This window comes from Mycobacterium bourgelatii (assembly GCF_010723575.1).
Lineage (GTDB): Bacteria > Actinomycetota > Actinomycetes > Mycobacteriales > Mycobacteriaceae > Mycobacterium > Mycobacterium bourgelatii.
Genome location: NZ_BLKZ01000001.1, coordinates 862,396 through 920,066, shown reverse-complemented (window position 1 = coordinate 920,066; position 57,671 = coordinate 862,396). Strand labels below are relative to the sequence as shown.

Annotated in this window: 35 protein-coding genes and 1 pseudogene (2 of these 36 only partly in view); 16 read left to right on the top strand and 20 right to left on the bottom strand. The window is 67.5% G+C overall.

All coding sequences use genetic code 11. The features are described from left to right. Together G6N68_RS04210 and G6N68_RS30510 are read left to right on the top strand one after the other, a co-directional pair. Window positions 1–1,498, top strand: partial view of an FHA domain-containing protein gene (locus G6N68_RS04210; protein WP_163708263.1) — the 3' portion only. The gene continues 1,139 nt to the left of window position 1, outside the view; the window shows 1,498 of its 2,637 coding nt (coding positions 1,140–2,637); its start codon lies off the left edge, out of view; the stop codon is at window positions 1,496–1,498. Window positions 1,499–1,571: 73 nt separating this feature from the next. Continuing rightward, a pseudogene (locus G6N68_RS30510) lies at window positions 1,572–1,826 on the top strand (FHA domain-containing protein); the annotation flags it as partial. A 235-nt stretch (window positions 1,827–2,061) separates the two neighbouring features. On the opposite strand, the gene G6N68_RS04200 reads toward G6N68_RS30510, so the two are convergent. From G6N68_RS04200 to G6N68_RS04165, 8 genes are all read right to left on the bottom strand, one after another. Then, window positions 2,062–2,619, bottom strand: coding sequence for a pentapeptide repeat-containing protein (locus tag G6N68_RS04200; RefSeq protein WP_163708261.1), 558 nt, complete (start codon window positions 2,617–2,619; stop codon window positions 2,062–2,064). Between the two features lie 59 nt (window positions 2,620–2,678). Continuing rightward, the gene (locus tag G6N68_RS04195) at window positions 2,679–12,170 is read right to left on the bottom strand and encodes a PPE family protein (protein WP_163708258.1); all 9,492 of its coding nucleotides are present in this window, start codon (window positions 12,168–12,170) and stop codon (window positions 2,679–2,681) included. 52 nt (window positions 12,171–12,222) lie between these two features. Next, entirely contained in the window at window positions 12,223–18,927 is a 6,705-nt protein-coding gene (locus G6N68_RS04190) for a PE family protein (RefSeq protein WP_163708254.1), read from the bottom strand. A gap of 388 nt (window positions 18,928–19,315) precedes the next feature. Then, window positions 19,316–19,903, bottom strand: coding sequence for a GTP-binding protein (locus G6N68_RS04185; RefSeq protein WP_163708251.1), 588 nt, complete (start codon window positions 19,901–19,903; stop codon window positions 19,316–19,318). Continuing rightward, a complete protein-coding gene (locus G6N68_RS04180) occupies window positions 19,884–20,264 on the bottom strand; it encodes a DUF742 domain-containing protein (RefSeq protein WP_163708248.1) in 381 nt (126 codons plus the stop codon). The genes G6N68_RS04185 and G6N68_RS04180 overlap by 20 nt, the downstream gene beginning before the upstream one ends. Beyond that, entirely contained in the window at window positions 20,242–20,634 is a 393-nt protein-coding gene (locus G6N68_RS04175) for a serine protease inhibitor (RefSeq protein WP_163708245.1), read from the bottom strand. Before G6N68_RS04175 ends, G6N68_RS04180 begins: the two co-directional genes overlap by 23 nt. Then, window positions 20,631–23,396 (bottom strand): sensor histidine kinase, encoded by a 2,766-nt coding sequence (locus tag G6N68_RS04170; protein WP_163708242.1) that lies wholly within the window; start codon window positions 23,394–23,396, stop codon window positions 20,631–20,633. Before G6N68_RS04170 ends, G6N68_RS04175 begins: the two co-directional genes overlap by 4 nt. A 298-nt stretch (window positions 23,397–23,694) precedes the next feature. Further along, window positions 23,695–25,452, bottom strand: a complete 1,758-nt coding sequence (locus G6N68_RS04165) for an alpha/beta hydrolase domain-containing protein (protein WP_163708237.1) — start codon at window positions 25,450–25,452, stop codon at window positions 23,695–23,697. Between the two features lie 194 nt (window positions 25,453–25,646). Here G6N68_RS04165 and G6N68_RS04160 point away from each other — a divergent pair, with 194 nt between their 5' ends. The 3 genes from G6N68_RS04160 (at window position 25,647) to G6N68_RS04150 (ending at window position 26,992) form a co-directional block, all read left to right on the top strand. After that, window positions 25,647–25,805 carry a hypothetical protein gene (locus G6N68_RS04160; RefSeq protein WP_163708233.1) on the top strand — a complete coding sequence of 53 codons (159 nt, stop codon included), beginning with the start codon at window positions 25,647–25,649 and terminating at the stop codon, window positions 25,803–25,805. Window positions 25,806–25,866: 61 nt separating this feature from the next. Continuing rightward, window positions 25,867–26,457, top strand: coding sequence for a mycothiol-dependent nitroreductase Rv2466c family protein (locus G6N68_RS04155; RefSeq protein WP_371871532.1), 591 nt, complete (start codon window positions 25,867–25,869; stop codon window positions 26,455–26,457). A gap of 70 nt (window positions 26,458–26,527) precedes the next feature. Next, on the top strand, window positions 26,528–26,992 hold the full coding sequence (locus tag G6N68_RS04150; RefSeq protein WP_163708230.1) for a tRNA (cytidine(34)-2'-O)-methyltransferase: 465 nt from the start codon (window positions 26,528–26,530) through the stop codon (window positions 26,990–26,992). 7 nt (window positions 26,993–26,999) lie between these two features. Here the strand turns inward: G6N68_RS04150 and G6N68_RS04145 are convergent, their stop codons facing one another. The 5 genes from G6N68_RS04145 to G6N68_RS04125 all read right to left on the bottom strand — a co-directional run bounded on the left by G6N68_RS04145 (window position 27,000) and on the right by G6N68_RS04125 (window position 35,372). Then, window positions 27,000–27,206: a hypothetical protein gene (locus tag G6N68_RS04145; protein WP_163708227.1), complete on the bottom strand. Its 207-nt coding sequence runs from the start codon at window positions 27,204–27,206 to the stop codon at window positions 27,000–27,002. A 202-nt stretch (window positions 27,207–27,408) separates the two neighbouring features. Next, complete coding sequence (locus tag G6N68_RS04140; protein ID WP_163708225.1) at window positions 27,409–28,053, bottom strand: nitroreductase family protein; 645 nt, start codon at window positions 28,051–28,053, stop codon at window positions 27,409–27,411. Between the two features lie 55 nt (window positions 28,054–28,108). Then, a complete protein-coding gene (locus tag G6N68_RS04135; RefSeq protein ID WP_163708223.1) occupies window positions 28,109–28,954 on the bottom strand; it encodes an oxidoreductase in 846 nt (281 codons plus the stop codon). A gap of 122 nt (window positions 28,955–29,076) precedes the next feature. Continuing rightward, window positions 29,077–31,743 (bottom strand): cation-transporting P-type ATPase, encoded by a 2,667-nt coding sequence (locus tag G6N68_RS04130; RefSeq protein WP_163718146.1) that lies wholly within the window; start codon window positions 31,741–31,743, stop codon window positions 29,077–29,079. A gap of 332 nt (window positions 31,744–32,075) precedes the next feature. Next, the gene (locus G6N68_RS04125; protein WP_205351237.1) at window positions 32,076–35,372 is read right to left on the bottom strand and encodes an error-prone DNA polymerase; all 3,297 of its coding nucleotides are present in this window, start codon (window positions 35,370–35,372) and stop codon (window positions 32,076–32,078) included. A 229-nt stretch (window positions 35,373–35,601) separates the two neighbouring features. On the opposite strand from G6N68_RS04125, the gene G6N68_RS04120 reads away from it, so the two are divergent. The 3 genes from G6N68_RS04120 (at window position 35,602) to G6N68_RS31350 (ending at window position 42,391) form a co-directional block, all read left to right on the top strand. Beyond that, complete coding sequence (locus G6N68_RS04120) at window positions 35,602–36,918, top strand: wax ester/triacylglycerol synthase domain-containing protein (protein WP_163708219.1); 1,317 nt, start codon at window positions 35,602–35,604, stop codon at window positions 36,916–36,918. 40 nt (window positions 36,919–36,958) lie between these two features. Continuing rightward, window positions 36,959–38,125, top strand: coding sequence for a trehalose-phosphatase (otsB, locus tag G6N68_RS04115; RefSeq protein WP_163708214.1), 1,167 nt, complete (start codon window positions 36,959–36,961; stop codon window positions 38,123–38,125). 69 nt (window positions 38,126–38,194) lie between these two features. Beyond that, on the top strand, window positions 38,195–42,391 hold the full coding sequence (locus G6N68_RS31350; RefSeq protein ID WP_275899949.1) for a PE family protein: 4,197 nt from the start codon (window positions 38,195–38,197) through the stop codon (window positions 42,389–42,391). 25 nt (window positions 42,392–42,416) lie between these two features. On the opposite strand, the gene G6N68_RS04105 is transcribed toward G6N68_RS31350, so the two are convergent. Continuing rightward, window positions 42,417–43,289 (bottom strand): MaoC/PaaZ C-terminal domain-containing protein, encoded by an 873-nt coding sequence (locus G6N68_RS04105; protein ID WP_163708211.1) that lies wholly within the window; start codon window positions 43,287–43,289, stop codon window positions 42,417–42,419. A 94-nt stretch (window positions 43,290–43,383) separates the two neighbouring features. On the opposite strand from G6N68_RS04105, the gene G6N68_RS04100 reads away from it, so the two are divergent. Beyond that, window positions 43,384–44,088 (top strand): histidine phosphatase family protein, encoded by a 705-nt coding sequence (locus G6N68_RS04100; protein WP_163708209.1) that lies wholly within the window; start codon window positions 43,384–43,386, stop codon window positions 44,086–44,088. A 49-nt stretch (window positions 44,089–44,137) separates the two neighbouring features. After that, window positions 44,138–46,165, top strand: a complete 2,028-nt coding sequence (locus G6N68_RS04095) for an SDR family oxidoreductase (RefSeq protein WP_163708206.1) — start codon at window positions 44,138–44,140, stop codon at window positions 46,163–46,165. On the opposite strand, the gene cmaA1 is transcribed toward G6N68_RS04095, so the two are convergent. Continuing rightward, window positions 46,166–47,029: a cyclopropane mycolic acid synthase CmaA1 gene (gene cmaA1 / locus G6N68_RS04090; RefSeq protein WP_163708204.1), complete on the bottom strand. Its 864-nt coding sequence runs from the start codon at window positions 47,027–47,029 to the stop codon at window positions 46,166–46,168. It lies immediately after the preceding gene. Between the two features lie 22 nt (window positions 47,030–47,051). Here cmaA1 and G6N68_RS04085 point away from each other — a divergent pair, with 22 nt between their 5' ends. Continuing rightward, window positions 47,052–48,005: a nucleoside hydrolase gene (locus tag G6N68_RS04085; protein WP_163708201.1), complete on the top strand. Its 954-nt coding sequence runs from the start codon at window positions 47,052–47,054 to the stop codon at window positions 48,003–48,005. A gap of 15 nt (window positions 48,006–48,020) precedes the next feature. Next, window positions 48,021–48,374, top strand: a complete 354-nt coding sequence (locus G6N68_RS04080) for a hypothetical protein (protein WP_163708198.1) — start codon at window positions 48,021–48,023, stop codon at window positions 48,372–48,374. A 46-nt stretch (window positions 48,375–48,420) separates the two neighbouring features. On the opposite strand, the gene G6N68_RS04075 is transcribed toward G6N68_RS04080, so the two are convergent. Together G6N68_RS04075 and imuA' are read right to left on the bottom strand one after the other, a co-directional pair. Continuing rightward, entirely contained in the window at window positions 48,421–49,962 is a 1,542-nt protein-coding gene (locus G6N68_RS04075; RefSeq protein ID WP_163708195.1) for a DNA polymerase Y family protein, read from the bottom strand. A gap of 38 nt (window positions 49,963–50,000) precedes the next feature. Then, window positions 50,001–50,633 (bottom strand): DnaE2-dependent mutagenesis accessory factor ImuA', encoded by a 633-nt coding sequence (imuA', locus tag G6N68_RS04070; RefSeq protein WP_163708192.1) that lies wholly within the window; start codon window positions 50,631–50,633, stop codon window positions 50,001–50,003. A 138-nt stretch (window positions 50,634–50,771) separates the two neighbouring features. Between imuA' and G6N68_RS04065 the strand changes: the two genes are divergently transcribed. After that, window positions 50,772–51,392 carry a hypothetical protein gene (locus G6N68_RS04065; RefSeq protein ID WP_240355366.1) on the top strand — a complete coding sequence of 207 codons (621 nt, stop codon included), beginning with the start codon at window positions 50,772–50,774 and terminating at the stop codon, window positions 51,390–51,392. A gap of 152 nt (window positions 51,393–51,544) precedes the next feature. On the opposite strand, the gene guaA is transcribed toward G6N68_RS04065, so the two are convergent. Continuing rightward, the gene (gene guaA / locus G6N68_RS04060; RefSeq protein WP_205351236.1) at window positions 51,545–53,116 is read right to left on the bottom strand and encodes a glutamine-hydrolyzing GMP synthase; all 1,572 of its coding nucleotides are present in this window, start codon (window positions 53,114–53,116) and stop codon (window positions 51,545–51,547) included. 72 nt (window positions 53,117–53,188) lie between these two features. Between guaA and G6N68_RS31345 the strand changes: the two genes are divergently transcribed. The 3 genes from G6N68_RS31345 (at window position 53,189) to G6N68_RS04045 (ending at window position 56,896) form a co-directional block, all read left to right on the top strand. Further along, window positions 53,189–53,626, top strand: a complete 438-nt coding sequence (locus tag G6N68_RS31345; protein ID WP_163708186.1) for a cold-shock protein — start codon at window positions 53,189–53,191, stop codon at window positions 53,624–53,626. A gap of 148 nt (window positions 53,627–53,774) precedes the next feature. Further along, a complete protein-coding gene (locus G6N68_RS04050; RefSeq protein WP_371871531.1) occupies window positions 53,775–54,527 on the top strand; it encodes a beta-phosphoglucomutase family hydrolase in 753 nt (250 codons plus the stop codon). Continuing rightward, window positions 54,524–56,896 carry a glycoside hydrolase family 65 protein gene (locus G6N68_RS04045; RefSeq protein ID WP_163708179.1) on the top strand — a complete coding sequence of 791 codons (2,373 nt, stop codon included), beginning with the start codon at window positions 54,524–54,526 and terminating at the stop codon, window positions 56,894–56,896. Before G6N68_RS04050 ends, G6N68_RS04045 begins: the two co-directional genes overlap by 4 nt. Window positions 56,897–56,912: 16 nt before the next feature. Here the strand turns inward: G6N68_RS04045 and G6N68_RS04040 are convergent, their stop codons facing one another. Next, on the bottom strand, window positions 56,913–57,599 hold the full coding sequence (locus tag G6N68_RS04040; protein ID WP_163718141.1) for a dTDP-4-amino-4,6-dideoxyglucose formyltransferase: 687 nt from the start codon (window positions 57,597–57,599) through the stop codon (window positions 56,913–56,915). Window positions 57,600–57,668: 69 nt separating this feature from the next. Further along, window positions 57,669–57,671, bottom strand: partial view of a TetR/AcrR family transcriptional regulator gene (locus G6N68_RS04035; RefSeq protein WP_163708176.1) — the 3' portion only. The gene runs 576 nt beyond the window's last position; 3 of the gene's 579 nt are visible here — the last part of the coding sequence; its start codon lies beyond the right edge, outside the window — the gene reads right to left on this strand; the stop codon is at window positions 57,669–57,671.

The window sequence follows — 57,671 nt, the reverse complement described above, 5'->3', positions numbered from 1 at the left end:
CTACACCAGCCCCACCACGGGCAATGTCACCTTCGAGGGCCACGACATTCACGCCGAATACGCGTCGTTGCGCAGCCGGGTCGGCATGGTCCCCCAGGACGACGTGGTGCACCGGCAGCTGACCGTCAACCAAGCGCTCGGCTATGCCGCCGAACTCCGGTTGCCGCCGGACACCAGCAAAGCCGACCGGGCGCAGGTGGTGGCTCAGGTGCTCGAAGAGCTCGAGTTGACCAAGCACGCCGACACCCGGGTGGACAAACTCTCCGGCGGTCAGCGCAAGCGCGCCTCGGTGGCGCTCGAGCTGCTCACCGGCCCGTCGCTGCTGATCCTGGACGAACCGACCTCCGGTCTGGACCCCGCGTTGGACCGCCAGGTGATGATGATGCTGCGCCAGCTTGCCGACGCGGGTCGTGTGGTGCTGGTGGTCACCCACTCGGTGTCCTACCTGGACGTGTGCGACCAGATCCTGCTGCTGGCCCCCGGCGGCAAGACGGCGTACCTGGGTCCGCCCGACGGAATCGGCGCGGCCATGGGCACCACCAACTGGGCCGACATCTTCACCAAGGTGGGCGCCGACCCCGACGAGGCGAACCGCCGGTTCCTGGCCCAGCGAGAACAGCCGAGGGGTCCGGCCCCCTCCAGTCCGGCTGCCGACCTTGGCGAACCGGTCCATACCAGCGGACTCCACCAGTTCTCGACTGTGGCCCGCCGCCAGGTGCGTCTGGTCATCTCGGACCGTGGCTACACCGTGTTCCTGGCTTTGCTGCCGTTCCTCATCGGTGTGCTGACGTTGACGGTCCGCGGCAAGACCGGTTTCGACATGGCCGATCCGAACAGCAGCGCCCCCAACCAGCCGGGACAGATCCTGGTCATGCTCAACGTCGGCGCGGTGTTCATGGGTACCGCGCTGACCATCCGAGATCTCGTCGGCGAGCGGCCCATCTTCCGACGCGAGCAGGCGGTCGGCTTGTCCACCGGCGCTTATATGGCCGCCAAGATCGTCGTTTTCTGCGCATTCGCGACCATGCAGGCTGCGGTCGCCACCATCATCGCCATCGTCGGGTGGGGGACGCCGATCGCCGATCCCGTGGTCTTACCGGACGTAAGTCTGGAGTTGTTCGTCACCGTCGCCGCGACCTGTGTGGCCTCGGCCGTCCTCGGTATGGCCCTGTCGGCGATCGCCAAGTCCCAGGACCAGATCATGCCGCTGCTGGTCACCGCCATCATGTCGCAGCTGGTGTTTTCCGGCGGCATGATCTGGGTGACCAACCGCACCGTGCTCGACCAGCTGTCGTGGGCGACGCCTGCCCGGTGGGGCTACGCGGCGGCGTCGTCCACCATCGACGTCCACCGCCTGACGCCGGGCCCGACCAGCCCCAAGGACCAGCACTGGGACCACAAGCCCAGCGCGTGGCTGTTCGACATGGCGATGCTCGCGGTGTTGTGCATCGTGTACAGCACCATCGTCTGGTGGAAGATCCGGCTGAAGCGTCGCTGACCTGGTGTACGCACAGGCGCCAGATCGGCGTCTTTGCGCCTTCTTGCCCGCCGGGCCCGGGCAGACTTGAGTAATGAGTCAGGGCCACCATCCGGTGCTGACGGTTCGCTCCGGTCAGGTTCAGCGAACCTTCGCGGCGGGCAGCGACGTCGTCGTCGGCAGTGACGTACACGCCGATGTGCGCGTCGCACACCCGCGCATCGCCCGCGCTCACCTGTTGCTGCGCTTCGAGCAGGATCGCTGGGTCGCGATCGACAACGCTTCTTCCAGTGGAGTTTTCGTCGACGGCAGTCAAGTGGGGTCGGTCGACATCAGCGACGGCCTGACGGTCAACCTGGGCCGGCCCGACGGACCACGGGTCGCCTTCGAGGTCGGTCACCACCGGGGCATCGTTGGCCTGTTGCCGCCGACGGACCCGACTCCGGTGACTCCGCCGTCGGACGATCCGCCGCCACAATCCCCCGACCGACCGCGCAAGCACCCGCCCCGACCGCGATTTCGGCCTCGGCCGCGACCGCACGATCCAGACACCACGGCCGCCGTTCCCCGCATACCCACCACCACTACTGCGCGTCCAACCGAAGCCCGTGCGCCAGCGCGAAGGCGAGTGCCTGCGGGACGTCGATGCGCGCTCCGGCCAGCTTGGCGCTGGTCCACAACGACGGGTCGGCCTTGGCGCCGCGCAGGTCGGCGTCGTCCAGTCGGGTGCCGGTAGTTCGTGCGCCACTGAGGTCGGCGCCGCGCAGCACGGCCTTGCGCAAGTCGGTCTCCACCAAGCTGGCCTCCCGCAGCCGGCACCCGGTCAGGTCGACGCCGCGCAGGTCATTGCCGCCGAGAACCGCCAGGGTGAAATCGACTTCTTCGAAGCTCACCGGCCGCAGCCGGCACTGCACGAACACCGAGCCCAGCATGCTGCACTGTGCAAACGTGCTGTGCCACAGCGTTGTTCGGCGGAACGTGCAGTTGCGGAACGCCGATCCGCGATGTTCGGATTCGGCCAGGTTGACACCGCTGAAATCGCATTCGTCGAACACCGCACGTTCGGTGCGCAGCCGGCTGAGGTCCCCGTCCTGGAGGTCCCGGAAATCCTGCCCGGTGAATTCGCGGTCGACCCAGTGCAACGAGCTCAGCTCAACTCCCCCTCTCTGGGTCGGCCGCGGCTCATGGCCCGGCCGGCGGGCTACGGCCCGGTGCCCTGGAACAAGAGGCCGGCGAGCTGCCGGCCGAAGTTCATCACACCGGACGTGAAGGCCGACGTGATGAGGTCCAGGTCGAGGTCGCTGCCGTTGTACAGCCCGGAGAGGCCGGCACCCTGCTCGAGCAGGCCGGACACCTGCGTGCCGTAGTTGAAGATGCCGGAGACGGTACCCAGCAACGGGGCCGCGGCCTGGTTCAGGATGCCCGAGACGCCCGTTCCGTAGTTCGAGATGCCCGACAGCCCGCCACCGTAGCCGAAGTTGAAGAAGCCCGACGACGGGAAGGTGGTGTGGTTTCCAAAGCCCGGGACCAGCGGGATGAAGAAGCCGCCCTTGACCGGCCCGACGAAGGCGTCGACGTCGAGGAGCACCGGGATGCGGTCGATAGTGATCGGCGGAGGGAAGTTGAAAGGCGGGGTGCCGTTGGACAACGCGAGGCCCAGCGGGAACACGGGTATCGGAATTTCTGGGCTGACGAAGGGTCCGATGGTGACGGACAGCGGCAGCTCGATGCGGATCGGGTCCACGGGAATCGTGATTCCCGGGATGACGAATTCCGGTAGCAGGGTGGTTATGCCGAGCGAACTGAGGGACAGCGTGAACGGCTGCATCTCGCTGCCCGTCGTCTGGATGGGACCGACGTTGACGTCGATGAAATTCAGCAGCTTGATCGGGAACTGGTCGATGATGGATCCGGAGCTGAACATCGGGCCGACGGTGATGCTGCTGGCGGGGTCGAGGCCCAGACCCGGGAAAACGATGTCCTGAATGGTGATGGGGCCGATTTCGAATACCGGGTTGATGCCGACCGTGATCGGCGAAATGGATATGGACGGGATGCTGAAGCCGCCGATTGCGCCGGTTGCGGTGATGTCCAGCGGGATCGCCGGAATGTGGATCGACGGAATCTGGATCGGCCCGGCCCAGCCGGTCGCATGGACATTCGCGACGTTGAACTTCGGAATGATGGTTTCGTTGTAGGAGAACCCGAGCACGCCCTGGTAGTCGCCCCACCAGAAGAAGCCATTGCTGTAGTTGCCTCTGTTCAGGATGCCGGTGTTGACGTTGCCCGAGTTGGCCAGTCCGGTGTTGGTGTGGCCGGCGTTCAACCAGCCCGTATTGGCGATGCCGGTGTTGAAGTCGCCGGTGTTGCTGTCGCCGGCGTTGAACCCGCCGGTGTTGTAGTTGCCCGCATTGGCCAGGCCCGTGTTGAACCCGCCGGAGTTGAACACTCCAGTGCTGGCGATTCCGGAATTGCCGATGCCGGTGTTGTAGCTGCCCGAGTTGAACAGGCCGAAGTTGCCGGTACCGGAGTTGAAGAAGCCGATGTTGCCGGTACCCGAATTGAACAGCCCGATATTTCCGCTACCCGAGTTGAGGGCGCCGATTCCGGTCAGGTTGTCACCGTGCAAACCGATTCCGATGTTCCCGTTGCCGGTGTTGGCGAACCCGATGTTGCCTATGCCGATGTTGGCAATACCGAAGTTGCTCTGGCCGACGTTGGCGAGGCCGATGTTGGGCATGCCCGACGGGCCCGGCAACGAACCGGAGTTCGCGATGCCGATGTTGCCCCAGCCGAGGTTGCCGAAGCCGAAGTTGTTGTCGCCGATATTGCTGGCGCCCAGGTTGAAGTCGCCGATGTTGCCCACGCCCAGGTTGAACCCGCCGACATTGCCCAACCCGGCGTTCGCGCCTCCCACATCGCCCAACCCCAGGCTGGCGCCCGAAAGCACTCCCGACAACTGGGCACCGAAGTTGCCGACACCTGACATCACCGCCGAGGTCCCCGCATCGAGCGCGCTCGTGTTGAACAGGCCCGACAGGCCCGAGCCGATGTTGAACAAGCCCGATCCCAGGCTGCTGGCGTTGAAGAAGCCCGACGCCATCCCCTGCAACCCGGCCGGGACCTGGTTGAGCAGGCCCGAAACGTTCGTCCCGACGTTCGAGATTCCCGACACCCCACCGGGACCACCGTTGAAGAAGCCCGACGACGGCGTGCCCGTCGTATTCAAGATGCCCGGGAGCGCCGGGATGTTGGCGAAGACGATGCGAGCGGGGCCAATGGTGCTGTGCGCCTCGAGGTACCAAGGAATTCCGGCGACCTTGATCTCCGGGATGGTGAAGGCGCCGGTCCCGCCGGACACGTCGATGTTCAGCGGGTTCATCGCTGGGATGGTGAGGCCACCCGGGAATACGGTGATGGGCTCGGAGTGGCCGGTGATGGAGGCCAGCAGCGGGATCCGGTCGATGTTGACCACGGGGGTGCTGAGGGGCAGGTTCGCCAGGAAAGCGGCGATGCTCCCTTGCGACGAGCTGGAACCTATCACCACCGGACCCAGCGTCAGCGTGAAAAGCTGGCCGGGAAGTACCTCGAACCCACCCGACAGGGGACCGACGCTCAGGGGTCCGCCGGGTTGCGAGCCGAATGAGTAGTTCAGTGTGACGGGGATCTTCGGGATCGCTAGGTGCGGGAGCGAGATCGGGCCGAGGCCGGCGCTGACCGTGATGGCGTCCAGGTCGACGCGCGGAATCGGGATTTCCGGGATGGTGAAGCTGCCGACGGCGACGTCGGCGTTGAATACCGCGCGGATCGCGGGAACGTCGATGGCCGGGATAACAACGTCGCCCAGCCCGCCGGAGAAGTACAGGTGCAGGAAGTCGGTTTGCGGCAGCACCACGGGGTCCAACACGAAACCACCCAGGCCCTCGTACTCACCCCGCCACAGCAGGCCGTTGCTGTAGTTCCCGGAGATGAGGGCCCCGGTGTTGACGTTGCCGGAGTTGGCCAGCCCGGTGTTGGTGTGACCCGTGTTCAGCCAGCCCGTGTTGATATTGCCGGGGTTGAAGCCGCCGGTGTTGGCGTTACCCGCGTTGAAGCCGCCCGTGTTGTAGCTGCCCGCGTTGGCCAGGCCCGTGTTGAAGCCGCCGGCGTTGAACAGGCCGGTGCTCACGATGCCCGAATTGCCGATGCCGGTGTTGTAGCTGCCCGAGTTGAACAGGCCGAAGTTGCCGGTGCCGGAGTTGAAGAACCCGACATTGTTGGTACCGGAGTTGAACAACCCGATATTGCCGCTGCCCGAATTGAAGGCACCGAACCCGGTCAGGTTGTCGCCGGTCAGCCCGATGCCGACGTTCCCACTGCCGGTGTTGGCGAACCCGATATTGCCGACGCCGATGTTCGCCAGGCCGAAGTTGCCGGCGCCGATATTGGCGAACCCGAAATTGTTGATGCCAAAGGGACCGGCACCCGAACCCGAGTTGGCGATCCCGACGTTGCCCAGACCGAGGTTGCCGAAGCCGAAGTTGTTGTCGCCGATGTTGCTGCCGCCGACGTTGAAATCGCCGACGTTGGCGGCGCCCAGGTTGAAGCCGCCGACGTTGCCGAAGCCGACATTGCTCGCCCCTACGTTGGCCAACCCGGCCGAGACCAGGCTGACTGGGTTGAGCGCGCTGTCGCCCGACAACACGCCCGACAGCTGGGCACCGACGTTGCCGAAGCCCGACAACACCGCCGAGGTCGCGACATCTAGCCCGCTCGTGTTGAACAGGCCCGACACGCCCGAGCCCCAGTTGAGCAACCCCGATCCGAACGTGCCGGCGTTGAAGAGACCCGAAACCGTGCCTTGCGCGATCTGGCTGGCCTGGTTCCACCCACCCGACAAGTTCGAGCCGAAGTTGCCGATTCCGGAGACTCCCCCGGCGCCGGAATTGAAGAAACCCGACGACGGGGTGGCGGTCGTGTTCCCGAACCCCGGAACAGGCGGAATGTGGATCGGCGAGAGTGCCATGGGGCCGAGCAGGAGATCGATGTTGAGCTCGAGCGGAAGGGGGTCGATGGTGTAGCCGTCGGGAAAGATCGTGAAAGGCGCGATTCCGGCGAACGCGTCGACATGCACCGGAATCTGCGGGAAGGTGAGGCCGTCGGGGAACAGGGTGATCGCCGGGATCCCGCCGGTCACATCGAGACGCAGCGGCAGGGAAGGAATAGTCAGCCCCGGAATCGCAATGGGCGGGATGCTCAGATTCAGCGCCGAGAATGACGGTCCAGAGTCCCCGAACCTGATGGTGAACGGGAACAGGCCGCCCTGGTATGGGCCGAGCACGGTGTTGCCGTTGGCGAAGTCGACAGTGGAAAGCCACACATTCTGAACGGTGGAAACGGTCAGCGGCGGTATGGCGGAAGGGCCGCCGGGCGACGTCGAGACCTCGTGGATCAGAGTCGCCGGAATGTTCATGGGCGGCAAGATGACCAACGGGCCAAGCTCGAACGTCTCATGGATATCCAGCGAGATTGGGCCGATGGTGATCGGGTCCAGGGTGAATGGACCGAAGTAGAAGGTTTCGTCGATGTCCAAGAACGGCGGTATGTCGACGGGGATCGGGTCGATGTGGATGGGTCCGAGATTCAGGGTTTCGCGGATGTACACGAGGTATGTTTCCGGAGCCAAGTTGCCGATGTCGTAGTAGAAACCGGCCAAGCCCTGGTAATCGCCCGTCCAGAAGGCGCCGTTGCTGTAGTTCCCCGAGATGAGTAGTCCGGTGTTGACGTTGCCGGAGTTGGCCAACCCCGTATTGGTGTCGCCGGTGTTCAACCAGCCCGTGTTGGTGTTGCCGGGGTTGAAACCGCCGGTGTTGGCGTTACCCGCGTTGAAGCTGCCCGTGTTGTAGCTGCCCGGGTTGGCCAGGCCCGTGTTGAAGCCGCCGGCGTTGAACAGGCCGGTGCTGGCGATGCCCGAGTTGCCGATGCCGGTGTTGTAGCTGCCCGAGTTGAACAGGCCGAAGTTGCCGGTGCCGGAGTTGAAGAACCCGACATTGTTGGTGCCCGAGTTGAACAACCCGATGTTGCCGCTGCCCGTGTTGAAGGCACCGAACCCGGTCAGGTTGTCGCCGTTCAATCCGATGCCGACGTTCCCACTGCCGGTGTTGGCGAACCCGATGTTGCCGACGCCGATGTTCGCCAGGCCGTAGTTGTCACTGCCGATATTGGCGAATCCGAAATTGTTGACGCCGAAGGCCCCGGCACCCGAACCCGAGTTGGCGATCCCGATGTTGCCCAAACCGAGGTTGCCGAAGCCGAAGTTGTTGTCGCCGATGTTGCCGCCGCCGAAGTTGAAGTTGCCGACGTTGGCGGCGCCCAGGTTGAAGTCGCCGATGTTGCCGAATCCGACGTTCCCGCCACCCAGGTCGCTCAGGCCCAAATTGGGGCCGACGATCCCGACGGCCGAGCTGAGGCCCGAGATCAGGGCGTCTCCGATGCTCCCGTCGAACAGGCTCAAGATGCCCAGCCCCACGCCCGGGGCGCTCAAACCTCCCAACAGCAGTGCACTCAAAGCGCCGAATGGGTCAAACGCCGGGCCGCCGGTGCTGCCCTCGCTGTCAGACCCCGGCAGCGAGATGATCCCGATGTTGAGGGGGCCGACAGCGGTGGTGAGGTCGAAATTCAGCGGAATTATCGGGCTGTTTTCGAACAGGAGGGTGGTCGCCGGAATGATCACGGGTTCTTTGATGTCCACGGAGAAGTTAAGAAGCTCCGACATATGGAGAACCGTCTTCTCCACGATGGATGCCGGCGAACCGAAAGACAGATTCAGCGGAATGGATTCCTTGATGACCGGCAGCTCGATGCTGAGGGGCGGCATGCTGAACGTGTCACCGCTCAATGGAATTACCACGGGCTGCATCGCGACGCCGTCTCTGAAGTCAAACAGCAGCAGGGTGTCGCTGATCCCCATGTACATCTTGAACGGCTGAGTGGAAATGGCTTGAATCTGAATTGACGGGATGTCGAAACTTCCCGTGATGCCCAGGCCGGAAAGAAGAATGGTTTCGGGCGCGGTGAGTCCGACGTCGACAACGCCGTTGAGGCCGAAATTGATGGCCGGGATGGGAACTTCCGGGATCGTGAAGGGGCCGACCTCGAGGTTTCCCGTGACGGTGAGCAGGGGCGTCAACGCGTCCAAGACGGTGGTGGTCGGGAAGCTGACAGGGCCGATGCCGCCGGTCATGGCCAAGTGGAACGGGAACAGCCCACTGGTGATGCCGAACCCGCCGGGGACCGCCGGAATGGGGCCGTTGGCCGGCGTTGGCGGGAAGTAGCCCCATTGCAGAGGTATGGGGCCGATACCCATGCTGACCTGCAGGTCCACCGGGATGGGGTCGATCGTGAAGCCCTGCGGGAACAGGGTGAAAGCCCGCGTGCCGGCGGTGAAGTCGGTGAGGCTGACAATCGGGTTCTCGGGGAACTGCAAGCCGCCCGGGAACAACGTGAAGCTGTCCAGGCCTCCGGTCAAGTTGACGGTCACCGGCCTTTGGTCGCCGATGCTGAATCCGTTGGGGAACAAGGTCAACGGCGTTGTGGTCAGATCGAAACCGATGTTGATCGGGCCGGCGATCCCAGGGTTGGTACCGCTGCCGATGACGGGTCCGTTGACCTTGAGGTCGCTGATGCTCAGGTAGAACGGTCCGTGCGGGAATCTCGCTCCGGGCGGGCCTAGCGGTGGGCCGTAGTTGGCCAGCGTGAGGAACGGACTTGGTAGGGCAAACGGGTTCGCGTAAAAGTCTGCACTGACGCTCAGCGCTGACATGAGCGGCGTCGCGGAGACGCTGAAACCCTCCAGATCGACGAATCCCGTCACGTGAACCGGGACAGCGGGAACCGTGATCTGTGGGAGGGTGAATTCGCGCACGCCGATGAAGGCTCCGGTGATTTCCACGTTGAACTCGGGGATGGGGATGGGTTCGAGGTGGATGGGACCTAGGGTGCCGATCACGTGGAGGTTGATGGGGATTTCTGAAAGTCCCCCGAGCGGAATGTATTGCGGGAAGTCGATTGTCGGGAGCGGGAGCAGCGGCCCAACGCTTGTGCCGGTGGCTAGAACACCGATGTTGCCGATCCCCGAATTGGCGATACCGGTGTTGTTGCTCCCCGAATTGAACAAGCCAGAGTTCCCGGTGCCGGAGTTGAAGAACCCGACATTGTTGGTACCCGAGTTGAACAACCCGATATTGCCGCTACCGGAATTGAAGTCGCCGAACCCGGTCAGGTTGTTTCCGGTCAGCCCGATCCCGATATTCCCGTTGCCGGTGTTGCCGAAGCCGATGTTGCCCACGCCGAAGTTCCCGAAGCCGTAGTTGGCGTCACCGGCATTACCGAATCCGACGTTGCCCAAGCCGGGGATGTCGACCGAAAGACCAGAGTTCCCGAACCCGATATTGCCCACCCCGACATTGCCCAGCCCGATATTGCCGCTGCCGAGGTTGCCGTCGCCGAGGCCACCCAGGCCAAGGTTTGCGCCCGCCAAGATTCCCGACACCAACGAGCCGGAATTGAAGAAGCCGGAGGCCGTCCCCAGCAGTGTCTGCGCAGTTTGGGGTGCTTGGTTGAACCAGCCCGACAGATGCGCGCCGGAGTTGAAGAAGCCCGAAGAGCCACCGGCACCGCTGTTGAAGAATCCCGACGAAGGTGTGGTGGTCGTATTCCCGTAGCCCGGCACCAGCGGAGTGGTGAACCCGGGCATGCTGATCGGGCCGCCGCTGCCGGTGGCATGCAGGCTCAGGGGAATGTTGCTGATCGTTATCGGCGGGGTGCTCAGCGAGTCGATACGGCCAATCAGATTGAACGTGATCGGCAGTGCCTGCTCGGGAATTGAAAATCCCGGAACGGTGAACGCATCGGTCCCTACCGCCGCGCCGAGGCTGAGCGTAAGTGGCGCGTCGGGAATGCTCAGGCCGTTCGGCAATAGCGTAATCTCGGGCGTGGAGAAACTAAAGGTGAACGGTACCGAAAAGCCCATATTGATAGTTATTGGGCCGATTATCGTGGTGGGAACGGGATTGGGCGAAAGCGATACCTGGCTGATCGCTGGAATTGTTATCGTCGACTGCGGCCACGCGGCATTCAAGAGGAATTCGGCGTGTTGGGCCGGCAAAAGGGGTATCGCATCGATCTTGATGGGGCCGATCGACAGGTTCGGTATGACGCCACCCAGCGAGATCGCCGGGATGTGGATGGGCGGAACGACCAACGGGCCTAGATAGAAGGTGTGGTCGATGTTGATCGGGATTTCGGGAAGCAGGTGGATGGGCTCTATCGTGATGGCGCCGACGCCACCATTGATATCGACGCTGATGGGGATGTCGCCCAGCAAACCGATTCCGCCCGATATGGGTCCGAGCAAACCCTGGTATTCGCCCCGCAACAAGAAGCCGTTGCTGTAGTCACCCGACAGAAATGCGCCGGTGTTGACATTGCCGGAATTCGCCAACCCGGTGTTCGTGTCACCGGTGTTGAGCCAACCCGTATTGATGCTGCCCGGGTTGAAGCTGCCCGTGTTGAAGGCACCCGCGTTGAAGCTGCCGGTGTTGTAGTTACCGGCGTTGGCAAAACCCGCGCTGAACCCACCCGCGTTGAACAGACCCGTGCTGCCGATGCCCGAGTTGCCGATTCCGCTGTTATAACTACCGGAATTGAATAGGCCGAAGTTGCCGGTGCCGGAGTTGAAGAACCCGACATTGTTGGTTCCGGAGTTGAACAAACCGATGTTGCCGCTACCGGAATTGAGCCCACCGATCCCGGTCAGGTTGTTGCCGGTCAACCCGATGCCGATGTTCCCGTTGCCGGTGTTGCCGAACCCGATGTTGCCGATACCGAGGTTCCCGAAGCCGTAGTTGGCGTCACCGGTGTTGCCGAACCCGAAATTGCCCAGGCCTCCGACGTTGGCGACCAGACCCGAGTTGCCGAACCCGATGTTGCGCAGCCCGACGTTGCCCCACCCGACGTTGTTGTTGCCGACGTTGCCGCCGCCAAGGTTGAAACCACCGACGTTGCCGTTGCCGACGTTGTAGCTGCCGATGTTCCCGAGGCCGCCGTTGAAGGTGCCGACGTTGGCCAGACCCAGGTTGACGACGAGTGTCTTGAGCGGGTCGGAAGCGGCCGCGCCGGCGATGGCAAACGGCTGGGCAAACGGCTGAGCAAACAGCGGCAACGCCTCGACGGCCGCCGAGGCGCCCGCGTGATAGCCCAACATCGCGGCGACGTCCTGGGCCCACATCAGCTCGTAGTCGAACTCCGCGGCCGCGATCGCGGGCGTGTTCTGGCCGAACAGATTCGACAGCACCAGCGATACCAGCTGCGAACGGTTGGCCGTGATGAGCAAGGGGTCCACCGTGGCGGCCAACGCCGCCTCGAACACCCCCGCCACGACCCGCGCCTGCCCGGCCGCCGCCGCCGCGGCGGCCGCGGTCGCATTCAGCCATCCGGCGTATGGAGCGGCCGCGCTCGCCATCGCGACCGCCGACGCTCCCTGCCAGGCTCCACCCGCCAACCCCGAGGTCACCGAGCCGAACGACTCCGCAGCCGAACTGAGCTCGGCGGCCAGCTCCTCCCAGGCCGCCGCGGCGGCAAACAGCGGTCCCGGTCCCGCCCCGGAGTGCATGAGCGCCGAGTTGATCTCCGGCGGCAGCAAGGGAAAAGTCATGCCGCCGTTCCTCTCCCGTTGGTCTCCGACATCGCCATCACCCAGGTGTCAATCACGGTGTCGCACCATTGCCGCCGCTGCCGCCGGGGGCGGCACCCCCGGGGGTCGTGCCATCGTGTTTGTTCGGGCCTTGCGAGCCCCCGCCGCCCTGGCCGGCTATGGCACCGCTGGAGCCGCCGGTGCCGCCGGCCCCGCTGACGCCACTGTCGCCGCCGAGACCAAGAAGGGAGCTGGTCCCGCCGCCGGCTCCGCTGGAGCCGCCGTTGCCGCCCTTCCCGCCCGTGCCGCCGCTGTTGGCGTTACCGCCGTGACCGCCCTGGCCGCCGTTGCCGCCGTTACCGCCGGTGGAGCCACCGCCGTGGCCGCCCGTGCCGCCGGAGCCGCCACTACCGCCGGCACCGCCGAGCACAACGCCGGCACCGCCCTTGCCGCCCGCGCCGCCGTTGCCGCCACCACCGGAGACCGTGCCGATGGTGCCGCCGCTATTGCTGCCACCGGAGCCGCCACTACCGCCGCTACCGCCGGCACCCCCCGTGTAGCCACTGCCGCCTGCCCCGCCGGCGCCGCCGGCGGCGCCAGTACCGCCCTTGGTGACGCTGCTGTTCCCGCCGACACCACTGCCGCCGTTGCCGCCGTTGCCGCCCTTGCCTCCGGTGTTGCCGACGTTGTTGCCACCGTCGCCGCCCGCGCCGCCGGCGCCCCCGGCCCCGCCGGAACCGCCGGTGATACCCGAGTTGGCTCCGCTGGACCCGCCGTTACCCCCGGCACCGCCGTGGCCGCCGTGGCCGCCGTCGCCGCCAGAGCCGTTCGGGTTGCTGCCGCCCTTACCGCCGTTGCCGCCGGCACCCCCGGTCGCACCCTCGACGCCAATGGAGACGGGTCCGCTGGTGTCGCCGTAGCTCCCGTTGCCGCCGGTACCGCCGTTACCACCCTTGCCGCCGACGCCCGTGGCATCGCCTCCGGCGCCACCGTGACCGCCGGCCCCGCCGTTGCCGCCCTTGGTGCCACTGCCGGCATTCGTGGCGGGGCCGCCATGGTCACCGTGACCACCGTTGCCCCCATTCCCGCCGAGCGAGACGCCATTGCCACCGGCGCCACCCTGCCCGCCGTTGCCGCCTTGCCCTCCGCTCGGACCGCCACCACCGACGCCGCCCCGGCCACCGACGCCACCATTGCCGCCGTTGCCGCCGCTGCCGCCTATGTCACCCGCGCCGCCGGCACCGCCAGCCCCGCCATGACCGGCGTTGCCGCCGTAGGCGTTGCCGTTGCTGGTGCCGCCGGTGCCACCTTTGCCGCCGGCACCGCCAGCACCGCCGGTGGTGTTGCTGAAGTTGAGGTTGCCGCCGCCCGCGCCGCCTTTGCCGCCCGAGCCGGCGTTTCCGCCATTGCCGCCGGTGCCGTCACCGCCATTGCCACCGGCGCCGCCAGCGCCGCCGGCGCCGCCGGTGCCGACGCCGATTCCGATGTTCATGCCGCCGTCGCCGCCGGCCCCGCCGGCACCCCCGCTGCCGCCGGACTGACCGAGGCTGGCACTGCCGCCGGCGGCCCCGTTTCCACCCGCGCCGCCGGCGCCACCGTTACCGCCGTTAACGCCCTTGCCACCGTTGCCGCCTTTGCCACCGGCAGCGCCGCTGCCGCCGTGTCCGGCATCGGCCTTGGTTCCGCCTCCGGCGCCGCCGTTGCCGCCATTGCCACCGGCGGCACCCGCGCCGGACGTGCCGTTTCCGGCGTTGCCGCCGTGGCCGCCGGCACCCGCGTTGCCGCCGGTGCCGCCGTTGCCGTCACCGCCGTTGGCGCCATGGCCACCGTGCCCGCCGGCGCCACCGGGCCCGTTGGAGCCGTCACCGCCATTGCCGCCGTTGCCGCCACTGCCGCCGTTGCCGGCGGTACGCCCGAGTGCCGTCGAACCATTGCCGGCGGCGGCACCACCGTTGGCACCGTTGGCCCCGGCACCACCGGTGGTGCCGTTGCCGCCACTGCCGCCGCTACCGCCGTTGCCACCGCTGCCACCCCGCCCGCCGATGGCGCTGGTGCCACCGCCGTTGCCGGCCGCCCCGGCAGCGCCACCGGCGATGCCCGCGACGCCGGTGCTGTTGCCGGAGTTTCCGCCGTTGCCGCCGCTACCGCCGTTGCCGCCGTCGGAACCGCCGCCGTGGCCGCCGTTGCCGCCGCTGCCGCCGGCGCCGCCCTTACCACCTTCACCGGCCGAGCCGTGGCCGCCGTTACCACCGTTGCCGCCGTTGCCGCCGTTGCCGGCCGTTACGTTGACTACGCCAGAGCCGCTGTTGGCGGCGCTGGTGGCGTTGCCACCCGCACCACCGGCGCCGCCCGTCGTGCCGTTGCCACCATGGCCGCCGTTACCGCCGTTGCCACCGTTCCCGCCCACGGCGTTGGTGTTGGCAACTCCTGCGGCGCCCGCGGCGCCACCCTTGCCGCCGTCGCCGCCCGCACCGTTCGTGCCGTCGCCGCCGTTGCCGCCGTGGCCGCCAGAACCGCCGTTGCCCGTCGTGTTGCCGTTGCTGGTGCCGCCAATACCACCGGCACCACCGGCACCACCGTTGCCGCCCGGGCCGTCAAGGCCTTTGCCACCGTTGCCGCCGTTGCCACCCGCACCGGCGTCACCGCCGTGGCCGGTGTCCGCGCCGTTGGCGCCGTTGCCGCCCTTACCGCCGGCACCGCCGACGCCGCCGACGGTGTCGGTGCCGCCGTTTCCGCCGTTACCACCGTTGCCGCCGTTGCCGCCGTGGCCGTTGATGCCCGGCGCGCCGCCGTAGCCACCGGTGCCGCCGGCACCACCGAACCCTTTGCTGGAGTTTCCGCCGGCGCCTCCGGCGCCACCGTTGCCCCCGGGACCGGTGAAGTTGCCCTGGCCGCCAAAGCCGCCGCCACCGCCTTCGCCGCCGCCGTACTCGCCGTCACCGCCGGCCCCGCCGGCGCCGCCGTGGCCACCTGAGTTTCCGGTTCCGCCCATGCCGCCCTGGCCGCCATAGCCGCCGATCCCGTTGGTGCTGTCGCCGCCTTTGCCGCCTTTGCCGCCGCTGCCGCCGGGGCCACTCACGCTGTCTCCGTTGCCGCCGGGACCGCCGGCGCCACCTGGGCCGCCGAACCCGGTGCCGCCCTGTCCGCCGTCGCCGCCGTCACCGCCTTGGCCGCCGGTTTTCGCGAACGTTCCAGGGTCGGTCCCGCTGCCGCCCGTGCCGCCGAAGCCGCCCAGGCCGCCGTTGATCAGGCCGGCGCCGCCGTCACCGCCGTCACCGCCCCGTCCACCGGTGCCTTCGAAGAACGCCTGGTCCAGCGCTCCGCCGCCATTACCGCCGTTACCGCCGTTACCGCCGTTGAGGCCGGAGCCACCGTTACCACCGTGTCCGCCGGCCCCGCCGTGCGTGGCGGTGCCGCCGGCCTTTGGTTGAGCGGAGCCACCGTTGCCGCCGTTACCACCCTTGCCACCGTTGTGGATGATGCCGTCGGCACCGTCCAACCCCTTGAAGTAGATGGGATCGCCCTTGGCATCGGTGCCGGTCTGAGGTCCGACGCCGCCTTTGCCTCCGGCACCGCCGACACCCGCGTTACCGCCGTTGCCGCCGTCGCCGCCCTTGCCAACCGCACTGGCGTCGGAACTGCTGGTGCCGGCCTGGCCGTTGCCGCCGTCGCCCGGCTTGCCGCCGTTGCCGCCGTTGCCCGCGTTACCGCCGAGGCCCGTGGTGCCATTGACGTACCCAGCCGCCTTCGCCGCACCGCCGAGACCGCCGTTGCCCCCGTTGCCGCCGTTCCCGCCGTTACCACCGTTACCGCCGTTCTGGCCGTTGCCGCCGTTGCCGGGGAAGATGTTGCTGCCGTCCGAGCCCGTCATGCCGTCGCCGCCGTGGCCGCCGGAACCACCGGCGCCGCCGTTGCCGCCGTTGCCGCCTTTGCCGGCGTTGATTCCACCCGCGCCACCGGCTCCACCATTTCCGCCGGAACCGCCGCTGGTGCCGGAGGTGCCAGAGGTGCCGGTGCTCTTCGCCGACGTTCCATCGACACCGGCTCCGCCCGCACCGCCGTTGCCGCCCTTGCCGCCGTCACCGGAACCGCCGGCGTTGCCGCCGGCACCACCGGCCCCACCGTTGCCGCCGGGCGCTGAAGCGCTACCGGTCGTGCCGCTACCGCCGGCACCGCCGTTGCCACCGTTGCCGCTCACGGACCCGCCGGTGCCGCCGGCGCCGCCGTTGCCGCCGTTCTTGCCTACCCCGCTGGCGGTGCCGCCGTCACCGCCGTTTCCGCCGTTGCCGTACTTTCCGCCGTTGCCGCCGTTACCGCCGTTGCCTGCCTGGGTTCCCGAATTGGTGCTCGAGCCTTTACCGCCATTGCCCCCGTCGCCGCCACTGGTGGGCCCGGTGCCATCGGCCCCGTCCGCACCCTTCATGGCCGGAATGACGCCCTTGCCGCCGGTGCCACCCACGCCTCCGGTGCCGGGGTTGCCGCCATTGCCGCCGTTGCCGCCGGCCCCTGCCTTGGTGATCCCACTCGGATCACCGGCGGCGCCGTCGCCGCCATTGCCGGCGGCGCCGCCGTTGCCCGCGTCGCCGCCGCTGCCCGCTTTGGCGAACATGGCGAACGAGTCGCCGCCCTTGCCGCCGTTGCCCCCTTTGCCGCCGTTTCCGCCGTTCCCGCCGTTGGCCCCGTTGGCGGCTCCGATGTTGTCGTCCCCACCGGTTCCGGCGGCGCCGTCGCCGCCCTTGCCGCCGTTGCCGCCCTTGCCGTTCAGCGCCCCGCCGTTGCCGCCGTTACCCCCGTTACCGCCATCCCCGCCGCTGGCGGCGTTGCCGCCGTTCTTGCCGGTGTCGGTGCCACTAGCACCGTTGCCCCCGTTACCGCCGTGACCACCGTCGCCGACCAACCCGCCGTTGCCGCCATTGCCGCCGTTACCACCGTTGGCGCCGTTGGCATGCGAGCCTGTGCGGGTGGCGCCGTTGCCACCGTTGCCGCCGTTACCGCCGCTGGTGGGCGAGGTGCCGTTGGCGCCGGCCGTACCGTTCAAAGCCGGGGTGGCGCCCAGACCGGCGGCACCGCCCACGCCGCCGGCGCCGGGGTTGCCGCCGTTGCCGCCGTTGCCACCGTTGCCCTGCAGGATTGCGAGAGTCGGGTCGCCGTTGGCGCCGTGGCCGCCGTTGCCGGCTACCCCGCCCATGCCGCCTTTGCCGCCGTTCCCTCCCTTGCCGTTGAGGCCGGCGACAGCGGTGCCGCCGTTGCCTCCGGCGCCGCCGGTCCCGCCCGTGCCGCCGTTGCCGCCGTTGCCGCCGTTTTCGCCAGTGTTCAGGGCGGAGGCATCGTGCCCGTTGCCGCCGACGCCCCCATTGCCGCCGTCTCCGCCGTTACCCCCGGCACCGCCATTGCCGGCCTTTGCGCCGCCGTTACCGCCATTGCCGCCCTTACCCCCGCTGCTGCCGATCGCCCCGCTACCGCCATCGCCGCCGCCACTACCGCCGGCGATGCCTTCATGACCGGCGCCGCCGGCACCGCCGTTACCCCCGTTGCCGACGGATCCACCGTTGCCGCCGTTGCCCCCGGCCCCGCCGGCGAGGTTGGCGTTGATGCTGGCTGCGCCGGCCCCACCATTACCGCCGTTGCCGCCGCTGGTCGGAGTGGCGCCGGCGGCACCGGGCAGGCCTGCCAACGCTCCGGCGCCACCACCTACCCCGCCCGTGCCGGGGTCGCCGCCGTTGCCGCCCTTCCCGCCGGCACCGCTGTTGAGCACGAAGGTCGGATCTCCTGAGCCGCCGGCGCCACCATCCCCGCCGACACCGGCTGCGCCGCCGGCGCCACCATTTCCGACCAACGTCCCGCCGCGACCGCCGTTGCCGCCGTTACCGCCATTGCCGCCATTGCCGCCGTCGGCGCCGGTGCCGTTGATACCGGCAGCACCGGGCGCGCCGGGCCCACCAATCCCGCCGGCTCCGCCGTTGCCGAACAACCCCCCGGCGTCGCCGCCGTTGCCGCCGTTGCCGCCAAACCCGCCCGCCGTACCGACGCCGCCCTGCCCGCCGGTCCCGCCGTTGCCCCAGATCAGCCCGCCGTTACCACCGGCGCCACCATTGCCGCCGAGGCCGCCCACCCCGCCGGCTCCGCCGGAACCGAACAGCCCGGCACTGCCGCCGGCACCACCATTGCCGCCAACACCGCCAGGCCCACCAACGCCGCCGTTGCCGTTCAACCACCCGCCGGCCCCACCGACGCCGCCATTAGCACCGGCGCCGCCGGCGCCGCCGGGCCCGCCGTTGCCGAACAACCCAGCAGCACCCCCCGGCCCACCGACTTGACCGGTCGCCCCCGAACCGCCGGCGCCGCCATTGCCCCACAACAGACCCCCAGGCGTGCCGGCCTGCCCGCTCTCGGGCGCCGCACTAACCCCGTCTCCGATCAAATTGCGGCCCAACAAGAGTTGGGTGGGCGTATTGATCACATCCAGCACGGCCTGCTCGAACATCTGGAATGGCGACGCACTTGCCGCCTCCGCGATGTTGTACGTGTTGCTGGTCGCAGTCAGCGATTGCACGAACTGCGCGTGAAATGCCGCGGCCTGAGCGCTCAGCGCCCGGTACTCCTGCGCGTGCGTGCCGAACAACGCCGCGATCGCGGTAGACACTTCGTCGGCGGCTGCCGCCAGCACGTTGCTGGTCGGGCCCGCCGCAGCGGCATTCGCCGCGCTGATCGCCGACCCGATCCCCGCCAAATCCGTTGCCGCGGCTGCCACGAACTCCGGGGCCACCATTAGCGACATGACAATTCCTCCAGCATCCGGGATGCGAACACAATCAGGTCGCTAGCTATGCAATTGGTCGACGAATACCTCCGCCCGCGACAGCGACACCCCGGCACCGATATACCCACGCGTGAGTCCTGTGTTCGGACGCAACTCTGCGGAATTCATCGCCCCGTCCTCTTCTCGGATATCCGCGACAATCGCCGGCCGCCGCACCCTCTTCCAGCTGTGCCGCTTGGCGAGGACCGGCCAACCGTAGGGATAAGTGTGAACCAATTGATTCTGCCCGTCAGCCAGTTGGCGCAAGCGAGTGCATTGTTACCAAAGCTCTCCTAATCACTTGTGCACAATGCCCATTCGGGGCACGAGGTGAGAGCCCGGGGTTGCGGCGCCGCCACGGAGCATTTCAGCCGCGGGTCAGGCTGGTCAGCGCGTACTCGCTCACGGCGATCAGCGCATCGGTCGCCGAACGTCGGTTGCGCGCATCGACATTGATCAACGGAATGTGCGGGGGCAACATCAGCGCCTTGCGCACCTCGTCAAGGGGATATCTCGGCGCGCCGTCGAACTCGTTCACAGCGACCAGAAAAGGCAGATTGCGGTGCTCGAAGAAATCGACCGCGGCAAAGCTGTCCTGCAGACGTCGGCAGTCGACGAGGATTATCGCGCCTATCGCGCCGCGCACCAGGTCGTCCCACATGAACCAGAACCGGCGCTGGCCCGGGGTGCCGAACAGGTACAACACCAGATCGTCGGCCAGGGTGATGCGCCCGAAGTCCATCGCCACGGTGGTGGTCCGCTTGTCCGGGGTGGCCTCGAGCATGTCGACACCCGCCGAGGCATCGGTCACCATCGCTTCCGTCCGCAGCGGCATGATTTCTGAGACCGCGCCGACGAACGTCGTCTTGCCGGCACCGAACCCACCGGCGATGACGATCTTCGTCGACGCGGTGTCGTGCCCGACTGAACGGCTGTCAAAGGGCGCGGAGGCCACGCAAGGTCCTTCCTATGAGTTCAGTGCGCTCGTCACGCGTCGAACGGTCGGTCAAGGTCCTGTGCACTCGAAGGTAACCGGCGGTGACCAGATCACCGATCAAGACGCGCGCAACCCCCACCGGCAGATCAAGACGAGCCGCAACTTCGGCGACCGACGGGCTGTCCACGCACAGTTGGACGATCCTTCCGCGCGTGTCGTGGAGCGGCCACACCTTGGGTCGGTCCTGACGTTCGTCCGACACCGTCTGCACCGGCGCTTCCAGCGGTAGCTCGACGTCGGTGTCCGTCCGTCCAGCCGTCAGGGTATACGGACGGACGAGATGCGCCGACCCGTCGCTAGCGCCGGGAAGATTGGACAACGCTACCCACCCGTTCAACGAGAACGGCCATCTCGTAACCGATTTGGCCGATGTCGCATCCGTTCACCGCCAGCGTCGCGAGGTGCGAACCATCGCCGACCCGCATCAACAGCAAGAAGCCGTTCTGCATCTCGACCACCGACTGCAGTACCTGTCCGCCCTCGAAGAGCTGCGCGGCGCCGCTCGCCAGGCTGGCCAGCCCGGACGCCACCGCCGCCAGCTGATCGGCCCGTTCGGGCGGTAGGTACTCGCTGGCCGCGACCGGCAACCCGTCGACCGAGACGAGCAGCGCGTGTGCCACGCCAGGGACGTCGCGGGCGAACTGCGAGACCAGCCAGTCCAGCGAGCTTCCCGCAGCACCGCCCGTCATGGCCGCTCCGATCCGTTAGCGGTGTCGCCCGCCTGCGACCGTCCGGTGTGTACGCCACCGAAATGGCTGCCGATCGACGCGCGAACCGCTTCGGGGTCGCGGACCACGGCCTCGTCGGCGTCGGACTCGGCCGAGCCCGGCACCAGGCGGGCGCCGGGATTGCGCACCGGCAGTCCGTGCTCGGTGTGGGCCTCGACGGGCTGCTCCTCGGCCGCCGCTGCCGCCGACCAGCCGCGGTCCCACACGGTCTTCCAGTCCAGGTCGGGGCTCTCGACCAGGTCGTGCGGGTCACCCATCATCTCGGCAAGCATCCGCTGGTAGATGACATCGTCATCGACCGGGCCAACCGGGTCCGCCGGCTTGGGTGTGGACTTCTCGGGCTGTTGGGGCTTTTCGGGTTCTCGGGGCTTTTCTGGCTGGGCGGCCGGGGCGGGTGAACGTCGGGCGAAGAACGCCGACGTGTCGGATGCTCGGGCCGGTTGCGGGGCCTGTTGCGCGGTCGGCTTCGGGGCCGGCTGCGTGGCCGGCTTTGAAATGGGTTGGGCGGCGGCCGGCTTCGGGGGCTGCCCGGCGCCCGGCTTGCTCTCCTGCCGAGAGCCCTTCTCCCACCAGGGCGTTGGCAGCTCACGCCGCGGCCGCTTGCTCGGCGGGGCGGGGACATCGGTGATGCCGCTGGTGCCGGGAGTGCGTCGCGGCAACAGGGTGACCGGCGGAACGGGTGCACCGGCGCCATTGGCGGCGGGCTCCGCGACGGCCTGTTGATCGCCCTGCTCATCGGCCGGCCTGGGCGGCGACACGAGGAAAGCCCCGGCGGCCCGTTTCGGCGGCGCGGACTCTGGCCCGGACTCGGGCTCGTGCGGGGCGGTTCCAACGAGCACGGCCGCCGGCAGGTAGACCTCGGCCGTGGTGCCGGTGCCGGACTCGCCGGCCGCAGGGCCGCGCAGCCCCACCCGGATACCGTGCCGGCTCGCCAATCGGCCGACCACGAACAGGCCCATGTGTCGGGCGTTGTCCGGAATCACCTCGCCGCCGGCCTGTAGGCGCATGTTGGCGATCCGCCGATCCGACTCGGTCATGCCCAGGCCGGAGTCGGCGACCCGCAACAACGCGCCGCCGTCCTGGCCGCGGACGGCCGACACCCTTACCTGGCTGGTCGGCGGCGAGTAGCGCAGCGCGTTGTCGATCAATTCGGCGAGCATGTGGATGACCCCGCCGGCCGCCGAGCCGACCACCGTGCAGTCGGGCAGGTCGGCGATTTCGACCCGTCGATAGTCTTCGACCTCGGACACCGCCGCGTTGAGCACGGTCGACAGTGGCACCGGTTCGCGGTTGTCGCGGGTGATCTGCGCACCCGCGAGCACCAGCAGGTTGGCGCTGTTGCGGCGGAGTCGCGCGGCCAGGTGGTCCAACCGGAACAGACTTTCCAGCCGCTCGGGATCCTCTTCCTGGCGTTCCAGCCCGTCGATGAGCTTCAACTGCTGGTCGACCAGCGATCGGCTGCGTCGCGACATGGTCTCGAACATGTCGTTGACCAGTAGCCGCAGCCGCGCTTCGTCGCCGGCCAACTGCAGCGCTTGGGTGTGCAGTTCGTCGACGGCGTGCGCGACCTGGCCGATCTCCTCGGTGGTGTACACGGCCAGCGGCGCGGGGACCGGGTCCGCACCACCCCGAACCGCCTCGATTTCACCGGCGAGGTCGGTGTGGGCGACTTTCAGGGCGCCGTCACGCAGCACGCGCAGCGGCTTGACCAGCGTCCGGGCCACCAGCAGCACCGCGACCAGGGCGATAGCGATGGCGCCCAGCACGAGCAGGGCATCACGGGTGGCCACGTCGCGACGTGCCGTGGCCTCGCTTTGCACCGACTTCGTCACCGGCGTCGCGTTGTCGGTGATGACCTGCTCGGCGATCCCCTTGGTCGTCTCGATCGAGCGCAGCAGGTCGGGGTTGTCGACCAGCTCATTGGCCGGATCGGACAGGATCGCCAGCCGCGAGACCATCTGCTGCTGCAGGGTCTTGGTATCCGGGGACCCGATGCCGAGCAACTGGTTGAGGCCGAAAAGGGTGGACGGTTCGGTGCCGGCCAGCGTGATCATCGACGAGCGCAGTTGCGGCTCTGGAAGTTCGGCGCCCCGAGTCACCAGGATCTCTTGCATGGTCATCTGCCCGCGCGCGCCGACCGCTCGGCTCAAGCCCTGCACCTGCGCGCGAATCTGCTCGGTGTCAGCGCGCACCGAGGCGTTGATCGCGTCCTCGGCTGTCAACAGCAGCGGCGCGTAGGTGGTGATCCGCTCGCGCAACGGGATGTTGTCGGCGAGCACCTTGTCCACCAGCGACTGACCGTCGTTCAGCAGGGCGTCGACACCCGAGCGGACGTCGGCGATCACGTCGGTTTCCGCCAGGCGCATCTGCAATTCGGTCTTGCGGGCGGCGAAGTTTTTCTTGGCGCCTTCCACATCACGACCGGTGGAGCTGGCCAGCAATGCCACGTCCAGTGCGGACATGTAATTGGTGATCGCCGGAATCATGTTGGCGCGCGCGGCGGCCAGCCGGAGTTCGTCGGAACTGTCCCACTCCGCGCGAACCCGCAACACCCCGAAAGTGGTGGCCAAGATCAGCGGAATCAGCGCTATCGCAAGGACTTTCCACCGTACCGGCCAATTGCGCAGCGACCAGGCGGGCGGCCGCTTGCCGGGTGCCGATGCGGCGGGGCTGACCGGTGGAGCCGCCGCGACCGGTTGGGTCGGGCGGGCGAACATGGTCATGGGCTGCCGGCCGTGCGACCGGCCCTTGCCGCATGACAGGCCCCAACGTGCAGCGCTGTGCGAAACGCGAAACTCATGAAACTTCCTGCTTTATTCGCCAAACCGACGGGCGCCTACCTAAACGCCTGGCAATCCGACGAGTATGACAGGCTCCCCTGTTAATCGGCCGTGCTGACCACAATTGTTACTGAGTAGATAAGGTACGCCGCAACCGACCCGAAAAGCCGTCCCGCAAACTTCGCCACCGAGCGTCACGCCAGCGTTGCGGCCGCCGTCGAGCGTCACGCCAGCGCGGCACTCACGCGGACGCGGGAACCGGGTACTGGGCAACCGTCTTCTTGACCACCGAGTCGACCTCTTCGGTCAGCAGAAACCGTTGTGCCACAAGCTTTTCGGCGGCGCTTTGCACCGTCGCGGCGTAGTCGGCGACGGTCGGGTAGCGGTCCGCGACCGACGGCCGACCCGGCGGGAAGGGCAGCTTGCTGCCGATGCGCTCGTACATGACGTCGGGCAACTCCTCGACAAACCGGCGAGCATTCCAGCCGGTGTAGGTGGCCAGCGGCGCGGCGACCGCGGGCAGTCGGATCCCGGCCACCTCGTTGCCGTCCGCGTCGACCGCCGAAACCAGGTCGACGTGGGCGCCGCCGAACTCGCCGAAGCGCGAGAAGGGCAACCAGGCGGGCGCCGGGGTCGTCGCGTAGCCGAAAGCGGACAGCACCTCCTTGCGGGAGACGGCGGTGCCGTCGCTGGTCCGGGGCACCCGGCTGGCGGGGGGCTCGATGCCGTCGACAACCCAGTTCTCCAGCGCGACGAGCAGCGCCCGGGTGACCGGCGTGACGTCGAGGTGGTGCACCGGGTTGGCGGCGGGCAGCGCGTCCTTCATCTTGCTGCTGCCGAAGTGGTCGGTGCCGGCCAGCAGGTAGGTGCGGACGTCAGGGTCCTCGGGCAGGTCCTGACCGGTGTCCGGGTCGACGTGCACCAGCGCGCCGTCGCCCTGCCAGTACTCGGTGGCGCTGTTGGTGAAGATCGTCTTCGGCACGCCGCCGAGTTCGCGCTGCCGAGCCAGCAGGTCGGCGTTGCCGAACAAACCGCTGCTGGCCGAGGCGCTGCCGCCCGGGGTCGACGGCTGCGCGTACCGCTGGTTGAACTGACCGCGGTTGGCGCTGGCGAAGTCGCTGAAGACGCCGTCGAACACCGGCATGCCGGCCTCGTCGACGTTGAGGCCGTCGGACAGGAACTGGCGCAGCAACCGACCGGCCTGGGAGACCCCGTAGGCGAAGGTGTGGTCGATGCCGCCGGAGAGCTTGTGGTCGGAGCGCAGGTGGGCGACCAGGTCGCGGATCGCCAGCAGTCCGACGCCGGCGATGGGGGTCAGTGCCGTCCGGTACACCAGTTCGTACCAGTGGAACGGCTGGAATCCCCCGTCCAGGGCGACATGCGTCTCGTCCGTGAAGCGCCAGGTGTCCCGCGGGATGACGGTGGGCTCGACGTCGGGCGCGGTGCGCACGGTCAGCACGGCTTCTGGGCCGTTGACGTCGACGGTCGGGTAGTCGGTGAACTTGAACAGCACGTCAGCACCGGGGATCGCCTCGAACTCGGGGGCGGTGAAGCTCAGCGGGTGCTCGTCCTTGGCAATGTCCGAGCGCCACTCCAGGCGGATGAAGCCGGGCTCCACCTTGTCCGCCGCCTGCGGTGCCGTCAGACCGAGGATGGCCGGTGAACGCTGCACGTCCCACTGCCATCCGCACGACGCGATGGTCCAGCCGCGGTTGAGCAGGAAGCCGCCCTTGAGCCAGGGCGCGTTGGTGGGCACACCGCGGTTGGGCACGACGAACAGCAGCTTGCCGTTGCCGCCGTCGACCGGGCGGGTCAGGCGCAGGTCGGCGTCGAAGCGGACCAGGCCGTCGTCGTCGCGGGGCGCGAGCTCGAGGTCGGTGATGCTCTTGTTCGCCAGGTGCGTCGGGTCTACGGCGAAGGTGACGGTCGCTTCCACGTTCTCGTACCGGCTGTCGGCGTGCGGGTAGACGTTGGTGACGTGCACTGCTTCGACGGTCATTTGGTGGTTCCCCCTGTGCTGGCCTGTGGGTGGCGCTGTCGTTCTGGCTTGACACAGAGATTTCTGCACCGTCCTTGCAGACTTCTTGCGGACTTCTTAAAGGCCCTGGCCTGGGACTTCACACCAGCCAGGCGGCCGGAAGGCGTCAAGGAAGCGGCAAGGATTCCGCAAGGACCCCCTTACAGACTTCCGTCATGACCGAAAAAGGCCCGCTGCTGCTCTTTGCCCACGTCACGACGGCGGTGTTGCTCACCGGCCGGGTCGTGTCGGGGTTCCATCCCGCAGTGGCGCGGCGTGCTCAGGTACGCGTCGCCCGTGTCCGGGCGGACTTTGCGCACGCCGCACCGTTTTAACGGGGAGGCACCGGGTACGCCACCGCTGCGGCGGTAGCCGCGCGGAAGAGGTGGTGTACACGTGGACGGTGATCGCAACGTTGCCGCGGCGGTGACTATTTGGTTCGACCCGGTGGGTCCCTTTACCTGGAATACCGCTCGATGGTTGAAGTCCGTCGCGGACGACGGCGACGTCACCGTCGATTGGCGACTGATGAGCCTGGCGGTACTCAACGAGGGACAGGAGCAATCGCCGCAGCAGCAGGAGCACATGCGGGAATCGCGTCAGATCGGCCGACTGATGGCCGCCATCGGTGAGCAGCACGGGGACGTGGTCGCCGCTTATTTCGCGTTCGGCGAGCGCTTCTTTGACGGTGCCAACGACATCAGCGGTCCGCTGGTCAAAGAAGTCTGCGCGGCGGCTAGTTCCGACGTCGCGGATGCGGTGCTCTCGGACGAGGCATACGACCAGATCGTGCGGGCCAGCCACGAGTCCGGCCAAGAGGCCCTGGGCGAAGAGGGCGGTAGCCCCATCGTGCGGATAAACGACCGGACCTTTTTCGGACCCGTGCTGACCGATCCGCCCGCCCCCGCGCAGGCTCGGCCGCTTCTCGACGCGTTCGCCACGCTGGCGGCCGTTCCACAGTTCAGCCAGCTGAAGCGGCCGCGGTAAGACGGTAGCTGCGCGGGCGTCGGTGCGACTGCTGTCGGGTTCGACTCCCTTGGTCGGGCATGATCGACCGGTGTTCCGGTTGCTTTTCTATTCCCCGCGTATCGCGCCGAACACGGGCAACGCCATCCGGACGGCGGCGGCAACCGGTTGCGAGCTGCATCTGGTCGAGCCGCTGGGTTTCGACCTGTCCGAACCGAAGCTGCGCCGAGCGGGCCTGGACTACCACGACCTGGCCTCGGTCACCGTCCATGCGTCGCTTGCGGCCGCTTGGACGGCGCTGATGCCGGCGCGGGTGTTCGCCTTCACCACGGCCGCGGGTAGCCGGTTTTCCGACGTGAGTTACCAGGCCGGCGACGTGCTGATGTTCGGGCCCGAGCCCACCGGTCTGGACGAGGCGACCCTGGCCGACGAACACATCACCACCCAGGTGCGCATTCCCATGCTGGCCGGTCGGCGCTCACTGAACCTGTCCAACGCCGCCGCCGTCGCCGTGTACGAGGCCTGGCGACAGCACGCGTACTCCGGCGCGATCTGAGCTGCGGTTAGGACATGCCCCGACTGTCGATGTAGTGGGGAAAGACCATCTCCCACATCAGCAGGCAGGCAAGGAACCACGCCATCGGTGTGTCGAGCTGGACCGAACCGAGCGACGAGACGATCGGGCGACCGCGCCCGCTGAACGCCTTGGCATCGGCGTACACCCACACCGCGGTGGCGACAATGATGCCCACCAACACCAGAACTGCCATGACGAGACCGTGCGCAGGGCTGCCCACCGGGGCTGAAAAGTGCATTGACAACCTCACTTACAACTCATTACGAGGGGCCGCTACCAGCTCACAAGCCGCAGGGCGGAGCTGCTGCCCCATAACGCAGCGCTGCGTTTGGCAGACATATAACCAGAGAGCAGCGGTCAGCGCGCCCTACTGGCCGAAACTGGACCAGTACCAGCTACCAGCTGTTCCAGTGGGTGAGGTCCGCGGCGGGCAGCCGCTTGGCGGGCCGGAAGCCGGTGCCCTTGGTGTAGGCGATCGGGAACAGGCCCGCCTGGGCGTACTCGTCGTACGGAATGCCGAGCACGTCGGCCACTTTGCGCTCACCGTCGTTGAAGAGGTGCAGCGTGGTCCAGCAGGATCCCAGCCCACGGGAACGCAGTGCCAAACAAAAGCTCCACACCGCCGGGAACAGCGACGCCCAGAACGAGACGCCGCCCAACGGCGACTCCTCCGGCCGTCCTTTCAGGCAGGGAACCAACAGGACCGGCGCCTCGTGCATGCGCTCGGCGAGGTAGCGCGCCGAATCGCGAACGCGTCCCATCTGGGTGTTGCGCGGGTCACCCTCGGGGTACTCGGGCGCGGGTGAACCGAGGTAGGGCAGGGCATTTCCCCGATAGACGTCGGCGATCGCCTGCTTCTTGTCGGGGTCTTCGACGAACATCCACTGCCAGCCCTGGGCGTTGGAGCCGGTGGGCGCCTGTAGCGCCAACTCGAGGCATTCCATCAACACCTCGCGCGGCACCGGCTTGTCGAAGTCGAGGCGCTTGCGCACCGAGCGCGTGGTGGTGAGGACTTCGTCGACGGACAGGTTGAGGGTCATACGTGGAGGCTACCGGGGTGATCTTCGCGCTCACCCGAGACCAAATCCCGCCCGCTCAGTCGTGGTCGGTCGAGAGCGAGACCGCCCGCCAGGCGTCGATCTCGGCTTGCAGCTGCTGGATCTTGTTCTCGACCGCCGCGACGCAGTCGCTGCCCAACAGCAGGTGCACCGGGGGCTCCGCCGCCGCGGCGATGTCGACGATCGCGGCCGCGGCCTTGACCGGATCGCCGGGTTGCTCGTGATTGAGTTCCGCGGCGCGGGCGCGCACCGCTCCCGCGGTCGATTCGTAGTCGGCGATGATGGTTTCCTCGGTGCCGAGGCTGGACGCGTCGAGGAAGTCGGTGCGGAAGTAACCCGGCTCCACGATCGTGACCCAAATGCCCAGCGGCTTAACCTCTTTGGCCAGCGCTTCGCTGAACCCTTCCATCGCGAACTTGGTGGAGCAGTAGACGCCCCACCCGGGTGAGCCGAGCAGTCCGCCGATCGAGCTGATGTTGATGATGCGCCCGGACCGTTGTCGGCGCATCACCGGCAGCACCGCCCGCTGCATGGTGAGCGTGCCAAACACGTTGACCTCGTAGACGGCACGGGCCGAGGCGTCGGACGATTCTTCGACGGCTCCGAGCAGTCCGCGCCCGGCGTTGTTCACCAGCACGTCGATGCGTCCGAACGCGTCGACCGCGGACTGGACCGCTTTGGTGGCCTGCTCGCCGTTGGTGACGTCGAGGTCGACGGCCAGCAGGTTGTCGCCCGCGCCGGGAAGCTGTTCGTGGATTTGGTTGGTGCGCCGCGCGGTGGCTACCACCTTGTCCCCCTGGCTCAAGATCTTGCGCGCGATCTCAAGGCCGAATCCGCGTGATGCTCCGGTGAGAAACCAGACTTTGGCGTCGTGTGGGGCCAAGACGGCCGTCCTCTCGGGACAGAAGAAAACGTCGGCAACAAGCGTCTCTACTATGCACCCGCGGAAGCCGGCGCGCTTGTCGGGCGATGTCTTGAACCGCTATGACACGCGTTGCGCGTCGCTCACCGCCTGGCCCGATGTCGCCGCACGACGGTTTTCTCGATCTCCACAGCGACGAAGACCAACGCACCCACCCCCGCGGCTTTGATCCATTCCACGTAGCCCAACGGGGTGGACCCGAAGAAGGCGTTCATGGCCGGGGCGTAGGTGAACGCGAGTTGCAATGCCACACAGGCCACTACGGTTAGTAGGGCAATTCGGTTGCCGAACAACCCGATTCGGTTGAGCACCGGGGCCATCAGGAAGCGATTGTTCAGCAGGTAGAACATCTCCGCGACCACGATTGCGTTGACCGCCATTGTCCGCGCCATTTCTACGCTGGTGCCCAGGCGGAGCTCCATCAGAAACATGCTCAAGGCACCGCCGGCCATCAGCACCGAGACCAGAACCACCCGCCACACGAAGTATCGCGACAGCAGACTTTCGTTGCGCGGCCGTGGCTTTCGGTCCATCACGTCGGACTCGGGCGGCTCGAAAGCAAGGGCCAGCCCGAGTGTTGCGGAGGTGACGAGGTTGATCCAAAGTACCTGCGGGGGTGTCAATGGCAGCGTGAGTTGGAAGAGGATCGCTGCGATAACAACAAGCGCCTCACCACCGTTGGTGGGCAACATGAACAGGATGAACTTGCGGATGTTGTCGTAGACCGTCCGCCCCTCGGCGACCGCCGCGGCGATCGTCGCGAAATTGTCGTCGGCAAGCACCATGTCCGACGATTCCTTGGCGGCCTCGGTGCCATTGGTGCCCATGGCGACGCCGACATCCGCCTTCTTCAACGCCGGCGCGTCGTTGACACCGTCGCCGGTCATGGCGACCACTTCGCCCTCGGCCTGCAATGCCCGCACCAATCGGAGCTTGTGTTCCGGGCTGACTCGGGCGAACACGTCGCAGTCACGGGCCACGGCTTGCAACTCGGCGTCGTTCATCGTGGCGATCTCGGTGCCGGTGACGGCCGGTGAGTCAGGGCTCATACCCAGCTGGTTGCCGATCTCGCGGGCGGTACCGGCATGGTCACCGGTGATCATCTTGACCCGGATTCCGGCGCGGTGGCATTCGCGGATGGCCGCGATCGCTTCGGGCCGCAGCGGGTCGATGATTCCGACCAAGCCCAGCAGGGTGAAGCCCCCGTCGAGATCCTCGAACTCCAACGTCTCTGGAGTCCTCGGCATGCCGTGCCGCTCGGCGATCGCCAGGACCCGCAAGCCTCGTGCCGCGGTTTCGGCGGCCACCCGGTGCCAATACTCCGCGTCGATGGGGCGGTCGCCGTGCTGGTCGCGCTGGGTTGCGCAGAGGTCAAGGATGCGTTCGGGTGCGCCCTTCACCAATATCAGCGGGCGACCATGGGGATCGGCGTGCAGGGTGCCCATCATGCGACGCTCGGATTCGAAGGGCACCGTGCTGACCCGCGGGAATTCGGCTTCGGTGGCGCGGTAGGGCATTCCTACCTTGATGCCCAACACCAGCAGCGCCGCTTCGGTCGGGTCCCCCACGACCGTCCAGGCGCCGTCCTCGTGCCGCAGCGTGGAGTCGTTGCACAGCACCCCGGCACGGATGGTGTCAATCAGCGCCGGATAGTCCGCCGGGTTGATCACCTGCCCGTCCAGCGTCAGGTCACCCTTGGGCGTATATCCCGCACCCTCGACATCGAAGATCTGCCCCGCGCAGATCACGTGCTGAGCGGTCATTTCGTTGGTGGTGAGGGTCCCGGTCTTGTCCGAACAGATCACGGTCACCGACCCGAGCGCCTCGACCGCCGGCAGGCGACGGATGATCGCGCGTCGACGCGACATTCGCTGCACCCCGATCGCCAACGTCACGGTGATGATCGCCGGCAGCCCCTCGGGGATGGCGGACGCCGCGAGCGCCACCGTCATGGTGAACATCTCGCTGAAGCTGTGCCCGTGCCACAACACGCCGAACGCGTAGATGCCCACGCTGGACAGCAGAATGACCAGCGCAAGCAACCGGCCGAAGTGGCTGATCTGACGTAGCAGCGGTGTGCTCGACGTCGAGATCTTCTTCAGCATCTGGTCGATCTGACCGATCTCGCTGGAGCTGCCGGTGGCGACCACGATTCCGACGGCTTGACCGTGCAGCACCATCGTGCCCGAGTAGGCCATGCCGAACCGGTCCCCGATGGTCGCGTCGACGGGCGCGGCACCGGTGGTCTTGTCCACCGGCAGGGACTCGCCGGTCAGGGCCGCCTCATCGACCTGCAATTCGTCCACGGAGATCAGCCGCAGATCGGCTGGTACCCGGTCACCGGGCACCAGCTTGACGATGTCCCCGGGGACCAGCTCGGCGGCCTCGATGTCCTTGTCCCGGCCGGCGCGCACGACCGTCGCGTGCGGAGAGAGCATCGCCCGGATCGCGTTCATCGCCGCCTCCGCCTTGCCCTCCTGGATGAAGGCGACGATCGCGTTGATGACAACCGCGGCGAACAGCACCGCGGTGTCCACCCAGTGCCCCAGCAGAGCGGTGATCACGGCGGCGCCCGACATGACGTAAAGCAAGATGTTGTGGAACTGACGCAGGAAGCGGACCAGCACGTTCTGTGGCTTCGCCCGCACGAGCTGGTTCAAGCCGTACTGCGCTCGGCGCCGCAGGACCTCGTCCTCGCCCAGGCCGTCTTCACTCGAATCGAGGCGTTCCAGCACCTCCGCCGGGGTCATGGCGTGCCAGGCCACGCCTGCCGCCTCGGGGTCGCGCGGCTGAGCCGCTGTGGTGAGGAATGCGCTCACAAGCAGCACCCTTTCCGGGCCCTGCCGGGCCGAGTTCAAAGCTGTCGATTTATTGGCTGCTGTTCGGTCGGACACCCTTTCGGGGCCAGCGACCCGCACGGACAAAACCCGTCAAACCCGTCAAACCGCAGCACAGGCTGCAGAAATTATACCGTTGGCGGCCGGGCCACCTTCTCCTCCCGCGAGCGTGCGCGTCGGTACGGCGACACGCCGTCGCGGCCGACACTTAGCGCACGCTCGCGCCTAGCACTAGCGACCCCGCGCTAGCGGAAGTCCCGCGACTTCGAGCCCACGGAGAGGCTGATGCGTCCCAAGCGCTCAGCCACCACGGTGATAGCGCCACTGGCGTTCTGGACCTGGCCGCGGATCAGTAGCGCCGCCGCCGTGTTCGCCAACTTGCGGTGCCGCGCCCACACCCCCGGCGTACAGAGGACGTTGACCATCCCGGTCTCGTCTTCGAGGTTGATGAACGTCACCCCTTGGGCCGTCCCGGGACGCTGCCGGTGGGTCACCGCCCCGGCGACCAGCACCCGATCACCGTCGGGCACCGATCCCAGCGCCGCGGCGGGCACCACCCCCATCGCGTCCAGATCCGCCCGCAGGAACTGCGTCGGATAACTGTCCGGGGAAATTCCGGTGGCCCACACGTTTGCGGCGGCCAACTCCAATTCGCTCATCCCGGGCAGCGCCGGAATATGCGATGACGAACCCACACCGGGCAGCCGGTCCGGTCGTTGAGTGGCCGCGGCACCGGCCGCCCACAGCGCCTCCCGCCTCGACATGTCGAAGCAACCCAGCGCCCCGGCCGTCGCCAACGCTTCGGTCTGCGGCACGGTCAGCTGCAATCGCGATGTCAAGTCCAACAGAGAAACGAACGGGCCGTTGGCCTCTCGTTCTGCGACCAACTTCTCGGCCAGGTCGTCCCCGATGAAACGGACCGCGCCCAGCCCGAGTCGCACCTCGGTTCCCGCGTTCTCCAGCGTCGCGTGCGCCAGGCTGGCATTGACGTCGGGCCCGTGGACCAGCACGCCGTGCCGACGCGCGTCGGCCACCAGCGATTGGGGTGAATAGAAACCCATCGGCTGGGCACGCAGCAGCGCGGCGCAGAAGGCCGCCGGGTGGTGCAGTTTGAACCACGACGAGTAGAACACCAGGGACGCGAAGGACAGCGCGTGGCTTTCCGGGAAGCCGAAATTGGCGAACGCTTCCAGCTTTTCGTAGATCCGATCGATGGTGTCCTCGTCGGCGCCGTGCAGTGTGCGCATGCCCTCGTAGAACCGGCCGCGCAGCCGGCGCATGCGTTCCGTGGAGCGCTTGGATCCCATGGCGCGCCGCAACTGGTCGGCCTCGGCGGCCGTAAAGCCGGCGCAGTCGACGGCAAGCTGCATCAGCTGTTCCTGAAACAGCGGCACGCCCAGGGTCTTTCGCAACGCCGATTCCATCGACGGGTGCTCGTAGGTGACCGGGTCAATGCCGTTGCGCCGGCGGATGTACGGGTGCACCGACCCGCCCTGGATGGGGCCGGGACGGATCAGCGCAACCTCCACCACCAGGTCGTAGAACACCCGCGGCCGCAGCCGTGGCAAGGTGGCCATCTGCGCCCGTGACTCCACCTGGAACACGCCGACGGAATCGGCGCGGGACAGCATCTCGTACACCGCCGGCTCGGACAGGTCCAGCCGGGCGAAGTCCACCTCGATGCCCTTGTGCTCGGCGACCAGGTCCCGGGCGTAGTGCAGTGCCGAGAGCATGCCCAGCCCGAGCAGATCGAATTTCACCAAACCTATTGCCGCACAGTCGTCCTTGTCCCATTGCAGCACACTGCGGTTCTCCATGCGGGCCCACTCCACCGGGCACACGTCGGCAATAGGGCGGTCACAGATCACCATGCCGCCGGAATGAATGCCCATGTGTCGCGGCAGGTTCCGGATCTGGTTGGCCAGGTCGATCACCTGCTCGGGGATGCCCTCGACATCGGGAGAATCGACCTTGCCGCTCCAATGGCTGATCTGCTTGCTCCAGGCGTCCTGCTGCCCCTGGGAGAAACCCAGGGCGCGGGCCATGTCACGCACGGCGCTGCGCCCCCGGTAGGTGATGACATTGGCGACCTGGGCGGCGTAGTCGCGGCCGTATTTGTCGTAGATGTACTGGATGACCTTCTCGCGCTGATCCGACTCGATGTCGATGTCGATGTCAGGCGGGCCGTCGCGGACCGGCGACAAGAAGCGCTCGAACAACAACTCGTTGGCAATCGGGTCCACGGCGGTGACACCGAGGGCAAAACACACCGCGGAGTTGGCCGCCGATCCCCTGCCCTGACACAAGATGTCGTTGCGCCGGCAGAATTGAGTGATGTCGTGCACCACCAGGAAATAGCCCGGAAAGCCTAGCTGGGCAATCACTTTCAGCTCATGTTCGATTTGGGTGTAAGCACGCGGCGCCCGCTCTGCCGGACCGTAGCGGTCGCGGGCACCCGCCATGACCAACACCCGCAACCAGGTGTCCTCGGTGTGGCCGTCGGGCACCTCGAACGGCGGCAGCTGCGGCGCGATGAGCGCCAACCCGAAGGCGCATTGTTCGCCGAGTTCGGCGGCCGCGGTCACCACCTCGGGGCGCTGCGCGAACAGCCTGGCCATCTCCTCACCCGACCGCAGGTGTGCGCCACCCAATGGAGCCAGCCATCCGGCGGCGGCGTCCAGAGACTGCCGGGCCCGGATTGCGCCCATCGCCATGGCCAACCGTCCGCGGGACGGATGGGCGAAATGCGCTCCGGTGGTGGCGACGACGCCGACCCCGAACCGCGGTGCCAGCCCGGCCAGTGCCGCGTTGTGTTCGTCGTCGAGCGGCTGACCATGATGGGTCAACTCAATGCTGACCCGCTCGGCGCCGAACCGGTCTACCAGGTCGGCCAGCGCCCGTTCCGCCGCTTCCGGCCCTCCTTGGTAAAGCGCCTGGCGCACATGGCCTTTCCGACAACCCGTCAGGATGTGCCAGTGCCCGCCGGCCGCTCCGGTGAGTGCGTCGTAGTCGTAGTGCAGCTTGCCTTTCTCGCCGCCGGCCAGATGCGCCGCTGCCAGTTGCCGGGACAACCGCCGGTACCCTTCCGGGCCACGGGCCAGCACCAGCAGATGTGGGCCGGGTGGATCCGGCTGCTCGGTGCGGGCCTCGGATACCGACGAGGCAGACAGCGACAGCTCGGCGCCGAAGACGGTTCGTACGTCGAGTTCGGCGGCCGCCTCGGCGAACCGCACCGCCCCGTACAAGCCGTTGTGGTCGGTCAGCGCCAGTGCGCGCAGATCGAGCCGGGCCGCTTCTTCGACCAACTCCTCCGGAGTGCTGGCCCCGTCGAGAAAGCTGTATGCCGAGTGCGCATGCAGCTCGGCGTACGCGACGGAGGAACGGACCCGATCCTTTGCCGCGGGCCGATACGCCCCGCGCTTGTGCGACACCGGGGCATCATCAGCCGGTACTGCCGGGGCCGGCGCACCGGCATGACGCGGTTTGCCGTCTAGCACCCGCTCCATTTCGGACCAACTCGGCGGCCCATTACCCCAGCCCATGCGCTACAGTCTATCGAAAGTTTGTTCGATAGAGGGCCCTGGTCGCGCTTGTACGATGGGGTTAAACCACGGCTGAGTAATTGTGAGCGGCGCACAAGCCGAGGGTCCATCGCCGCTGTTAAACATGACTTTAACGACAAAACATGTTGTTAACCTTGCGGGTCTACCGCCGCGAAGACGCGCATCAGATACTGGTACACATTAAGAAAACAGCATTTGGGGGGTAACTGTGGGACAACTGACGGCCTTGGATACGAACTTCCTCAGAGCACCGGAACCGGACCAGGACGCCAGCATGTCAATCGGAGCGGTCGCCGTGATGGACGGCCCCATTCCACCCTTTGATCAATTCAAAGAATTTCTCGCGCAACGGATTCAGGATGTTCCGCGCTGCACGCAAGTGCTCCGCACCGAGTGGAGGGCGGATCCGGAATTCGACCTCGCCCGGCACGTACAACGGGTGGCGCTTCCCCAACCGGGTGACGACGGTGAACTGTTCCAGGTGATCGCCCACACCTTGGAGCGCCCGCTCGCGCTGAACCGTCCGCTGTGGGAGTGCTGGATCATCGAGGGCCTCCAGGACGACCGGTGGGCGATCTTGATGAAGATCCACCACTGCATGGCTGACGAGGTGTCTCCAGCCCACCTGCTCACCCGGCTCTGCGACGACGCCGACACCGACTTGTTTGCCACTGACGTTGCCGTCAAATCCATTTCGCACTCGCAGACGCCGCCGCGCAGCTGGACCGAGACCGTCATCAACGCGTACGCCACCGCATTCAAGACCGCGGCGCGCGTGCTGTGCTGGCCGGCGATCTGGATGTCGCCGGCCGAATCGGTCGCCACCAGGCGCCGGTACGGCACGGTGCGGGTTCCTCGCGCCGACGTCGACGCCGTGAGCCGCAAGTTCGGCGTGACTGCCAATGATGTTGCGTTGGCCGTGATCACCGAAGGTTTCCGGTCAGTCCTACTCGGACGCGGCGAAGAGCCGCGCGCGGATTCACTGCGCACCGTCGCAAATGCCGACGATCGCATCTCGGCGCTCCTGCCCTACCTACCCGTCGAGCACGACGACCCGGTCGCACAACTTCGGGCTGTGCACGGCCGGTTGCGCCAGCATGACCAACGTCCCGCCCCTAACGGCCTCGACACACCATTCATACTGGCCGCCAAAGCATTTCAAACCCTTACCCGACTGCCCCAGCGTTTCGTCACGCTGGCAACCAACGCGGCGGGGCCACGGCGTCGGCTGCGGTTGATGGGCCAACGGGTCGACCAACTGCTGCCCATCCCGCCCACCGCGCAGCAGCTGAGCACCGGGGTTGCCGTTCTGAGCTACGGCGACGAGTTGGTCTTCGGCATCACCGCCGAGTACGGGGCTGGGTCGGACATGACGCAGTTGATCGCCGGCATCGAACGAGGGATGGCGCGCCTGGTGGCGCTGAGTCAGGACTCCGTCCTGCTGTTCGCCAAGAACCGCCGCAAGCGCACCGTCCGCCCGTCGCGCGGACGCGTTGCCGCGCACCCGGCCCGAGCGCGCCGCTGACCCAACCCGAGCCACGTTGACCACCGTGAGAAGGTGGGGCGTGCACAAGTTGGAGCCGGTCACCATCGACCCGCGTCGCCATGACGCCGTGCTGTTCGACGCCTCCTTGGCCAGCAAGGAAGCGCTGCTTCGGCAGTTGCAGGACGTCGGCGTCGGCACCGCCACGTTGTCTGGCGAGACCCCGGTGACCGCGGCAGCCGAACGCCTTGCCGTGCGTGCGGGTCGGTGCGCCGTGGTGGCGGTAGACGCGGCGGGCGTCAAGGCCGCGCGTGACGCCGGTTTCGCGTTGGTGATCGGTGTCGATCCCGGCGGGCAGGGCGACTCGTTGCGCCAGGCGGGCGCCGATGCCGTTCTCACCGACCTGAACGAAATCCTGGTGCGGTCCGGAGATCGCCGGATGTCCGAGCTTCCCGACGCATTGCAGGCTCTCGGTCTGGCCGATGGCTTGAGCACGCGATCACCTGCGGTGTTCTTCGATTTCGACGGCACCCTGTCCGACATCGTCGAGGATCCCGACGCGGCCGTGCCCGCCCCGGGCGCCGCTGAGGCGTTGCAGCAATTGGCCGCTCGGTGCCCGGTCGCGGTGCTCAGCGGTCGCGATCTTGCCGATGTGTCACAGCGGGTGGGCCTGCCGGGCATTTGGTATGCGGGCAGCCATGGGTTCGAACTGACCGCACCTGATGGCACGCACCACCAGAACGATGCGGCGGCGCAAGCCATCCCGATACTCGAGCAGGCCGCCGCCGAGCTGCGTGATCAGCTCGGGTCGATCCCGGGTGTTGTGGTGGAACACAAGCGATTTGGTGTGGCCGTGCACTATCGCAACGCGGCACGCGACCGGATCGGCGAGGTGTCCGCCGCGGTGCGCGCCGCCGGTCGGCGGGACGAGTTGCGGGTGACCACGGGCCGCGAAGTCATCGAGCTACGCCCTGATGTCGACTGGGACAAGGGAAAAACGTTGCGCTGGGTGATCGATCAAATGCAGCGGGATGGATCGGGGACGCTCGTCCCCATCTATCTTGGCGACGACATCACCGACGAAGACGCATTCGACGCGGTGCGTTCCGATGGCATCCCAATTTTGGTGCGGCACAATGACGATGGTGATCGTGCCACCGCCGCTTTGTTCGCACTGGACAGCCCGGCGCAGGTTGGCGAATTCGTCGCCCGATTGGCACGGCAATTATCTGACGAGAACGTGAATTAGTCCCGCCACGAAAACGCATTATCCATTGCCGGAACAGCGGTACGCTCCCTCCGTCGAGGGAGTCTGGGCATGTCTTTTTCCTTTGTAAATCCGGGGGCAATCAGCGCAGCCGCGAATGATTTGGCGGCTGTCAAATTCGCCATCGAGGCCGCGAACGCGTCGGCGGCGGCTCCGACGGTCCAACTTGCCGCGGCCGCCGCCGATGAGGTGTCGGTCGCGATTTCGGCGCTGTTCGGCCAGCACGGCGCGGCCTTTCAGGCCGCCAGCGCGCAGGCGACAGCGTTCCATGCCCAGTTCGTGCAGGCGTTGACCGGTGCGGGCAGTTCGTATGCCTTGGCGGAGTCGTTCAACGCGGGGCCGTTGCAGCCGGTGCTGGACATCATCAACACCCCGACCCAGTTGTTGTTGGGCCGCCCGCTGATCGGTGATGGCGCCGACGGGACCGCGGCGAGTCCGAACGGCGGCGAAGGTGGGTTGTTGTACGGCAACGGCGGCAACGGCTTTTCCCAGACCACGGCCGGGGCAGCCGGTGGTGCCGGCGGTTCCGCGGGGTTGATCGGCAACGGCGGGGCCGGCGGCAGTGGCGGCGCGGGCGCGGCCGGCGGGGCCGGTGGCAATGGCGGGTGGCTGTATGGCAACGGTGGGATCGGCGGCGCCGGTGGTACGGCCACCGCCCTGGGCACCAGTGGCGGGGCCGGCGGAGCCGGCGGCAACTCCTGGCTGTGGGGCTCCGGCGGGGCCGGCGGGGCGGGAGCGAACGGCGCGAACGGCAACGGCACCACCGACGGAGGCGCCGGCGGCGCCGGCGGCGCCGGGGGCAATGGCGGGTGGCTGTATGGCAACGGCGGGTCCGGCGGAACCGGCGGCACCGGCGGGGCCGGACAGAACACGGCAACCACCTCGGCAGGTGGTGCCGGCGGTGCCGGGGGCCATGCCGGCCTGTTCGGCACCGGCGGCGCGGGTGGGGCCGGCGGCACCGGCGGGGAGAACAACCAGACCGGTACCGGCGGCGGCACCGGCGGCGCCGGGGGTGCCGGCGGGGGCGGCGGGTATCTGGTCGGCGACGGCGGCACGGGTGGAGCCGGCGGAACCGGCGGCGCCAACTCGAGTGGTGGTCCTGGCCTGACCGGGGGCACCGGCGGAACCGGTGGTGCCGGCGGGACGGCCGGATTCCTGGTGGGCAGCGGAGGCGCCGGCGGCGCGGGCGGAGCCGGCGGGGTGAATGGCGGAACCGGCGGCGCCGGCACCGGCGGTGCCGGCGGAGTCGGTGCCGCGGCCGGTTGGCTGTACGGGAACGGCGGGGCCGGCGGGGCCGGGGGCGCAGGAGGGCAGAACAGTGCCTCCGGTGTCGCGGGATCCGCCGGCCATGGCGCTGCGGGCGGCAACGCCGGACTGATCGGCGCGGGTGGTCACGGTGGGGCCGGAGGCGCCGGCGGCAACCAAACCGGTGGTCAGGGCAGCGGCGGCGCGGGCGGAAACGGAGGCTCCGGCGGTGCCGGCGGGTTGCTGGCCGGCGACGGCGGCAATGGCGGCGGCGGCGGGGTCGGTGGGGCCAACAAGGGCGGCGGCACCAACCACACCGGTGGTGCGGCCGGTAACGGCGGAGCGGGTGGCAGTGCTCGGGGCCTGATCGGTGCGGGAGGTCACGGCGGTTCCGGCGGGACCGGCGGGAACACGGCGGGACGGGAAACCGGGGCCGTCGGCGGAGCTGGCGGCGACGGCGGAGCTGGCGGCAATGCCGGATCGCTCTACGGGGACGCGGGTGCCGGCGGGCGCGGCGGCGACGGCGGCAGCAACACCGCAGCAGCCGGCGGCACCGTCCGCAACGGCAACAGCGGGGGGTCCGGCGGGGTCGGCGGTGCCGGCGGTAGCGGCGGCAACGCGGGCTGGTTCGGCAACGGTGGCCCCGCCGGCGACGGCGGCAACGGCGGCAACGGCGGCGGCGCCCAAATCGGTACCGATGGCACCGGCATGGCCCAAGGCGGCACCGGCGGCACTGGTGGCGCCGGCGGCGATGGCGGTGCTGGCGGCCACGGCGGCCGCAGCGGGCTGCTGATCGGCAACGGAGGCAACGCCGGCAACGCCGGCAGCGGCGGCAGTGGCGGGGCCGGCGGCAAAGGCGGCAGCGACGGCGGCGCCGGCTTCGGCGACCCCGGCACCGGCGGTGTCGGTGGGACGGGCGGCGTAGGCGGCACCGGAGCCAACGGCGCGCTGCTGCTCGGCAAGGGCGGCAGCGGCGGCGCCGCCGGCAACGGCGGCAGCGGCGGAATCGGCGGCACCGGATTCAACGCCACCGGCAGTGGCAACCCCGGCGGCACCGGCGGCACCGGCGGTCAAGGTGGCGCCGCGGGCACCGCCGGCGCCCCGGGCACCGGCACTCTCGGCTCGGGAATCGCAGGCAGCTCAGGGACTGGAGGAACCGGCGGCACCGGTGGCACCGGCGGCAACGGATCCCAGGGTGTTACGGCCCCAGATAACACCCAGACCGGCGGCGTCGGCGGCCTCGGCGGGGCCGGCGGCCAGGGCGGTCAGGGCGGCTCTGGCAATGGCGGCACCAACGGATCCGGCGGGGTCGGGGGAACCGGCGGGAACGGTGGCCAGGGCGGCACCGGCCGTGCCGACTCGGGTGCTAACGACGCAACCGCCGGCGGCACGGGTGGTCAGGGCGGCGCCGCTGGCACGGGTGGAGCGGCCGGGACCGGAGGCAGCGGAGGCAGCGCCGGTGCCACGGGAACCGGCGGCACCGGTGGTAAAGGCGGCACCGGTGGCGCCGGCGCGCAGGGGGCCACCGCCGCGAACAGCGGCGAGAACGGGGGCACCGGAGGCGACGGCGCCGCGGGCGGCAAAGGCGGGCAAGGTGGCAGCTCCGCCGGCGGCATCAATGGCAAGGGCGGGCTCGGCGGCAGCGGCGGCCAGGGCGGCAAGGGTGGCACGGGCTGGGCCTCCGACGGCGTTGACAACGCCACGGCGGGCGGCACCGGCGGCAAGGGCGGCGCTGCCGGCGAGGGTGGACTGGTCGGTAGCGGCGGCACCGGCGGTAGCGATGGTGCCAACGGCAAAGGCGGCACCGGTGGCACCGGCGGAACCGGCGGGGCCGGACACCAAGGCGACGACGGCAGCGGCGACGGCGGTAACGGCATGAACGGCACCGCCGGCGGCAATGGCGGCCAGGGCGGAGCGGGCGGAGCGGGCATCGGCGGCAGCGGCGGAGGCACCGGCGGCACGGGCGGCACCGGCGGCGCCGGTGGCGCCGGCGGTGCAGGCGCTGCCGCAGTCGCGAACCCCAACGGCGGTAACGGAGGGCATGGCGGCGCCGGCGGAGCGGGCGGAGCCGGCGGCACTGCGACCGACGGCGGCACTGGTGGGGTAGGCGGAACCGGCGGAAAGGGCGGCACCGGCGGAAAGGGCGGGGCCACCTCGGTGGATCCGGTCGCCGGGCAGAAGCTCGCCGGCCAGGGCGGCGACGGCGGCCGGGGCGGCGTGGGCGGCGTCGGCGGTGACGTCATCGGCGGCGTCGGAACCAATGGCACGGGCGGCGTCGGCGGCGGAGGCGGCACCGGCGGAGGCGGCGGCGATGCCCTTGGCATCTTCGACAACCTTTACAGCGGCGGTGGCGGTGGCGGCGGCGCGGGCGGCACCGGCGGCGATGTCGGAACGGGTGGCACCGGCGGGACCGGCGGCCAGGGCGGCACCGGCGGTGGCGGCGGTAAGGGCGGCCACGCGCACAATGGCAACCCGCCCTCAAGCGAAGGTTTTGGCGGCGTCGGCGGTGGCGGCGGTAGCGGTGCGGCCGCCTCTGGCAGCACTGGCGGATCGGGTGGGGCCGGCGGCGGCGGTGGCGGCGGTGCCTTCGCCACTAGCAACGGCAGCAGCAAGGGCGAGGGTGTCGCTGGCGGCGGCGGTGGTGGCGGTGGGGCCGGCTCTTCGTCCAGCGCTGGAGGCAGCGGGGGCGCCGGTGGCAACACCCTCGCCACCGTCAGCCAAACACCGATCGTCTCCGCTGCCGGTACCGGCGGCGCCGGCGGTGGCGGAGGGAACAACGGTGTGGGCGGCGGTGGCGGCGGCGGCAGTATCGCCAACACCGACGACGGCACCGGCAACGGCGTCGCCGGCACCACCGGTGCACTCGGAGGGGCAGGCGGCGACGGCGCCAACAACGACACCTTCGGCAACGACGGGGGCGGCGGCGGTGGCGTCGGCATCGGCGGCACCGGCGGCAGCGGGGTCAACGGCGTCAACGACGGCCGGAACGGAATGACGGTCTGACTCCGCCGAGCAGACGCAAGCCGGGCTAACTCGCCACGTACTCCACTTCACCGTCGTCCAGCACCACGCGGGCCTCCTGGCCTTGTGCGCCAGACGCTTCGGTGCGGAAGACGGCCTTGCCCGGTTCCGTCCGCCAGATCAGGGTGCTCAGCGTCTCGCCGGGGAATACCGGCTTGGTGAACCGCGCGGCGATCGAGGTGATGTTGGCGGCCTGGCCGCCGCCCAGTTCGGCCACCAGGGCGCGACCCGAGACGCCGTAGGTGCACAACCCGTGCAGGATCGGCGTGGGGAACCCGGCCAGCTCCTTGGCGAACCAGGGGTCGCTGTGCAGCGGATTGCGGTCACCGGACAACCGGTAGATCAGCGCTTGGTCCTCACGCGTCGGCAGGTCGATGCGCGCGTCGGGCTCGCGATCGGGAAACTCCGGCGCAGCCGGTCGTTCCCCCTTCTCGCCCCCGAAGCCGCCCTCGCCCCGCAGCACCAGCGTGGTGATCGTCTCGGCGATCAGCTTGCCCGAGTCCGGATCGGTCCCGCGGCCGTGTAGCACCACGATCGCGTTCTTGCCCTCACCCTTGTCCTGCAGGTCCGCAACCTCGGAGACCACCGACAGCTTGCCCGCCGGCGGCAACGGCGCGTGCAGCCGTACGGTCTGCGAACCGTGCAGCAGCAGTGCCCAATTGAAGCTGCCGATCAATCCGGCCGCCCCGAAGGCCGGGCAGCAGATCACCGCGTAGGTCGGCAGTACCTGCTGCGGAATCCCGTGACTGTTCTCGGTGGTGAAGGCTAGGTCGTCAACCCCTGCACCGACACCAAGCGCGTAAAGCAGGGTGTCCCGGTCGGTCCACTCGAACAACATCGGCTCGGTCACCGCACCAATGGCGCTCGGGTCAATCGCCATCCAAGTCTCCTCTCGATTTCAAAATCACGCTTTTTCGCACCCAACCATCGCAAACTCTTCCCACAGACGGTGTCGGCAGGGCAGGCTATGCGCCATGGCGAAGCGCACCCTGATCTGGAAGACGGCCGCTGTGCTGGCCGCCACACTTATCGTCGGCGCCTGCGGCAGCGGGAGCCCAGAGGCACGCAGCATCACCTTGACCTTCATCCGCAACGCCCAATCCCAAGCCAACGCCGACGGAATCATCGACACCGCCGTACCCGGCCCCAGCCTCACCGAGGAAGGCAAGGGGCAGGCCCAGCAGCTCGCCCACCAGATCAAGCGCAACGACTTCGACAGCATCTACACCTCGCCCGCGGCCGCCGACCAGCAGACCGCAGCACCGCTGGCGAGCGAGTCCGGTAGGCAAGCCCAAATCCTGGACGGCCTCAAGCCGATCAACGCCGGCTGGTTCAACGGCGAGCCGGAGTCGACGGCCAGTACGACCTACATGTTGGCGCCGGCCTCATGGGTCAACGGGGACGTCGAGAACAGCGTCCCGGGATCGATCAGCGGCACCAAGTTCAATTCCGAATTCGCCTCCGCGGTCCGACAGATCTACGACAGCGGCCACAACAAGCCGGTCGTAATCGCCCAGGGCACGGCGATCATGGTGTGGACGCTGATGAACGCCAAGAACCCCAAGGAAAGCCTGTTGACCAGCCACCCGCTGCCCAACATCGGCCGAGTCGTGATCACCGGCAGCCCGGCGACGGGCTGGACGCTGGTCGAGTGGGACGGCGTCCGCAGCTTCAGCTGAGTCGAATCTCACGGTTGACGTGTGCGGCCACGGGCCGCCACGATGAGGCATGCGGTATGTCGTTACCGGCGGTACCGGGTTTATTGGTAGCCGCGTCGTATCCCGTCTGCTGGACGTCCACCCCGATGCTCAGGTCTGGGTGCTGGTCCGCCGTCAGTCGCTGGGCCGCTTCGAGCGCCTCGCCTCCCGCAACCCCCAGTGGGGTGAACAAGCGCGGCCGCTGGTCGGCGAGCTGCCCGACCTGCAACTGACCGAGGAGACGCTGGCCGAACTCGACCAGATAGACCACGTGGTGCACTGCGCGGCGATCTACGACATCACCGCCGGCGACGCCGAACAGCGGGCCGTCAACGTCGAAGGCACCCGCGCCGTCATCGCACTGGCACAGCGACTCGGGGCCACCTTGCACCACGTCTCGTCCATCGCCGTCGCCGGTGATTTCGCGGGCGAATACACCGAGGCGGATTTCGACGTCGGCCAGCGACTGCCGACTCCGTATCACCAGACGAAGTTCGAATCCGAAGCCTTGGTGCGTTCGACTGCTGGGCTGCGGCACCGCATTTACCGTCCGGCGGTGGTGGTGGGTGATTCGAGAACCGGCGAGATGGACAAGATCGACGGCCCTTACTACTTTTTCGGCCTGCTGGCCAAGCTGGCGGTGTTGCCCTCATTCACCCCGATGATGTTGCCGGACACCGGACGGACCAATGTCGTCCCGGTCGACTACGTCGTCAACGCATTGGTGGAGTTGATGCACGCCGAGGGGCGCGATGGCCAGACGTTCCACCTGACCGCACCCAAAACGGTTGGCTTGCGGGGCATCTACCGTGGGGTCGCGGCTGCGGCCGGGCTGCCTCCGTTGCGTGGGTCGCTGCCCCGATCGGTCGCCACGCCGGTACTGCAGGTAAGCGGGCGCGCAAAGGTGTTCCGCGCCATGGCCGCAACGCAGCTGGGCATCCCAGCCGAGATTTTCGACGTCGTCGAACTGGCACCCACCTTTGTGTCCGATGAGACGCGCAAGGCGTTGCACGGCAGCGGGATTGTGGTTCCGGAGTTCGCGGAATACGCACCCAAGCTGTGGCGGTACTGGGCCGATCACCTCGACCCAGATCGCGCCCGCCGAGACGACAAGGACGGACCGCTGGTGGGTCGGCACGTCATCATCACCGGCGCCTCTAGCGGTATCGGCCGGGCTTCGGCGATCGCCGTCGCGGAACGCGGGGCCACGGTGTTCGCACTGGCCCGCAGTGGTGAGGCGCTGGACGAACTGGTCGCCGAGATCCGCGCCAACGGCGGCGATGCGTACGCATTCACTTGTGACGTCACCGATTCCGACTCGGTGGACCACACCATCAAGGACATCCTCGGCCGCTTCGACCACGTCGACTACCTGGTGAACAATGCCGGTCGGTCCATCCGTCGGTCGGTGATCAACTCCACCGACCGACTGCATGATTACGAACGGGTCATGGCCGTCAACTATTTCGGCGCGGTGCGGATGGTGCTGGCGCTGTTGCCGCACTGGCGCGAGCGCCGGTTCGGCCATGTCGTGAACGTCTCCAGCGCCGGGGCGCAGGCCCACAACCCCAAGTACAGCGCCTATCTGCCCACCAAGGCGGCGCTCGATAAGTTCTCCGAGGTGGTTGCCACCGAGACGCTGTCCGACCACATCACGTTCACCAATATCCATATGCCGTTGGTCAGGACGCCGATGATCGCCCCGTCGCAACGGCTCAACCCGGTGCGCGCGATCAGCCCAGAGCACGCGGCGGCAATGGTGGTGCGCGGCCTGGTCGAGAAGCCGACCCGGATCGATACCCCCATCGGCACCCTCGCCGAGGCCGGCAACTACTTCGCGCCCAGGACGGCCCGGCGAATCCTGCATCAGTTGTATCTGGGTTACCCCGACTCGCCTGCGGCACGTGGTATTTCGCATCCGGAGAGCACCGAGCGGCGCGCTCCGGCCCCCCGCCGGCCCAAGCGTCCGGTCCGCGCCGCCTCGAAAACCTTGACCCGCGTGGGATTCCCCCGGCCCGTCAAGCGGCTCGTGCGGTTAGTGCCCGGCGTGTACTGGTAGTCACTTCTGGCACGTGAATTGGTTGACGTCGATGTACCCGACGCGGAAGGCATTGGCGCAGCCGGTCAGGTACTTGATGTAACGCTCGTAAACTTCCTCGGATTGCAGTGCGATCGCTTCGTCCTTGCGGGCTTCCAGCGCCGCAGACCAGATGTCGAGCGTCTTTGCGTAGTGCGGCTGCAACGACTGAACGCGGGTCACGGTGAAGCCGTTGGCGGCGGCCCGTTCCTGAACCATCGGGATCGACGGTAGCCGCCCACCCGGGAAGATCTCGGTGACGATGAATTTGACGAACCGGGCGAATTCGAATGTCAGCGGCAGACCGCGTTCCTTCATCTCCAACGGGTGCAGCCCAGTGATGGTGTGCAGCAACATGATTCCGTCGTCGGGTAGCAAGCGGTGCGCCAGGGTGAAGAATGCGTCGTAGCGTTCGTGCCCGAAATGCTCGAATGCTCCGATGCTGACGATCCGGTCGACGGGCTCGTCGAACTGTTCCCAACCGTTGAGCAGCACCCGCCTGGTCCGGGAGGTGTCCATCGCGTCGAACTGCTGCTGGACGTGGGCCGCCTGGTTCTTGCTGAGCGTCAGGCCGACGACGTTGACGTCGTACTTCTCGATGGCCCGGCGCATCGTCGCGCCCCAGCCGCAGCCGACGTCGAGCAGGGTCATGCCCGGCTGTAGTCCGAGCTTGCCCAAGGCCAGATCAACCTTGGCGAGCTGAGCCTCTTCCAATGTCATGTCGTCGCGCTCGAAGTAGGCGCAGCTGTAGGTCTGGCTGGGGTCGAGGAATAGTCGGAAGAAGTCGTCGGACAGGTCGTAGTGCGCCTGGATGTCGTCGAAGTGCGGCGTGAGATCGTCGGCCATCGTGACAGCGTAGTCCCGTAACGTGGCGGCGGTGAACGCCGTTTTCGTCGATGTCGATACCGGCATCGACGATGCACTTGCGTTGATTTTTCTGCTGGCCAGTGACATCGACGTGGTGGGCATCGCCTCAACCGGCGGCAACATCTCGGTCGACCAGGTGTGTGCGAACAACCTCGGCCTCCTCGAATTGTGCGGCGTCCCAGACATACCCGTATCCAAAGGCGCCGACGACCCGCTGCACGGACAGTGGGGTGAGTCCTCAAAGTTTCACGGCCCCAAGGGTTTAGGCTATGCCGATCTGCCAGCTACCGACCGCCGGCTCACCCGCTACGACGCGACGACGGCCTGGGTCGAGGCGGCCCGCGCCCGCCCCGGTGAGCTGATCGGGCTGGTCACCGGACCGTTGACCAATCTGGCGCTCGCGCTGCGGGCCGAACCCGCGCTGCCGACGCTGCTGCGCCGGCTGGTGATCATGGGCGGCACGTTCGGCGAGCAGCCGGTGTCCGAGTGGAACATCCGGGTAGACCCAGAAGCCGCCACCGAGGTGTTCGCTGCCTGGGCTGGGCACCAAGAACTTCCGGTCGTGTGCGGGCTGCAGCTGACCAGACGTGTCGCAATGACACCGGAGATACTCGCCCGACTGGCGACGGCCGCCGGACCGTCACCGCTGATCACGATGATCAAGGACGCGGTGCGGTTCTACTTCGAGTCGCACGAGTCCCGCGGCCTGGGTTATGTGGCGTTCATGCACGATCCGTTGGCCGCCGCCGTCGCCCTGGACCCGCAGTTGGTGTCGGCACGCGCGGCGACGGTGGACGTCGATCTGACCGGTGCCCGGGGCCGGACCGTTGCCGATTACTCGGGAAGCCGAGAACCCAACGCGCAGATCGCCGTTGATGTCGACCCGGCCGCGTTTTTCGACCTGTTCATCGAACGGGTGGCGGCGTTTGCGCGCAAGAAATTCGCAAGCCGCTAGCAATAGCGTCACACCATGAGGAAACTGTTCGTAGGGTTGGCAGCGACGGTGCTGCTGACGGGCAACGTTTCAGGGGTGGGCCCGGCTCAGGCCCAGCCCGGCCCGTTGCCGCTACGCTCCTGGCCCGGATGCCCGGAAGACCATCCGGAGGGGCCATGTCGCTGGTGTCCGGGGGATCCCCCGGTGCAGACCGGCAATATTGCGGTGTACCCGGTGGTGTGGGACGAGAGCATCTGCCACACCTATTACTACGTCCACTCCGGCCAAGGCAATGTGGCGCACAACATCTGGGACGGCGAGAACCCGCCGCCACCGCCGCCGTGGCCACCGGGTCTCGACTTCTGCCCCATCCCGCCCTGGTGTCCGTAGTCGGCAACCGGCTCTGCCCAACTACACGCAACTTAACTATGCGCACCTATTCATAGGCCCCCTCGAGGTACCAGCGCCGCTGGCGGTAACACAGCAGCAGCGCGCGTTCGCTCTCCAACAACACCTGGGCCCGAGCGGTACGCGCGCCCGCTGCCCGATCCGGATCCCACCATCGCTCGTCGACCGGCCACGGTCCGGCCCACCAGCACACCCGGTCGTCCTGACCCCGCAGCGTCAGCCGCACCGGATCGGCGGAGAACATCCCGCGACTGGTCACCCGAACCGGATTCCGTTGGGCATCAAGCAATTCCACCGCATCATCGAGCAACACCGCCGGCGACGGCTGCGGCAGTTGGCCAGGCCAGGGCTGATCCGGGTCCGCTTGCGGCACCGGCTCGTCGCCCAGTGGGGTCAGCGTGATGCGTTCGGCCGGTCCGCGGCCACCGGACAGCACCGGCACCTGGACCGCCTCCGGACCGAGCAGGCCCTGAACCCGCACCAGCGCCCGTCGGGCTCGGAGCCTGTCCTCGTCACCAAGACCACCCCACAGCGGGAGCTGCAATGCCCCGGCCGACACCACCTCGATGGCCTGCAGACGCAACGAGGTCACCGGGCCGGTCGGCCTAGCCTGGGCGGTTCGATGGTTCAGCCACCCGTCCAGCTGCCAGCGCACGCGGTCCGCGGTGGCGTCCTCGGTCAACGGCTCGGCACACCGCCACACTCGGCTCAGTTCTTCGCCGTTGGCGGTGACGGCGTGGATCGCCAGTCGGGTACACTCCACCCCGGCCGCCATCAACGCCTGATGCAGCGAGGCGGCCAACGAGCGCCCGGCGAATGCCGCGGCGTCGACCCGGTCGATCGGCGGATCGCAGTCCAGCACGGCGTCGAGTTCCGGCGGCAACTCCCGACCGGACGGCGCCCGCTCGGGCTCGCCGCGGGCAAACCGGTGTGCGGCCACCCCCTCGGCCCCGAACCGGGAGGCCACGTCGGTGCGGGACAGCGCAGCGAACTGGCCCATGGTGCGAATCCCTAACCGCCACAACAGATCCGTCAACTCATCCCGCCCAGGACCCGACAAGCTCGGTTCGGTGGCAAGCTGTCGGATCGACAACAAGGACAAGAACCGCGCGTCGCCTCCCGGCTCCACGATCCGGCCCGCGCGTGCGGCGAAGACCGCGGTGGACAACTGGTCGGCTATCCCGACCTGGCACTCGGCGCCCGCCACTGAACTCACAGCCACCGCGTCAACCAACCGCTCGGCCGCCTGCTGTTCGGAGCCGAAATAGCGGGCCGCCCCGCGCACCGGTAATACCAGGAGCCCGGGCCGTAGCACCTCGGCGCGGGGCACCAGATCGTCCACCGCAGCGATCACCCCTTCGAAGAAGCGGGCGTCGCGGTCGGCGTCGGCGGCCACGATGTGCAGTTGCGGGCAGCGCGCCGCCGCCTCCCGGCGTCGCAACCCCCGCCGTACGCCCGCCGCACGCGCGGTCGCCGAACAGGCGATCACCCGGTTGGCCAACGTGACCGCGACCGGAGCCGTCACGGGCTGGCCCGCCGCCGCAGCAGCGGCCACCGCGGGCCAGTCCATGCACCAAATTGCCAGCACTCGGGAAGAGCCCACCGGACTCACCCGGTTCGCGTTCGGCCGATCGTCTGGCCACACCGGGTGATCTGCAGCCGAACACCGCTGATCCGCCCAAACCCGGGGGTGGGTGCGCCCCGAGGAAAAGGGGTGATCTCGTAGCCGCAGACCCGGGCCTGAAGCCGCGCCTGCGCGCCTTCCCACTCGCCGTCGGTCACCAGCAAAGTGCAACCCTTCTGCCGGGCCCGAACCATCACGGCCCGCGCCCGCGTCCGCGTCACCCGACGCCCACCCAGACCGAGCACCACCAAGTCCATGCCGTCGATAAGCACCGCCGCCACCTCGACCGGGTCCGCGCCGGGATCCGGTATCACCGCGAGCCGACTCAGGTCCGCCCCCATCTCCACGGCGGCCAGCAGCCCGATATCCGGCTGGCCGACGATGGCGACGTTGCCTCCCTCCGCCGTCACCGACGCCACCATGCGCAGTAATAGCGACCGCGCCCCGGAGATCACCGCCACCGTCCCCCGTGGAAGCTGCGCAGACGTTGACTCCGTGGTCCGCAGTTCGTCCAGCCGGCTGGGCCCCCCGGACAGCTCAGCAATCCGCTGACGTAGCGATTCGAGCTGTTCAGCACGATTTTCGTGCCGACGACCCGGGGCAAAAGCCGCAGTCATCATCCCGCCTTGGTTCGAAAGTATGTTCGATTGATTCGAGTAAACACCCGCCCTCCGACAAGCGTCAAGAACGCATGAGACGCTGCCGTCGTGCGGTCGCGCAGGAGCTTGATACTGGTGTGGTTCTTGGCGTTTTGTGTGGTCCCACCAGCCCCTTTGGTCAGTGCTGACCCAGGGACTGAACGCCGGGACTGCCGGCCGGCGGAGTTGTTCACCACAGACACCGGGTCGCCGCTGTTCGAACTGCAGGCGACGACGACGATCGTGACAGGGGCCCCCTTCGGTGTGGCGGTGACGGGATCCACCCCACTGGATGGGGTGTTCTGGTCCGAGGACCGCCAGCAAATCACCTTCGAGCGCTCGCGCGAGTTCCATCTGTGCATCACCGATGCAGCGACCCTGCACGCCGCCGCCGAGGCGTTAGGCCACCAGTTCGACCAGGATGCGGTGCTGACGTTCGACTACCAACCGCAAAGCGCTCCCGGCGACGGCGCCAACGGGGTCGCCGTCACCGTGCCCGACGTCGACTTCGGACGCTTCGGCGAAGCGTTCGCGGCCGACCCGACCGCGCGGCGCCGACTCCTGGGCGGATCTGTCACCACGACAGACCGCACCCTGATCCTGATCGCCGACTGCGACGATGTTGACCTCGCCCGCCGACTGGTCCAAGAGTCCGGTGGCAGCTGGGAATCCGCGACGCTCGCTTTCGGTAGGCGCGAATTCGTCCAAACCGCCGAGGTTGGTTCGGCGTCGCCCTGAGTCGACTCGGAGCGACATCGCTTGCGGCACAGAACCTGTCGCTCAAAGCCGGGCAGAACCCCTAGTCCTTCGGACCCGATACCAATGTGACAGAAGTGAATACCAAGGGGACTCACGGCAATTGCGGCACAAAATCGCCGCAGCCGCGAAAACTACTCCCACTCGATGGTGCCCGGTGGCTTACTGGTGATATCCAGCACCACGCGGTTGACTTCCGCGACCTCGTTGGTGATCCGAGTTGAGATCCGCTCCAACACCTCATAAGGAACGCGGGTCCAGTCGGCGGTCATGGCGTCCTCACTGGACACCGGACGCAACACGATCGGATGCCCATAGGTACGGCCGTCACCCTGCACCCCCACCGAACGGACGTCGGCCAGCAGCACCACCGGACACTGCCAGATCTGGTGATCCAGGCCCGCCGCGGTCAATTCCTCGCGTGCGATCGAATCAGCGTGCCGCAGCGTTTCCAGCCGCGCGGCGGTCACCTCACCGACAATGCGAATGCCCAAACCCGGTCCCGGGAAGGGTTGCCGGGCAACAATTTCCTCCGGCAGACCCAACTCCCGTCCCACCGCACGCACTTCGTCTTTGAACAGAAGCCGCAGCGGCTCAACAAGAGTGAACTTCAGGTCTTCCGGCAGCCCCCCGACGTTGTGGTGGCTCTTGATGTTCGCCGTCCCACTGCCTCCACCGGACTCCACCACATCGGGATACAGCGTGCCTTGCACCAAGAACTCGATTTCGTCGCCAGAGGCGTTGCCTCCCACGATATCCCGCACCGCACCTTCGAAGGCCCGAATGAACTTGCGGCCGATGATCTTGCGTTTGCCTTCGGGATTGGTCACACCCGCCAACGCCTCCAGGAAGGTGTCGGCGGCATCAACGGTCACCAGTTTGGCCCCGGTGGCGGCCACGAAATCCCGCTCCACCTGCTCACGCTCACCCGCGCGCAGCAATCCGTGATCGACGAAGACACAGGTCAATCGGTCACCGATGGCGCGTTGGACCAAGGCCGCCGCCACCGCGGAGTCCACCCCACCGGACAGCCCGCAAATCGCGCGTCCATCGCCGATCTTCTCCCGCACCTGCTCCACCAGCGCACTGGCGATATTGGCCGGCGTCCACTCCGCGCCAATCCCGGCGAAGTCATGCAGGAACCGGTTGAGGATTTGTTGCCCATGGGGCGTGTGCATCACTTCCGGGTGGTACTGCACCCCGGCCAGGCGGCGACCGACGTTTTCGAAAGCCGCGACTGGGGCGCCGGCACTGCTGGCCACCACGGCGAATCCGTCGGGCGCCGACGTGACCGCATCCCCATGGCTCATCCAGACGGGCTGGACCGGGGGCAATCCCGAATGCAGCTCGCCACCAACCACTTTCAGTTCGGTGCGGCCGTACTCACGCGTACCGGTCTGGGCCACGGTGCCGCCCAACGCCTGCGCCATGGCCTGAAACCCGTAGCAAATGCCGAATACCGGTAGGTCGAGCTCGAACAGTTCCGGATCCAGTTGCGGGGCGCCTTCGGCGTAGACACTGGCCGGCCCGCCGGACAACACCAACGCCAACGGATCATGAGCTTTGATTTCCTCGATCGAGGCGGTATGCGGAATGACCTCCGAGAAGACCCGCGCCTCACGGACGCGGCGAGCGATCAATTGCGCATACTGCGCACCGAAGTCGACCACCAATACGGGCCGCGGCGAGCCTGATTCCACGGGCATCCACTCTAGTGGTCATTCACCCCGACTGCGTCCGACGGCCAGCAGCAAGTAGCATCACCAGGTGTAGGACCTATGTGGGATGCGGGGTGTTTTGGGGTGCGGCACGTTGGGAAAGTGGTTCGTTTTGATGAAGTGCGTGGGTATGGTTTCGTAGCACCCGATATCGGCGGAGACGACGTCTTTCTGCATGTCAATGATCTGGAAGTAGACAAGCGAAAGGTCAAGCCGGGCGTGCAGGTTTCTTTTGAAATCGAAGAGGGCAATCGCGGAAAGTTTGCGACGGAAGTCCGGCTCGCGGATGCACCACCAAAGCTCCATTCCGATGTCGGAGACGATGACGGGGCCGCGATCGGTGACGATTACTTCGATGTTCTTACTCCCGAGGAATTTCTGCACATCGTCACCGAGAAGCTGTTGCGGATAACCCCTGCTCTGAACGCCCAGCAGATCCTCGAGGTGCGCAGCGGCTTCGAGCAACTGGCCCGCAAGCAGGGCTGGATCGACGCGTAGCCCGTCGAACACCCGACCTAATCAAGCCGACCCAGCGGCGTCGGTGCATGTAACTCGTTGTCCCGCGCCGTGCGTCGCGCGGTGCGTGTCGCGCGTCGCGAAGGGGTAGCCATGGTGGAGTGGGTATCAACCTGAATTACTCCAGAAAGTGAGGTTCTCCGTGCTCGGTCTGCCAGATAAGGTGCGCGCCTGCCTGTTCGACCTCGACGGAGTGCTCACCGATACCGCGAGCGTGCATACCAAGGCCTGGAAGGCCATGTTCGACGAATATCTGAAGCAACGGGCCGAGCGCACCGGAGAGGAATTCGTTCCCTTCGATCCGGCCGCCGACTACCGCAAATATGTGGACGGAAAGCCACGGCAAGACGGTGTCCGTTCCTTCCTGAGCAGTCGGGACATCGAATTGCCTGACGGCGATCCCGATGACTCCGGGGATACCGAGACGGTGAACGGCCTGGGCAACCGGAAGAACGACATGTTTCAAAAGGTCCTCAAAGAAGACGGTGTCGAGGTTTTCGACGGATCGCGGCGCTATTTGGAAGCCGCGGCGGACGCCGGTCTGGCCATCGCCGTCGTGTCGTCGAGTGCAAATACTCGCGACGTGCTCGAGATCACCGGCCTGGACCGCTTCGTCCAAGCGCGGGTGGACGGCGTCACCTTGCGTGAAGAAAACATCGCCGGCAAACCCGCGCCGGACTCATTTCTGCGCGCGGCGAAACTGTTGGAGGTGACTCCCGAAGAAGCCGCGGTGTTCGAAGACGCAATCTCTGGCGTGCAAGCAGGGCGTGCCGGTAACTTCGGCCTAGTGGTGGGAGTCGATCGAGTGGGTCAGGCCGATGATTTACGCAGCAATGGCGCGGACGTGGTGGTAACGGATCTCGCCGAACTGCTGCAGTCATGATCACCGAAGAAACCTTCCCGGTAGAACCGTGGGTTGTTCGGGAGACCAAACTCAGCCTGAACCTGCTGTCGCAGTCGGAGTCGATATTCGCCTTGTCCAACGGGCACATCGGCTTGCGCGGCAACCTCGACGAGGGTGAACCGTACGGCCTGCCCGGCACCTATTTGAACTCCTTCTACGAAATCCGCCCGCTGCCGTACGCGGAAGCCGGATACGGCTATCCCGAGGGTGGCCAAACCGTCGTCGACGTGACCAACGGAAAGATTCTGCGGTTGATGGTCGACGACGAGCCATTCGATGTCCGCTACGGCGAATTGATCTCGCACGAAAGGGTTCTCGATCTACGCGCCGGAACGCTGTGCCGCAAGGCACACTGGCGCACCCCCACCGGCAAGCAGGTCAAGATCACCTCGACCAGGTTGGTGTCGCTGGTGCAGCGCAGTGTCGCGGCCATCGAATACGTGGTCGAGGCCGTCGAAGACTTCGCCCGGGTCACCGTGCAGTCCGAACTGGTTACCAACGAGGACCAACCGCAAACTTCTGACGACCCGCGGGTTTCGGCGATCCTGGAAAATCCGCTGGAGGCGGTCGATCACGAATGTAGCGGCACCAGAGCGGTTCTCATGCACCGCACCCGCGCCAGCGCGCTGATGATGGCCGCGGCGATGGATCACGAGGTGGACGTACCAGGCCGGGTAGAGGTCTCCACCGACGCCCGCGCCGACCTGGCCCGAACCACGGTGATCTGCGGGCTGCGGGCCGGACAAAAGCTGCGCATCGTCAAGTATCTGGCGTACGGCTGGTCGAGCCTGCGTTCCCGGCCGGCGCTGCGCGACCAGGCCGCCGCCGCCCTGCACGGCGCGCAGTACAGCGGATGGCAGGGGCTGCTCGACGCCCAGCGCAAGTACCTCGACGACTTCTGGGACTGCGCCGATGTGGAGGTCGAGGGCGACCCGGAATCGCAGCAAGCCGTGCGGTTCGGGCTGTTTCACCTCGTGCAAGCCAGCGCCCGCGCCGAACGGCGCGCCATTCCCAGCAAAGGGCTCACCGGCACCGGCTATGACGGCCACGCCTTCTGGGACACCGAAGGATTCGTGCTCCCGGTGCTCACCTACACCCTGCCGCACGCGGTGGCCGACGCCCTGCGCTGGCGCGCCTCGACATTGGACCTGGCCAAGGAGCGCGCCGCCGAACTGGGCCTCGACGGCGCCGCCTTCCCCTGGCGAACCATCCGCGGTCAAGAGTGCTCGGCCTACTGGCCGGCCGGCACGGCGGCCTGGCACATCAACGCCGACATCGCAATGGCTTTCGAGCGGTACCGCACCGTCACCGGTGACCACTCGCTGGAAGCCGAATGCGGGCTGACGGTGCTCGTCGAGACCGCGCGGTTGTGGATGTCGCTCGGCCACCACGACCGACACGGCGTCTGGCACCTCGACGGGGTCACCGGTCCAGACGAGTACACGGCGATCGTGCGCGACAACGTCTTCACCAACCTGATGGCGGCCCACAATCTCCTCACCGCCGCCGATGCCAGCGCCCGTCACCCCGACAAAGCGGGCGAATTAGGCGTCACCACAGAGGAAATGGCCGCCTGGCGCGATGCGGCCAATGCCGTGAACATCCCCTACGACGAGGAGTTGGGCGTCCATCAGCAATGCGAAGGATTCACCACCTTCGGCGAATGGGACTTCGAAACCAACACCACCTACCCCCTGCTCCTGCACGAGGCCTACGTGCGGCTGTATCCCGCGCAGGTGATCAAGCAGGCCGACCTGGTGCTGGCCATGCAATGGCAGAGCCACGCGTTCACGCCCGAACAGAAGGCACGCAACGTCGACTACTACGAGCGGCGCATGGTGCGCGACTCGTCACTGTCGGCGTGCACCCAGGCCGTCATGTGCGCCGAGGTGGGTCACCTGGAACTGGCCCATGACTACGCCTACGAGGCTGCCCTGATCGACCTCCGCGATCTGCACCAGAACACTCGTGACGGCCTGCACATGGCGTCGCTGGCCGGAGCGTGGATGGCCTTGGTGAACGGCTTTGGCGGACTGCGTGACGACGAGGGCATCCTGTCCATCGATCCCCACCTGCCCGACGGCATTTCGTGCCTGCGGTTCCGGCTGCGCTGGCAGGGATTTCGACTGACGGTGGACGTGAACCACGACGATGTGACCTACACGCTGCGCGACGGCCCGGGCGGCGAGCTGAACATGCGGCACGCCGGCGAAGAGATCACCCTGAGCACCGAGAAGCCGTCCACCTTCCCGGTGCGCAAGCGCAAGCCGCTGCTGCCGCCACCGCCGCAGCCGCCGGGCCGCGAGCCGGTACACCGGCGTGCCATGGCCCGGTCGATCACGAAGTAGGAGAAGCAGCGCCGACTCAGGCTTGCTCGGGTTCGAGCACCACGCGGACGAACACCTTGCGGCCCGACTCGTCGACGAACCAGGCGTTGCGGTACTCGTCGTGCGTCAACGCGCGCAGCCGGTTGAGGAAATCGCCGAACGTGCCGCGTTCGGTCAAGTCCAGCTCCAGCAGCGCGGCGAAGTCCTTCTTGTAGTTGAGGTTGCCCTCCATGTGCGGCGGGGTGGTCTGGTAACTGCCGTCGCGGATGGCCGGGAAGTGTTCGAGCACCAGTTGGCGCTCGATCTCGATGAGCCTGGCGTAGACGGTTCCCGAGGTATCCCACGACTCGATCGCGCACTCCTGCTGGGCGATGATCGGCCCGTGATCGAGTTCCTCGTCGATCTCGTGGATGGTCACTCCTACCGGTAGCCCGTTGATCAGCGAGAACACCTGCGGATACCAGCCGCGGTTGTAGGGATTGAGCCCCGGATGAACGTTCACGCACCTGATCCGGTCGATCAGCTGCGCCGGGAACTTCTGCTTGCAGTGCAGGGAAAGAAGCAGGTCATACCGGTCGATGACCTCGAGTGCCTGCTCGTTGATGTTCAGCCGCGGGACATCGGGCAGCTGACCATGCTGGGACTGATAGACATCGATGCCGGGGTGCCTGGATTGCAGTTCCAACGCCACGGCGTGGGCGTGGACGTTGTCGGTCAATATCAGTGTTTTCGTGGCACTCTTGGTGTCACGGTTCGTGTCATCGTCGGCTTTCCCCACCGCGCTGACCCTACTTCA

Bases quoted from the DNA above. Each gene is read 5' to 3' on its own strand.
- G6N68_RS04125 (WP_205351237.1), bottom strand. From the start codon at position 35,372: ATGGGCTGGGGTAATGGGCCGCCGAGTTGGTCCGAAATGGAGCGGGTG.
- G6N68_RS04160 (WP_163708233.1), top strand. From the start codon at position 25,647: ATGACCGAAAAAGGCCCGCTGCTGCTCTTTGCCCACGTCACGACGGCG.
- guaA (WP_205351236.1), bottom strand. From the start codon at position 53,116: ATGCCCGTGGAATCAGGCTCGCCGCGGCCCGTATTGGTGGTCGACTTC.
- G6N68_RS04045 (WP_163708179.1), top strand. From the start codon at position 54,524: ATGATCACCGAAGAAACCTTCCCGGTAGAACCGTGGGTTGTTCGGGAG.
- G6N68_RS04105 (WP_163708211.1), bottom strand. From the start codon at position 43,289: ATGGCGATTGACCCGAGCGCCATTGGTGCGGTGACCGAGCCGATGTTG.
- G6N68_RS04140 (WP_163708225.1), bottom strand. From the start codon at position 28,053: ATGACCCTCAACCTGTCCGTCGACGAAGTCCTCACCACCACGCGCTCG.
- G6N68_RS04190 (WP_163708254.1), bottom strand. From the start codon at position 18,927: ATGTCGCTAATGGTGGCCCCGGAGTTCGTGGCAGCCGCGGCAACGGAT.
- G6N68_RS04195 (WP_163708258.1), bottom strand. From the start codon at position 12,170: ATGACTTTTCCCTTGCTGCCGCCGGAGATCAACTCGGCGCTCATGCAC.
- imuA' (WP_163708192.1), bottom strand. From the start codon at position 50,633: ATGACTGCGGCTTTTGCCCCGGGTCGTCGGCACGAAAATCGTGCTGAA.
- cmaA1 (WP_163708204.1), bottom strand. From the start codon at position 47,029: ATGGCCGACGATCTCACGCCGCACTTCGACGACATCCAGGCGCACTAC.
- G6N68_RS04165 (WP_163708237.1), bottom strand. From the start codon at position 25,452: ATGACCGTCGAAGCAGTGCACGTCACCAACGTCTACCCGCACGCCGAC.
- G6N68_RS31345 (WP_163708186.1), top strand. From the start codon at position 53,189: ATGTGGGATGCGGGGTGTTTTGGGGTGCGGCACGTTGGGAAAGTGGTT.
- G6N68_RS04080 (WP_163708198.1), top strand. From the start codon at position 48,021: ATGAGGAAACTGTTCGTAGGGTTGGCAGCGACGGTGCTGCTGACGGGC.
- G6N68_RS31350 (WP_275899949.1), top strand. From the start codon at position 38,195: ATGTCTTTTTCCTTTGTAAATCCGGGGGCAATCAGCGCAGCCGCGAAT.
- G6N68_RS04130 (WP_163718146.1), bottom strand. From the start codon at position 31,743: ATGACCCCGGCGGAGGTGCTGGAACGCCTCGATTCGAGTGAAGACGGC.
- G6N68_RS04100 (WP_163708209.1), top strand. From the start codon at position 43,384: ATGGCGAAGCGCACCCTGATCTGGAAGACGGCCGCTGTGCTGGCCGCC.
- G6N68_RS04075 (WP_163708195.1), bottom strand. From the start codon at position 49,962: ATGGACTGGCCCGCGGTGGCCGCTGCTGCGGCGGCGGGCCAGCCCGTG.
- G6N68_RS04145 (WP_163708227.1), bottom strand. From the start codon at position 27,206: ATGGCAGTTCTGGTGTTGGTGGGCATCATTGTCGCCACCGCGGTGTGG.
- G6N68_RS04170 (WP_163708242.1), bottom strand. From the start codon at position 23,396: ATGACCATGTTCGCCCGCCCGACCCAACCGGTCGCGGCGGCTCCACCG.
- G6N68_RS04175 (WP_163708245.1), bottom strand. From the start codon at position 20,634: ATGACGGGCGGTGCTGCGGGAAGCTCGCTGGACTGGCTGGTCTCGCAG.
- G6N68_RS04095 (WP_163708206.1), top strand. From the start codon at position 44,138: ATGCGGTATGTCGTTACCGGCGGTACCGGGTTTATTGGTAGCCGCGTC.